Source organism: Paenibacillus montanisoli (assembly GCF_003268025.1).
GTDB classification, from domain to species: Bacteria; Bacillota; Bacilli; order Paenibacillales; family Paenibacillaceae; genus Paenibacillus_Z; species Paenibacillus_Z montanisoli.
Genome location: NZ_QLUW01000007.1, coordinates 57,672 through 115,342, shown reverse-complemented (window position 1 = coordinate 115,342; position 57,671 = coordinate 57,672). Strand labels below are relative to the sequence as shown.

Sequence of the window (57,671 nt, the reverse complement as noted above, 5' to 3'; positions counted from 1 at the left end):
CCTACGCGGGTCTAGATTAATCCCCTATAGTCATATCAACGGAAGACAATAAGGGGGCAGATCTTTTGATAGGAATTATGATGGTTCGCATATCGGTTATTTATTTCTTTATCGGGGTCCTATTGGGCATTCTCATCCACAAGGTACCTGAGCTGGCGGCTGTACATCCGCATTGGAATTTGCTGGGTTGGGTGTCATTCGCTCTCGGCGGGATCGTGTATTGCGTCTTTCCGAAGGCAGGAGCAAGCAGGCTGGGAAAAGCACACTTCTGGCTTCATCTGGCAGGCATTCCCCTTCTTCTCTATGGGTTGCTGCGGCTGGGGATCGGGCAGTCAGCCGAACCCTTCGCGCCGATAGGCGGCCTGCTCATTGCGGCTGGAGCGTTGGCATTCGTCATTAATGTATTTCGGAACGTCAAAATAGACCTTAAACAGGAGGAATCCGCACGATGACCATGTTTGGGAAGAAAAGCTTTTTGACCGCGTCTCTGATATGTCTTGCTCTGCAGGTCATCGGTGTCATCATCTCCATCGTGTTCGCCATGCCGGCTCAAGTAGCCTTCGGCGATCAGCTGCTCTCCCCGGCGGATGCCACATCCGCAACCGTTGCCAAAGCGTTTCTTACCAATGGAACCGCCCTTGCGCCGCCATTGATGTTGATGATTATTTTCGCTCTCTTGCTCGTAGCAGCGACACGCAGCGGCAAATGGGGGACGCTCGGTACCTTCCTGCTCTCCTTACTCGGCCTATTATTTACCTTAGCGACATTGGGCGAATACGCTAACCCGGAACGTTTTACGCTTGTATCCGGCAACGTCTATGTCGCGCTGCTTCTGGTCAATCAAGCGTCAATTGCGGCCGTCACGATTTTAGGCGCTTTGACGCTGATTACTCAGATCAGGAAAGGCGTAAGAAGCCGTTCTCTTTAAGAGGCGGGCCACTCGTGTTCCATCAAGAATGATGAGGAAATGAACGGGGTAAAAATCATGGGCGCACTAGAGGAGCCTTACCCCCTTCTCCCTCCCATTCAGCATCCGCACTATGAGCTCCCCTGCCAGCAGCAAAAAAGCAATAGCGCCATAAACGCCAATGGTGTAGCTAAGCGTGTATGAGGCGCCAAATCCTTGATGGACGAGCGCCGTGATGAGATGGATGCACATATTCGTAAAGCAGAACGCATAGCTCCGCACCATCCAGTTCCGGTGGGCAATGCGCTGCTTTTTGCGTATTTTCGCAATGGAGATCACCGACAGGCCGACCCAGAGGATGTTCAGCAAATTAAAAGGCACGCTGGTCACCTTGCCCCCGGTTGCATAGGGAGCCATGTATCCTGACGTCAGGCAGACGGCTACGACAGCGGCAACGTACACATAGCCAAGCACTCTATGGAGCCTTCGGTACTTGTTCCGCACCTTAGATGCAAAATTAACCGTACCAGCCACTGTCGCTATGCAGGCAAATCCGATATGCATGTACATGACATTCAGCCATACCGGTTTGTTAAACTGTCGCTTCAGGTCGATTTTTTGACTAAGAAACCGATCCGCCTGCGGGTCATACAAGAAATTGGCATAGATCGCGTGCAGCATAAAGCCCGCCGCCACAGCTAGCATCAGCCAGTAAAATAGTTTCGTCCTCGACACTCGTTGATGCACCTCGCTTAAAACTCGTGCCCGCGCACCTTTGCATAAATGACCGTATCCCGCAAACTGCCGCTCACATCCGGCTTTTCGCTCCGCAAAATGCCTTCCTTCGCGAAGCCCAGCCGCTCGGCGACGCGGGCGCTCCGAACATTCCGGGCATCGCAGCGGATCTCGATGCGGTTGGCCTGCAGCGAGTCAATTGCGAACCGGGTAATGCCCTCAACAGCCTCGGTGATATATCCTTGTCCGGCATACGGCGTATTGATCCAATAGCCGATTTCAAATTTTCGCGCAGCCCAATCAATCCGGTGTAAACCGCTGCTGCCGATGAAAGCGCCGGACCGCTTATGAATCAGGTAGAGCATCAGATCCGATCGCTTCATGAAATGAACGCGCCCCTGCCGGGTAATCACCTCGGATTCCTCCAGCGTGGGCAGCTGCTGCGCCCAAGGCATCCATGGACGCAGCTCATCGATGCTTTGCTTGACCGCTTCGTTCACCAGTTGTCCGTCATCCCATTGCGGGGCACGGATGATTAACCGGTTTGTCTCGAGACTCTCTGGAATTTGCAGCAGAATCGGTTCGACTTCATTCGGCCTCATCGGCATCCTCCCTATCCATCGATAATCGCTTCAACGGTTATAAACATAGGGTTGTCCGTTTTCCACTATTATCTCATCGAGGTAAGAGGCTGTCGATTGTAAGGTCTGACAAAAAATAGGGCAAACCCAGCCGGGCTGCCCTATTCAGTAATGGATCTAGTACATGGCGTTGTGCGCCATAATCCAGATGGAGCCGGCAACGATTGTCACCGCGATAACAATGCCGAGGATCAGTGTCATCAGGTTATAACGCGGCCCCTTCTCTTCGCGCAGATGCATGAAGAACAGAAGCTGCACCGCGAATTGCAAAACCGCCGCCCCGATCAGTACGACGACCGCCGAGGTTCCCTCGAGCCATCCCTTCATCGCGACAAGGATAGGAATGATCGTCAGAATGATGGAAATCGCGAAGCCGATCACATACTCCTTCAACGAGCCATGCCCGCCTTCGCTGCCGCCATGACCGCCGTGCGCATGATTGCCGTGCTGCGCCATTTCACATCACCCCCATCAAGTAGACGATCGTAAATACGAAGATCCAGACCGCGTCAAGAAAATGCCAGTACAAGCTCGTAATCTGTACCTTGCGCTTCGTGACCGGCGTGATGCCGTGCCGTACCAGCTGAATGATGACGGCGGAAATCCAGAAGATACCCAGCGAGACGTGCAGTCCGTGCGTGCCGACGAGCGTGAAGAAGCCCGACAAGAAAGCGCTGGAGCTGATCGTGTGCCCTTCCTCCGCCAGCTTCACGAATTCCGTCACTTCCAGCCCGATGAAGCACGCGCCGAGCAGAATCGTAACGATCAGCCAGCCGATCAGGCCTTTGCGGCTTCCGGCGTTCATGGCGAGCACCGCCAATCCGCTTGTGAAGCTGCTTGTCAGCAAGATAAAAGTCTCGACGATAACGCCCGGCATTTCAAAAATCTCTTTCGGCCCGGGCCCGCCTGCGGTACTGCCGTGAAGAACGATATATACAGCGAACAACGCTGAGAACAAAATACAGTCGGTAATCAGAAAGATCCAAAAGCCGAATTTGCGAAGCTCCTCCAGGTCATGATGGCCGTAATGGCCTTCCCCGTGAGCCGGATGTTGAGCGTGCGGATGCGAGTGCGCCATTAGACAGACCTCCTTGCAGCAGCTTCCGTGCGTTTGATTTCATCCACCGGGATGTAATAATCCGAGTTGTAATTAAAAGAATGGGCTAGCATGGTTGCGAATACGCCGATGAACCCTGGGATCGCAATCCACAGCCAGTGGAACACGAGTCCGAAGCCGACCGCGAACCAGCATACCGATTGCAGGAAAGGAATCGCCGAGTTTTTCGGCATATGGATTGGCTCGAGCTCCGGTTTGGCTTTTGGCTTATGACCCGCAGCGATGCGTTCCTTCTCCTCCCACCAGTCGTCCCGATCCGTGACCATCGGTGTAGTCGCGAAATTGTACAACGGAGCCGGCGAAGGAATCGACCACTCCAGCGTACGGCCATTCCATGGGTCGCCTGTCGTATCTTTCTCCATGAACTTAATGCTGTGCGCGATTTGCCACACCTGGAACAGGAAGCCGAGCCCCATCAAGAAGCCGCCGATCGTCGACGTAAAGTTCATCGCCCACCAGCCGGTATCCCAGCCGTACGTGCTGACACGGCGGGTCATGCCGTCCAAGCCAACGAAATATTGCGGCATAAAGCAGACATAGAACCCGATGTTCCAAATCCAAAACGCCCATTTGCCAAGCTTTTCGTTCAGCTTGAAGCCGAACATTTTCGGCCACCAGTAGTACAGACCCGCAAAGTAACCGAATGCGACGCCGCCGATCAACACCTGGTGGAAGTGAGCGATCAGGAAGTAGCTGTTATGGAACTGGAAGTCGGCTGGCGCAACCGAAAGCATGACGCCGGTCATTCCGCCGACCACGAAGCACGGAATGAACGCAAGCGTCCACAGCATCGGCGTGCTGAAGGTAATCCGTCCGCGGTACATCGTGAACAGCCAGTTGAATATTTTCACGCCTGTCGGAATCGCTATGACCATCGTCGTGATGGCGAAGAACGTATTGACGCTCGCCCCGGAGCCCATCGTGAAGAAGTGATGGAGCCAAGTGAAATACGACATGACGCTGATGCTCATCATCGCAAACACCATGGAGCCATAGCCGAACAGCCGCTTTTTCGAGAATGTGGACACAATCTCAGAGTAAATCCCGAAGGCGGGCAATACGACGATATAAACCTCGGGATGTCCCCACATCCAAATCAGGTTGATATACATCATGGCGTTGCCGCCGCCGTCCATCGTGAAGAAGTGCGCGCCCAAGTACCGGTCCAGGAATAGGAGCGCAAGCGTTACGGTCAATACAGGGAACGCAATGATGATCGTGATGCAGCTCGACAGAACCGACCAGGTGAACATCGGCACCTTGGACCAGGTCATGCCCGGCGCACGCATCTTGACGATCGTGACGATGAAGTTGATCCCCGTCATCAAAGAGCCGATCCCGGAAATCTGAATGCCCCAGATGTAGAAGTCCTGTCCGACGCCGGGACTGCCGGTCAATTCCGACAGCGGCGGGTAAGCCAGCCAGCCGGAATCGGCCGATCCGCCGATGACGAACGACATATTGAACAGCATCGCGCCCATAAAGAAGAGCCAGAAGCTAAGCGCGTTCAGGAATGGGAACGCAACGTCGCGCGCTCCCAACTGCAGCGGTACGGCGATGTTGAATAGGCCGAACATAAGCGGCATCGCCATAAACAGAATCATAATGACGCCGTGCGTAGTAAATACTTCATTGTAGTGCTCCGGCGACAGAAACTTCATATCCGGAAAAGCCAGCTGCGTCCGCATCAACAAGGCGTCAACGCCGCCGCGGAACAGCATAAGCAGGGATGCGATGATATACATAATCCCGACGCGTTTATGGTCGACGGTTGTTAACCATTCGCGCCAAAGCCAATTCCATTTCTTGAAATAGGTCAGTACGAAAACGATAGCCAGCGTCGTCAGCGCGATGGCGATGTCCGCCCCGTAAATGAGCGGGTCGCCGGTGACGAAGAACCACGACGCGAAATCTTTTATTTTATCCAGCATGGAACTGCCTCCTCCCGTTAGTGATTGGACATGTCATGGCCTTCCATGCCATCCATGTCCTCCATACCTTCCATATCGTCCATGGAATGGCCGGATTGTTCGTCATCTATTGTCGTATCCTCTTCGGCAGGCTTACCTTCGTATAACTCGCTGCGCGTCGTCGCCTTTTCGAAAATGCCCGCCGGCGCGCCGCGGCTCATGGAGTAATGATGAACGATTCGCCCGAACAAACCGTCCGGTATCGAAGCATACGTAACTTCGCCCGAAGTGCCCGGCTTAGCCAGCTGCTGGTAGCCTTCGTCCGTCAGCGCGGTTCCGCTTTCCTTGGATTTCTGAGCCCACTTCTCGAAATCGGCCGTTGAAACGGCTTCGACCGTAAAGCCCATCTTGCCGAAATCGCGGCCTGTAAAGTTGGCGCCTGTTCCCATATATTCGCCGGTCTCGTCTGCCTGCAGATGCAGAGTCGTCGACATGCCGGACATCGTATAGATCATCCCGCCGAGCTGCGGTACCCAGAAGGAGTTCATCGGCCCGTCGGACGTTAAATCGAACCGGATCGGCGTGTCTTCCGGAATAACCAAGTAATTTACCGTTGCAATGCCCTGCTCCGGATATTGGAACAGCCATTTCCAATCCAGCGAAGTAACCTGAACGGTGATCGGCTTCTTCTCGGATTCGAGCGGTTTAGCAGGGTCCAGCATATACGTGTAGCGTGCGGTTACAATGGCCAGCACAAGAATAATCGCAATCGGAATGCCCCACCATACGATTTCGAGCTTCGTGCTGTGCGACCACTCCGGCTGGTACTTCGCCTTGCTTCCCTTCTTGTCCCGATAGCGCCAAATAATCCACGCCGTGAGCGCCAGCACCGGCACGAGGACAATCAGGCAAAGCAGCATCGTGAAGTAGATCAGGTCGCGCTGATGGGCGCCGATCGGCCCCTTCGGATCGAATACGATCATCGACTGGCAGCCCGAGGTCATCAGCACCGTTCCGCCCAGCAAGGCGAGCGCTCCGAACCGCCGCATCATTTTCGTCGCTAGTTTCATCTATTCTCATCTCCCAACTACCACAATGGTAACCGTTAATCAAACTTATAGATGTGAAATTAATCACAATTTCGTCTTGAGCAAAATATATCACGTTCGAAGCCGCTTGTGGGGCCTGTTAACAAAGGCGTCAATTTACTGCCTTAATTCCGTAATAATCTGTTCAACGTTTCGCCGCAATTGCCTTTTGGACACACCAAAAAGGGCTGTCTCCTTAAGGAAACAGCCCCATGAATTGCTTTCGCCGCTCGCTACTCCGTCTCGTTGCGCTCATCGACGAGATTGATCGCCATGCCGATCGTATAAATAAACACGCTGCCTACCATGAAGCCGATGCCGGACATCAGGAACGCGTTGTTGTCGCTGAAATCTTCCATGCGGATCAGACATAGGCACAAGCCTACGCAAAGCGCCGCCCATGCCGCGATCTTCATCGCGAAGAACACGGATTTCCCGTTTCGTTCCGTATGCCGCTTGGCCGTTAAATTCATCATCATCTACACACATCCTCGAAGAGAATTCACTAATTCCTCATAATTTCCTCCATTATAGCATCTTTCGTTCAAAATTTGTTCACTTTTTTATCATGATTCCGTCACTTTTTTGTTAAACCATATTGAATTCCGAATACAAGGCGAACGCTAGCGAAAAAAAAGTGGCACAGAGTCAGGCCTCTGCGCCACTTTTTTAAATTTATAACTACTTCCCGATAACCTCTACCTGCTGCGTCCAGCCGAACGGATCGGCGACGGCGCCGGTTTGGATCCCCGTTAGCGTATCGTACACCGATTTCGAGAGCTGTCCGGTCTTGCCTTCGCCGATGATCAGCTTCTCTCCGTTCCAGTTCATCTCGCCGATCGGGGAGATAACGGCCGCCGTGCCTGTGCCGAATGCTTCCTCCAGCGTGCCGTTGCGGCCGGCTTCATACAGCTCGTCGATAGCGAGCATCCGCTCTTCGACGGGAATGCCCCAATGCTTCAGGAGCCGGATGACCGAATCGCGCGTAATCCCGTGAAGAATGCTGCCTGTCAGCGCCGGGGTGTAAACCGTGCCGCCGATTTTGAAGAAGACGTTCATGCTGCCTACTTCCTCGATGTATTTGTGCTGCTTGCCGTCCAGCCACAGCACCTGCGTGTAGCCTTGCTCCTTCGCAGCTTGCTGCGATTTCAGAGCCGATGCATAGTTGCCTGCCGTCTTCGCTTCGCCGGAACCGCCCGGCACTGCACGGACATAGTCCGATTCCACATGGATTTTGACCGGGTTAATGCCTTCCGGATAGTAGGCCCCGACGGGTGACATGATAATGATGAATTGGTAGTGTTCAGACGGTGCTACGCCAAGGGTCGGCTGTGTGGCAATAACGAACGGCCGGATATACAGCGAAGTGCCCTCAAGGCTAGGAATCCATTCGCGGTCGACAGCGATCAATTGCTCCAGCGCGGCCATCGCCATGTCGATATCGAGCTCCGGCACGCTCATCCGGTCGTTGGAGCGGTTCATGCGCTGGAAATTGTCGCGGGGACGGAACAGCTGGATGCGGTCGTCCGCTGTTTTGTATGCCTTCAAGCCTTCGAATATCGTCTGTCCGTAGTGGAACACTTTTGCCGCCGGATCCAGTACAAGCGGCTGGTACGGAATGATCCGCGGGTCATGCCATCCTTGCCCAACGCTGTAATCCATCACAAACATATGATCCGTATAATAAATGCCGAAACCGAGCTGATCCTGCGGCGGTTTCTTCTTCGTGTCCGTCGATCTTTGAATCGAGATTAAGCTGCTATTGGTCGTCATCGTTCCTTCATTCTCCTTCATTCGATAGATTGGTGATTGCATACTACCACCTGATCGGGTATATATAAAATATCTATTATGTTCACTATCTATACCTTCAAGGTATGTAAAAGAGGCGGCGTTTCATGGACGTTCGACAGCTCAAATACTTCCTGGCGATCGCCCAGGAGAAGCAGATCACGAGAGCAGCGAAGCTGCTGCATATGGAACAGCCGCCCCTCAGCCGTCAGCTTATGCTGATGGAAGAGGAGCTTGGCGCGCAGCTGTTTGAGCGAAGCCGCACGCAGCTGACGCTGACCGCGGCGGGACGGCTGCTGAAGGACCGGGCGGAATCGCTGCTGCTGCAATTGGATGAAACGATGAAGGAAGTGAAAGAGCTGGAGCTGGGCGTGCGCGGCACGCTTTCGATCGGAGCCGTAGTGTCCTGCGTGTCGATTCTTCCTGGACCGATCCAGCAGCTTCGCGAGAAGTACCCACAGGTGACGTTCAAGATTGCGGAAGGCGATCACTACCTGCTGGGAGAAATGCTCGAGCGGCGCTCCATTGAGCTGGTCGTCTCCAGGCTGCCTTTCGAAGCCCACCTGCCCCCGGGCAAGCTGGACATGCTGCCGCTGCCATCCGATCCTTACGTTGCGTTAATGCCTCATTCTTGGGCACCCCCGTCCGGTGAGGTAGATATCAGCATGGAAGAGTTGTCGCAGTATCCGCTTCTTACATTGAAGACCGACAAAACGATCAAAATGCACGAGCAGGTCGTGAACGAATTCCGGCGCCACGGCCTTGAGCCGAATATTATATGCGAATGCTCCAGCGTCGCCATCATCATGTCGCTGATTGCCGCGGGCATCGGCGCCACCGTCTTTCCAAAATCGGTCATTTCGTCGTTCCCGTCAGGCGACGTCTTGACGCTCGAAATCCGCGACGCCGATTTTCAATCCGAAGTCGGCATCGTCTGGCTGAAGGATCAGCTGCTGTCGAAGCGCGCCCAGCATTTCTTGGATTGTTTCAAATAAATACGGACCCATCCATGTAAAAAAGCAGCAATTCGGTCTAAGCCGAATTGCTGCTTTTTTTACGTTTTCTTATAAGCAAAAGGATCAGGATGGCCGCTCGCTAGGCGACCGCCCACCGCCCGTTGTCCCCGATAGGCGCGCGCCCGCCGGAAGCGCAACGGATCGTCTCGATCACCAGCGTGATCGGCTAAGAGTGTCGCATCTCAACCCTGCCGCCGGATATGTCCCGCCCCTTCTAAAACCATCGAAATCGCCTTGTGATGGGCGCGAATACCCGCAGCATGCGGAAGGCAGGCACATCAACCACCTGCCGTCCCAGCCCGAAGGCCTCTCGCTCGATTCGATGCCGAATCGACTCCCTCTCTCTATCGTTTTCCGCGTTCAGCAGCTGCTCCGTGTACAGCCACACCATCGTCCGGCAATGAGCCAGAATACACCCGGAGAGCTTCTCATCCTGCCTCCCGAGAATGCGGTCGATAGGCCGGATAAACCGCGCGTAATGGCGACCCAGCTCATCCTGCACCTGATCCACCAGCTCGCCCAGCACCTCATTGATTTGGTCGTGATCCTTACGCCGCTCGAACATCATGCGCGCATCGGGCCAAGCCTGGTCTTCCAGCAAGATGCCATGGAGCACCATAGCCAGATCATTGTTAATATGCGCGTTAATGCCGAGCAAGGCGTCCTGCAGAACGAAGCTGCTTTCGGACCGGGCCTGCCGGAAGGCGAGCTCCCATGCGGGCGCGCATGGCCGCCCGGCGTCGCGGTCATCCATCGCTGCGAAATAATACTTGGCGAAGCGAACCAATACACGCTCCATCCACTGCGCATCGTGAAAATAGCCTCCGTTCAAACGGCGTTTCATTTCCCGGGTCATTAACAAATAAACGCGGTGAAAAACGATCCGCCTATCCTTCCGGTGCTGGAGCCGCTCCAAACGGCGCCCCATTTCATCCATGACCTGATCCATATTCCCGCACGGCGCAACAATTATCGGGCTTACAGCTTCCACGGGCGCATCACCTCACATCGGCTCTACCTGCGTATAGTACATGCATACCCGCGATGTCTTCCAAATAGAACTTCACCGCCCTAATCAGGCTGTTCCCCCGCCTTAATCCTGCACCGGCAGCACGCCATGCGGCTCCAATTGGCCGAGAAGCGCCTTCAGGCCTGCCCCGATGTTAGGCTCCTGTTTGCCGTATACGGCTATTCCGGACTTTATATCTCGCAAAAACATGCCCTCATAAGGATTACCGAGTGATACCAAGGCATACCTCTTATTTTGCCCGTTCAACTCATCCAGGACGACTTGATAATCGGCCCAGCCGAATTGGCTCGCCACATTGCGGAACTGATAGGTGGCTAAGATGACATAGTCAGCCTCGCCGATTGCAGGCCGTACGCCAGACAGTTTCCCCGGACCGACCATGTCAATTTCGGTCTTGAGCGATGCGTCCGCTTCCGTCAGCTGCTTCTGCACCTGCCTCGCGATCTCCTCATCAGCGGCGGCAATGACCACCCGGTCACCTTGCCGGATGAGGTCGGGATGCGAGCCGTCGCGGCCGGCTAGAAGCGTGACCGCCCGCTCCGCGATCTCCTGCTCCACCGCGCGGTGAGAAGCCGTGCCAATTACGGCCTTCAGCGCGTCCAGCCGGTCGGACAGGCTGCTGCCGCGCTCTTCGAACAATCCATATTTCGCTTTCAACTCCAAGATCCGTTTCACCGCCGCATGAACTGCGTCTCTGGAAACCGTGCCGCTCTTGACCGCGTTAACCAGCGCTTTATGAGCCTTTGCCGGATCCTGCGGCATCAGTATAATGTCTACGCCGGCATTGACCGCACGGACCACGGCCTGCTCCTCGCCAAAATGCTCCACGATCCCGTTCATCGTAAACGCATCGGAAATAATGACGCCCTTATAGCCGAGCTCTCCCCGAAGAAGACCGGACAGCACGTTCTTCGACAAGGTCGCCGGCACCGGCACGCTGCTGCCGTCCTTGCGGGATACAACCCGTTCGTTATCGACGGCCGGAAAAGCGATATGAGCGCTCATAATCATCTCCGCGCCGCTAGCGATCGCGGCGCGGAACGGCTTGAGCTCCACCGCGTCGAGCCGCTCACGGTCATGATTCAACACCGGCAAGCCTAAGTGGGAATCAACCGTCGTATCTCCATGTCCCGGGAAATGTTTTACCGCCGGAATGACGCCCGCCTCCTGCAATCCCTTCATCTCCGCCAACCCAAGCCGTGTAACCAGATCCGGATCGGACGAGAACGCGCGCATCCCGATGATCGGATTGTCCGGATTGCTGTTGATGTCGAGCACCGGCGCAAAATCAAGCTGCACCCCCAGCGCTTTCAGCTCCTCGCCGGTCAACCGGCCTGCCGCTTTCGCCAGCGGCTCATCCCCCGCCGCGCCAAGCGCCATCTGTCCGGGCAAATTCGTGCCGCCCGGGATCCGCTTAATGACGCCGCCCTCTTGGTCGATCGCCATAAATAACGGAATATCCCCCGCTTCCGCTTGCAGCCCGTGGGTGAGCGCTGCGACCTGCTCGGCGCCCACGATATTTTTCTCGAACAGAATGAGCCCGCCCAAATCCTGATCATGGACGGCCCCTTTGATCCCTTCGTTCACGGTCGTCGTCCGCTTGCCCTTCCACTCCCGGATATCGGGCATCAGCATCTGACCCACTTGCTCGCTGACCGTCATGTAAGACATCAGCTTATCCCAATCCCGCGCCTGAATGGCAGCCTCCCGCTCGAATCGGATTACCCGTGCCAAGAACACGGCAAACTCGGCCCGCGAAACGGACTTGTCCGGCCGATAGGTACCGTCCGCATAGCCGCCTATAAGACCGTTGGAGCTCATGATCCCGATGGGCGCGGCTGCCCAATGGTTCGCGGTATCGGATAGTTTACCCGAGCCGCCGCCCGTCTGAAGCGCATACGCTCGCGTGAGAAATGCCGCGGTTTCAGCGCGGCTGACCGGCGCATCGGGATGGAAGGAGCCGTCCGGAAAGCCGCCCGCAAGTCCCATCTTCGCGGCGACTTCGATCTCCTTGTAGAACGGATGGTTCACCGGTACGTCCGTGTACGTCTGCCCGCCTTCACGCGCAAGCTCCTCCGGGTACAGCTCCCGCACCATGAACGTCACCGCCTGCGCACGGGTCACCGCTCCTTCGGGCCGGAAGCTTCCGTTGCCATATCCGGCTACCGTCCCCCGCTCCGCCATGTACAAAATACTGTCTTCCGCCCACCGGGCCTGCTGCAAATCGGTGAACTTCTCCGCCGCCGAAGCGCTGCCCGCCCACATGAGCATAGCAGCGCCTGCAGCTGCCAACCCTAACATTGTCTGTTTCCAATTCAACTGTGTTACACCTCTGATCGAACTAAGTTATGAAGGTTAGACGCATAAAAGGGGATTTTGTTGCTAGGAAATAAAAAAGAACCGTGAATGCCTTCACGGTTCTATCCCATCGTTCCCTATTTAACGTCGTAGATCTTAGCCAGCTCATCCAGCATTAAATTCGCGGAGATAACGCCGCCGGACGTGTTCCAGATCGCATCGCTGACGCGATAAGCTTGCTTATTCTTCACGACGGCCAGACTCTGCCACAGCGGGTCCTTCATCATTTCCTCTTCCATCGCCGTTCCTTTGCCGTCGCCTGTCTCATAAGTAAAGTAGAACAGTTTGTCCGCATCTACCTCTGGCAGACGCTCCTTCGTAATTTCTTCAACGAACGTGTCTTTGTAGTTCAGCTGGCTGTCAGGACGCGTAATGCCCAGCTTCGAGAATGCCAGACCCGTGAACGTATCTCCCAGGTAAATACGCGTTTTGCCTGCCATGAAACGAACGACGGACACTTTCGCATTCAGCTTGTCGCCAGCCTTCGATTTGAAGTCGACCGTGCGGTTATCGTAGTCTGCGATGATTTTCTCGCCCTCGGCTTTCTTGCCAAGCGCATCCGCGTAGAGCATAAAGTTATCCTGCCAAGCGCCGCGCAGCGTCTCGGAGAAGACAGTCGGAGCGATCGCTTTCAGCTGATCGTATACTTTCTCCTGGCGGAGCTTGTTACCGAGAATCAGATCCGGCTTCAGGCTGGCGATCAGCTCGATGTTCGGCTGGCTTTCTTCGCCGACAACCTCTACGCCTTCCATTTGCGACTTGATATGCTCGTACCAAGGGTCGCCCGTCCACGATTTAACGGCGCCTACCGGCTTCACGCCAAGCGCCAGAAGCGCTTCAGTGCCTTCATTGGTCAAAACGACGACGCGCAGCGGCGTGCCTTTAATCGGCGTTTCGCCCATGGAATGAGTAATGACGCGCTCTTCCGATTGTGCATTATCGGATGCCGTGTTACCAGCAGTATTCGCATCGTTGTTAGCAGCTTTTTGACCGCAAGCGGATAAGAGGAGCAATAAAGAGAGCAGTAGAGCGGCCACTGGCCAAGTTGACTTCGACTTCAAATTGGATAACATTGCAAACGTCCTTTCGATATTGAAAATGATTATCATTAGCTTTCTGTAGGCTACTATAGCAGGGATAAAAATGAAAGTCAATGACTTTGAGAATCAATCTCATTGACACCTGCCCAGTCATAGCCTAGAATGTCATAAGTACTGTTACAATTGCATTCGCACTCATTTCATTAGCATGACAAAGAAAGAGGCCGCTATGAACACCCTACTTTCAACGCGATTTTCAAGGCTTATCGGCTTAATCATCTGCCTGCTTCTTCTTGCCGCCGGATTAATCTGCAGCATTCTATTCGGGACGGCCGACATTAGCTGGCGAACGATCGTGGAATCCTATACATCCTACAACGGCTCGCAAGAGCATCTCATCATCCAGACGGCTCGAATGCCGCGCGCGCTGATCGCTGCGATGGCCGGCGCCAGTCTCGCCGTGGCCGGCGCCTTGATGCAGGGCATCACGCGCAATCCGCTCGCATCGCCCAGCCTGTTCGGCATCAATGCGGGCGCTGCGTTCTTCATCGTCGTCAGCTCGGCTTTCTTCGGCGCAAGCAGCCTAAGCACATTCGCGACACTGGCGTTCGCGGGCGCAGCTTGCACGGCCTTTATCGTTTACGTTCTCGGCTCGATCGGCAGCGACGGGCTCACGCCCATTAAAGTGACGCTCGCGGGCGCGGCCATGACGGCCTTCTTCTCCTCCCTGTCGATGGGCGTCCTGCTTACGGGCGGCCAAACCTTCGACCAGGTGCTGTATTGGTTCGTCGGCTCCGTCGCCGGGCGGGACATGGGCATCTTCACGGCTGCCGCCCCTTACATGGGAATCGCGCTTGTTGGCTCCTTGCTGCTGTCGAGGCATATGAATTTGCTCGTGCTCGGGGAGGACGTCGCTACGGGGCTGGGCCAATCCACGGTATACGTGAAGCTGGCCGCCGCGGTCATCGTCGTCCTGCTTGCGGGGGGATCGGTATCTATTGCAGGTCCTATCGCTTTCGTCGGCATTATTATTCCGCATATTACGCGTTATCTGGTCGGGACCGACTTTCGATGGACGCTCCCATATTGCGCGCTGCTGGGCGGCATCCTGCTGCTGGCCTCCGACATCGGCTCGCGTTTCATCGCCTTCCCGAAAGAAGTGCCGGTCGGCATTATGACGGCGATTCTCGGCGTACCGTTCTTCGTTTATATTGCCAGAAGGGGGGATCGGTAAGATGAACAAACAGTGGGCATTACGGGGGCCTGGCCATTCGTTTCATCTCGATCGCCGAACGGTTTCGGTCATTCTGCTCTTGATCGCCGCCAACTTAATCGGCGTTATTGTCTGCGTTGCCTTAGGCAGCACGACCATCAGCCCGGGCGCCGTCATTCGCACGCTGCTCGGCATGGGCGACCCTGCCGATTCGATGATTATTTTATCGCTTCGCATGCCCCGTGTCGTCATCGCGATGATGGTGGGCTCGATGCTGGCCGTTTCGGGCGCCCTGCTGCAGGGCATCGTGCGCAATCCGCTCACCTCGCCGGATGTCATCGGAATCTCGGGCGGCGCTTCGTTGGGCACGGTCTGCTTTATCATTTTCTTCTCGGATGTCAGCATCCGCTTCATGCCGGTCAGCTCCATTGCCGGCGCATTCGGCGCAGCCTTCCTGATCTATCTCTTCGCCTACCGCCGCGGCATCACGCCGCTTCGGCTAGTGCTGATCGGCATCGGGATGGCAACGGCGCTGACGGCGATTACGTACATGGTTATTCTAACCGCGCCGTTTACTCCTACAGCCGTAACGGTCAAAGCGTTTACGTTCATGACCGGCAGCATCTACGGGTCATCGTGGACGCGCGACGTGGTGACGCTCCTGCCATGGATGATCGTGCTCATGCCTGTCGCGTTCTTCTATGCGCGGCATCTGAACGTGCAGGAGCTCGGCGACGAAGTGGCAACCGGCGTAGGCAGCGCCGTTCATGCCAAACGGACGATCCTGCTGCTCATCAGCGTCGCGCTTGCAGGCGCGGCGGTCGCCATCGGCGGCGCTATCAATTTTATCGGCCTCATGGCTCCGCATATCGCGCGCAAGCTGGTCGGGCCCGCATACGGCGGCGTTATTCCCGTGTCGGCCCTCATCGGCTCGCTGGTTCTGCTGCTGTCGGACTTGATCGCCAGAACCGCGTTTATCCCTTTGGATATACCTGCCGGCGTCTTCACGGCCGCTGTCGGGGCACCGTTCTTTATTTACCTGCTCTATCGTCATCGAAACTCGTAAAGGAGTGAATTCCCATGTCCGTTATCGAAGCGCAAAATCTCACGTTGTCTTACGGGAAGAAGCCTATCTTCTCGAACCTGGGCATCACCGTCCCGGACGGCAAAATCACCGTGTTTATCGGAAGCAACGGCTGCGGCAAATCGACCCTGCTCCGCTCGCTGGCCCGCTTGTTAAAGCCGCAGGAAGGTTCCATCGCGCTTGATGGCTCCGACATCGCCAAGCTCTCCAGCAAAGAGGTCGCCAAGCGTCTGGCTATTCTGCCGCAGGGCCCGACCGCGCCGGAAGGGCTGACCGTGATGCAGCTCGTCAAACAAGGCCGCTACCCGTACCAGAGCTTCCTGCAGCAGTGGTCCGCCGAGGATGAGCGCATGGTTAAGAAAGCGCTCCAGGCTACGCATATGGAGGATTTGGCCGGCCGCTCGGTCGACTCGCTGTCTGGCGGCCAGCGGCAGCGGGCATGGATCGCGATGACGCTTGCGCAGAATACGGGAACGATTCTGCTCGACGAGCCGACGACCTACCTCGATATGACGCACCAGATCGAAATTCTCGATCTGCTCTACCGGCTGAACGAGCAGGAGAACCGGACGATCGTCATGGTGCTGCATGACATCAACCTCGCCTGCCGGTACGCGCATCATATCGTAGCGGTAAAAGAAGGCCAGATCTACGCGGAAGGCGCGCCGGAGCGGATCGTGAACGAACAGCTGATCCGCGACGTGTTCCAGATGGAGTGCCAGATTGCGCAGGATCCGATATTCGGCACGCCGATGTGCATCCCATACGGGAAAGGCAGAAGGGCGGCGGCAGCGGCTCGACTTGTGACGGTTTAAACAGCAATAAAATAGAACAGGCCAGGAACGCACCGGTTAAGGCGGCATTCCTGGCCTGTTTTCGCTTACGTATGAGGCAGGCTTCCGCCTTCCAGCAGCGCCTTCAGGTTCGCCAGCGACATCGTGTAGCCGGCTTCCGTCTGCCTGGTCTGCTCCTCGGTCTCGCAGCCCGTTTCGGTCATGGTCACGTACGTGAAGCCCGCTACCTCCTCGAGGAGAAACGTCGTCATCATCCCCTCCGGGCCATCATCGAATTCCCAGCGCATGGCGAACCGTCTCGGCGCGTCAACGGCTGAAATCGTGGCGCGCATCGTCACGGCCTCCGTTCCGGGGTGGTGCTCATTGGGCGAGTGGTGAAACCACGCGCAAGCTCCCTTCCGAAGCTCGGGAATGTCCCACGGCGAGCCCGGCGCATACCACTGCGAGAGCTGCTCCGCCTCCGTTACGGCTCTCCACACCCGCTCAAGCGGCGCCTCCATGCCTAGCGAACGAACAACGACCATTGCTTGACTCAAATTCGACAGCCTCCTTATTCGCGGCACCAGGATGATCATGCTTCTTCCAGCATGACACATCGCGGATCATTTTACACGCGCAAAAAAAGGCCGTTAACGTGTTACGGCCAGGGAGTCGAAAGACTTGAAACATCAGTCTACAGCGTCTAACGGACAAAAATGTCCATTAGTCGTGAAAACCATATTTTTTTGACCCAAATATAGCTTTAATGGACATCCATGTCCATTAGAATCTGAGAGTGACCAGTTTTTAGATGCTAACGGACATATATGTCCGTTAAAACTACAGGCCGTGAACCACGTTCACGGTTCATGCCAAGCAAAGCGAACGAGCGGATGACACCTAGCTTCATTCGATCAGCCTCCTTATGGCCATACTTAGCACCACTATGCATTACCCATCATAAAGGAGATCGACTGCCGCTTTCGCTACCATGTTACTGCCACTTTGACGATGTCATGCCAATCTAGCCTTCCGCTAGCCCACTGATCGACGAACCAATTTAGAAGAAACGAACACGAGCAGGATCAGCACAACGCTAAGCACGACTCCTATTCGTTCGTTTCGGTGCAGAAGCGCGCCGATGATTGTCATTGCGATTAACGCGATAGCTAAATAAGCCGTGTACGGGTAGCCGAATGCGCGGAACTTGCCATTCCCTGAGTCATAACCGTTATGCAATTTGAGGTAGGAAGCCAGAATGAGAATCCAATTCAGAATAAGCATGACGCCTGCCGCCGTGCTTACGTATTCGTACATCGAACTGGGGAGCGCATACGAGCAGGCGATCAGAACGGCTAATGCCGCCGCGGTCAACCAGAGCGACTTGGCCGCGACGCCTCGCCCGTTTGTCTGCTTAAGCGAGCGGGGAGCATCCCCGTCCTCGGACAACGATACCAAGATCCGGCTGATCCCGAACAAGGCACCGACCATCGTCGAGAAAGCGGCGCTGATGATGATCAGATTGAACAGCGTATCAAGATACGGGATCGTGAATCCGGAAAGCGCCGTTACGAACGGACTTGCGGCATCGCTAATCGCCGATTGATCCGTCATTTTGAGCACCATGTAAAGAGCCAGCACGTAAATGAGAACCAGCGTGACGAGGAGAACGGCCCCGGCTTTTGCGATATCCTCGCCGCGTTTCAATTCCGAGGAGGTTACCCCCACCACCTCAATGCCGCCAAATGAGAAAAAAACGAAAATCATGGCCGACCAAAGCCCGTGGACGCCATGGGGGAACAAGGCATTCATCCCAATGCGCTGAACCGGTACCCCGTAGGCGGCATGAAACACCCCGCAAACGAACAGGGCCCCGAAGAGAATGAATAAAACGAGTACCGTCAGCTTTACGACCGCAAACATGGACTCGACCGCACCGAAATTGCGTACGCCCATGAAGTTGATGCCGAAGCCGAGCGCGGCGTAAAGCAGCGAGAAAACGCCTAGCGGAACATGCGGAAACCAGTATTGCGTGAAGGTAGACAGCGCGACGATCTCGCTGGACATGATGAGCACGCCGGCCAGCCAATAAATCCATCCGGACATATAGCCTGCCGATCGTCCGAAGGCGATCCGGGCATAGGTGCGGAACGAACCGGACTGGGGATCATTCACCGTCATCTCGGCCAAAGAAGCAAAACAATGTAGGTAGCCAAACCCGCAACCAGATACCCGATTAGCACGGATGGACCGGCTAATCGGATCGACAGGCCGGTTCCCAAGAAGAAACCCGCTCCGATAATCGAGCCCATGCCTATGAGCGACAGCTGCCACCACGCGAGTCTTTTTATCATCCGCTTACCTCCCAGTGGGAACTGACTTATCACAGTCAGTATGCCCCCTCCGGCAAGGATACGATTCCCAGATTTCAGCCTTCTTTCGCCGACTTCAACGTCTTCACATTCATCGAAAACACCGCAATCGGAATGAAAAACCCGAAGACGATCGCAAGCGGAATGATGTGCATTGCGTACCCTACGGCAAGCGCGGCCCCGCTAACCATAAACAAGATGCCCTGCCAGAGCGACACTTTGCCGAACAGCATCGACAGGCCATAGAGAAAGAACCCCCCGCCGGCGATGGCCGTCGCGACGTAAGCGCCGTCGAGCAGCGGCTGCGGGAGGTTGTCGAACTCCATGATGCCGGGCTGGAAACCCTCCAATACGGGACCTGCGAATTGATGCGCGAAGCCATAGCCGACGAACCACATCAGTCCGATTGCGGTGACAATGAAACTGAACCGTCCGAAAGTGCCTAGACTGCCTGCTTGGGGCAGATAAATGGAGATCAAGCTAATGATCCAGAACGAGTTGAGGATCAGCATCATGACATCCAATTCGCGGGCGCTTTCATCGAGGAAGAAGTAAGCTGCCATGCCGACAAAGCTAAGAACCATGACGACCGCGCTCACAAGCGAGAACGACCGTAACGCCTGATTGTCAACCATACAACCGACACCTCCATGTAGTAGCAAAAATCTGCTCTTGCTAACTTATATGCAGGCCCAGGCCGTCGTAAATAAAAAAAATACAGAGCATCGGCAGCCCCCTGCGATGCTCTGTATCCTTGCGCACATTCTACCCCGGCCTACAACGCGCCCAATTCCCGGACGATTCGATCCGCCTGCTCGAAATCTTCTTCGTCTACGATCGCGACGAGCATAATATCATAACCGCTTACCCGGTTCTCCGGTCCGCCGGAGCTGTACCCGCTCGCGCTTACGCTGGATGCGGCCAAGATGCCGGCTTCCGGACCGTTAAAGTCGCCGCCGAGCGTCAAGTAGCCGAGTCCCGGAAAATCCCCGGTAACCGTTGCCCCGAGCCTGTCCAGACTTTGAATGCCGGTGCCCGCAAGGCCGTCGATGCGTTCGATTGCGTGGTCGATCAGCTTGAGGGACCGGAGCCGATCCACCGCTTCCTTAGCTTGATCGGGCGTTTGAAAGTAAGCAAATACCGTTCGTTCTGACATATGGATGTTCCCCTCCATTTTCGACAATCTGGCCAATGACACCCGTAGTGTGCCCATAATCGGAGCCGGACATTTACTGTGGAGGAAATTCATGCATGCGCATCATAAAAAGCCGGAAACGGCGCATTTGCAGCGGCATTTCCGGCCATAGATATTAGTCCCGTGACGCCTCAACCAGCTTCTGCGCCAGGAGCGCAGGCTGCGTCCGGAAATAGGTCATATGATCGCCATCCGATCGAATTAACCGGAACAACCCGAGCCGCCCGGACATATGCGGATGCCATCCGTAGCCTTCGCCCTGAGGCAGCAGGTTGTCATCCGTCAGATAGAGGTAGCTCCGCGGAATATTCAGCTTATAGAAGGCCTTGAGATCCAGCTTCTCAAATGAGGGCTTAGCGGGCTCGGGCCTGACCTCGCTGTACAGCTGCCTTGCCAGCTGAAGGTCGGCCAGGTTGACGAACGCATCGCGGAATACCGGAAATGGCAGCATTATCGTATCGTCAGGCGACAACTGTCGAAGCTGCTCGAACAATTGCTGGACCTGCGGAGGAAATTGGTCCACCACCGATTGTCCTTCGCCGATCACGAACCCGTTCATAAAGACGAGCCGCTTGATGCGATCGGGGACGAGCTCCGCCGTTTTCTGAACGACCGATCCGCCGAAACTGTGCCCGACCAGTATAATATCGCGCAGCTGGCGTGCAAGGATGAAATCGGCGACCGCCCTGGATATCATTCCATGCGTCACATTCGTATTCGGATCGCTTCCGTGGCCGGGGTATTCCGGTACGAAAACCTTGTGGCCCATTTTGCGCAGCATGCCGGCGACGCCGTTCCAGAAGCGAACATCGGCAAATGAGCCGTGGACGAGCACAAACGTCAACGGCTGTTCTTTCGCCCGTTCATAGCCCATGTAGCCATGCCAATCGGGAACCCGCCCGTAAAATCCGTTTCTTTCATAAGGATACATCGCTCTTAGTCCTTTCGCACATCGCATAGGTGTATAACCTATGCCTAGTCTATGTCCGAAACGGCATAGAGGTGTCAGCCTACTAGAAGAGCAGGACGCCGCACTCGGACGCCCTGCTCTTCTTGCACCTTACACTTATATAGCTTGAGCCTTGCTTTCGTTTCTTCGGTCCAGCCACCCGGCCAAGTCCGCCAGAAACCGCTCCCGGTCCCGGTCATCGAAAGGACGATGGCCGACGTTAGCGTATTCGAGCTTCTGCTTGTCCGATGACCCCAGCGCCTCATAAAACTTCCGCTGCCCTTCCGGCGGCGTCACGACATCCTCTACGCTAAGCTGCAGGAGGAATGGCAGCTTGATCGACGGCGCCAGCTTCATGACGCGCGCCGCCGCCTGCGACAAGCCTCTGCCCAGACCGGGCGTTACCGTGCTGTGCCGCAGCCCGTCGGCTTTCAGCTTGGCCAGCATGTCCGGGTCGCTAGTTAGGTTAGCGTAATCCCCGCTCTTTTGCACCGTAAAATCGGGCTTGATCAGGCCCATCATGTTAGTAAGCAGCTTGTCCATGAAGGTCAGCTTGGCGGAGATGGCGGGCGTTATGACCGCTAATCCTGAAATGCCGCTGCCGCGGGAAGCCGCATAGTCGATGCTGACCAGCCCGCCTAGACTATGTCCCACTATGAAGATCGGCAGCATGGGCTGCTCATCTTGAACCATCGTTCGGAACGTATGCAGATCGTTCGTATACTCATCCCATCTCTTGATAAAGCCTCGTATTCCTTCGCTTCTGCCGTGCCCCATTTGATCGTACGCATAGACCGCGCAGCCCCGCTCCGTGAAGCAATCCAGCAGATTGCGCAGACCTCCGCTATGATCGCCAAGCCCATGAACCGCAATGACGGCAGCTTTGGGCGGCTGCTCTGCGGGCATTTGGACCCGATAAAACAATTCCTTCCCGTTTGTTCCGCGAAACGTTCCTTCCCGCTGTCTCAGAATCGCCCTCTCCCTTCACCGTTATTGCCTTATAACCTTAGCCGTTCAAACGTCGGAAACGGCTGATGGGCTTCTTTGAGCGAAGCCAGGCTCGTCATCTCCGCAACGGCCATCATCCGTTCCCAGATCGGCCAGATGACGGGCGACTTATGGGCCTGGTCCTTCGCTTCAACCGATTTCCACTCGAAAATTTCGATAATCGTGCCGTCCTCCGCCCCCAGCTGAAGCATGGGATGGTCTGTGATCAGGCCTTCCGCGACGAGCGCAGGGCCGTGCTGCTTCACGATCTCGCGCAGCTCGCCCTCCTTGCCGGGGTGCGGACGGTACAAAGCGATTGCAATATTGGCTGTCGACACTAAGAACGTACCTCCTCCTATTGGATAGAAAACCATATGCTTGTGCTTTCATACTAAGCCAGCTCCGGTGCTCCGCGCAATGTCCCTCGTTTGATTTATGTACATTCAAATTAGCGAGGAATCGGGCTATAGTGAAAGCAAACAAATTATGCCAACAAGCGGAGGGGACTATACGTGAACATCAGCAGTTCCATGATCGTCGTTCAGGCTGAAGAAGGCCGTTTGCACGGCGTCGCATGCGTAACCGAGACGCCAGGATATACCGGTGCCGGTTATGTGAAAGGGACCAGCAAGGACGGGGATAAGCTAGAGGTAGACATGCACGTGCCGGAGGACGGCTTCTACGATCTCGGCATCCGGTTTGCGGTGGCCAACGGCAAGGGCAAGTGCACGAATGCGCTGCTGATTGACGGCAGCTGCTACGGTTACGTGATGTCACGTTCTACGTCCGGCTTTGTCATTGAGCACCAATGCGCGGTTTATTTCAAGGCCGGCACGCATACCATCACGCTGCTCAAGGCTTGGGACTATGGCGTCGATGTCGACTGCTTCATGCTAAGCCCTGCGCAAACGCCCGAGCTCAGCCGCTCGCCGCGCAAACTGATCAATCCGAATGCTTCAGAGGCCACGGTAGGGCTGTGGAATTACTTGAACAGCAATTTCGGCCGCCGTGTTATTACCGGCCAGCATACCGCTTCCGGCTTCTTGCCCGCGGAAGAATTCGACTACATTCAAAAGGTAACCGGCAAACAGCCCGCGATCCGCGGTTTCGACCTGCTGAGCTACACGCATGCGACCGAGACGGCGGAACCGACGGAGCACAAGCTGCTCGAAATCGCGGAAAACAAAGGCTCTATCGAATCCGCCATCGAGTGGACGAACGCTTATAACGGAATCGTAACACTGACCTGGCACTGGTTCGCCCCTACGGGGGGCAAGGACAAAACTTTCTATACGCAAAACACCGACTTCAACCTCCCGATCGCGCTAACGCCGGAGACGAAGGAGCATGAGCTGCTGCTTGCGGATATGGATGCCGTTGCCGAGCAGCTGAAGCGGCTGCGCGACGCGGACGTGCCTGTTCTGTGGCGGCCTCTTCATGAGGCGGACGGCGCCTGGTTCTGGTGGGGGGCGTTCGGCCCGGAGCCGTGCAAGCAGTTATGGCGGCTCATGTATGACCGCTTTACGAACTTGCACCAGTTGAACAACCTGATCTGGGTATGGAACTCCCACGTCAAGGACTGGTACCCGGGCGAAGGCGAGACCGACATCGACAGCTGCGATATCTATGCGCCTTCGGCCAACTATGGCCCGCTGCGCAAGCCGTTTGAGCAGGTAGACGCGCTCGCCGGCGGCAAGAAGCTGATCGCGCTCGGCGAGAACGGCTCGATTCCCGATCCGGATCAGATGATGGCGAGCCGCACGCCTTGGCTGTGGTACATGACATGGGGCGGAGGCTTCGTGGTCGACGGCAAATCGACAAAGGACGACCAGCTGCGGAAGGTGTACAGTCATCCGTACTGCATTACGCTTGATCTTCTGCCGGACTGGCGTCGATATGGAATGGAATAAGCCATTTGTAATAAAGGCTGGCACCTCTCACTGAGGTTGCCGGCCTTTTTGCGCTTTTCCGGAAGTATCCATCCGGACGGCGGAAAAGTGGTAGTTCAGTGGTAGTGAATGTGGAAGTATCTTTTTTTTATGATACAGAAGAACGTTGCTTGGAGCCGGCAACCGGTACGGGCGGCGGCATTTTATACTTATTGGGAGGCACGAGTGAATGAAAAAAATTCGAATCATCATTCTCGCTTTAATCCTTGCAGCAACGATGGGCATGACCGGCGCATACGCCGCCGATAACGCCGATGCCCCGCAATCATGGGATGTGTCGGTCGGACTCAAGATGAGCGATGACACGGAAATGTTTTCCATGCAGCCTGGCGTTACCTACATCCATGAAGGGGATACGGTGACGTTTACGAATAAGGATATGCTCGCTCCGCATACGGTCACTTTCTTGGCCGGCGGCCCGCCGCTGACCGATCCGAACCGCCCTGCCGACCCAAGCGGCTCGAAGTGGGACGGAACGAAGCCGCTCGATTCCGGCCAGCTGATGCCTGGCATGACGTATACGGTAACGTTCACGAAGAGCGGCGCCTATGCTTATTACTGCCAGATCCACCCGATGATGAGAGGGACCATCGTCGTCATTCCCAAAGGCCAGCTGATCCCGAGCAAGGTCGAGCAGATCGCCGCGCATAAGGAGCATCTCGATGAAACGATGCATCTGGCGCATTCCCTGCGGGAGCATGCCGGCGAAACGCAATATACCGTTGACGGCAAAGGCGCCATTACGTATAAAGTGAACGCCTCCATCGCGAACCATAAGGTCATGGTCAATGCGTTCCTGCCAGGCGAGCTCTACATTAACGCCGGAGACAGCGTCGAGTGGGTCAATTCGGCGATGGAGGTCCATCTGGCCGTTATCAACGCGCCGAAGGACATTCCGATTTTCACGGAAGAAGGCTTCAATCCGGCGCTCATCACGCCAACGAAAAATACGCAATTTGACGGCAACGGCATGGTCACCTCCGGCTTCCTCGGCAATATGGAACCGGCCGATCTGATTCATCCGTCCTACCGCGTGACCTTCACGAAGCCGGGTACTTACACCGTGACAGACGTGCTGTGGGGCTTCTCCGGCACTATCGTGGTCGCTCCGAAGGGCGCTGCCAAGCTGGTCGTGGACGGCAAAGCGGTCGTCACCGATACGGTGAAGAAGAACGGCCATGTATTCGCGCCGCTCAGAGCCGTAGCCAAGTCGCTGAATGTCAAGTTTGCCGTGGACAGCAAGAAGGTCGTCTCATTGGGCGGCAAAAAACTGGCCTCAACCGGCGAAGCCGCGCCGTTTATCAAGAACGGCACCACCTATGTGGCGCTTGACGCCGCCGCTCAGCTGTTAGGCAAGTCATACGGCTGGGATACGAAGGCGCTGACATTTACCATCACAACCAAATAACCTGGCTGCAGCCATAAAGAAGGCCAGACTCTTCGTTGGAAGAGCCTGGCCTTTTTAACGTTTAGGGCGCCCTGCATGCCCCGCTTGCTAACGAATCCAATAGCGCTTATTCGATTTGAAATGTTTTATTTCGCCATAACGTTCTGGATTCTGTCTTGAACGGCCTTCCGAACCGTCTCGAATTCGGCCAGATCCTTACCTTCCAGCTTCTCGGCTTTCAAGACTTTGACCTCCAAGGCGGTGTCGCGGTCCGGGTATTGCATCATTAACGTACGCATGCCGTGAACGACCGTAACTTCGACTTCATTGCCGAGTTCGACGGTGGACGGGGCGTTGCTGAACCAAGTAGCCGCGTACATGCCGTCTTCGCGCGCATGAGGATCGGCTACGAGTATTTGGCCATCCTTCTTCTCGATCACGTATCCGGCAAGGCCGATGCCGGTGGACAGCTGCTCAAACGCTAATAGCTCCGACCCAAACATCCGGATAAGCTCCGCCCGGTCGGTCTCGCTTAAATAAGCTTCGACCTTTACTTTTCCTTGGATGACGTCGACGCCGACACCCCAGCCGCCGATGACCTTCTTGTCTTGCATCGCTTTAGCGACGCGGTCGGAAAGGGCCTTCAGCTCGAGCTGGCTATGCTGCGGCTTCTTGAATTCGACATGCTCGCCCAGCCGGGCTTTCAGCGCTTGTACAAGCTCTTTGACGGCCGGCGCTTCTTCATCATCAAGCAAGTAGACGAATTTCTTGCGATCGTTATCGATATAATACGTGCCGTATCGCTCGAACGGATTGTCCGAAGGATTTGCCGGCTTAAACCGCTTGTTCATTTCCTCTTCCACAATCGGGATGTAGGTGCGCTGAAATTCCAACGTTTCATCGTATGTCGCCTGCTCTGCGCCTGCTTGCTTCTCACCTGCAGAGGCAGATTTCATCGCTTCTTTTTGGCCGCAACCGGACAACAGCCATATACCGGCCAGCAGTACGAACGCGATCTTTCGTTTCATGACACTCTAACCGCCCTTTCAAACTTCGCGACTTTAACGTCTAGACGTCCATAATTGGCGAATAGTTACAAGGACGGGTGTTCAGTATTTAACAAATCACTAGTACTTCTTCTTGTAATCCACCACATTACGTATACCCGCTGTATCATCGGACAAGTAAGCCGCCAGGTTCGAGACGAACAGCCGTACAAGCCGCTCCGCGTTGCGAACGGTCAAACCGCCGGCATTGTGAGGCGTAATAATGACGTTCGGCATCGCCCAAAGCGGATGACCTGCAGGCAGCGGCTCCTGCTCGAACACATCGAGGCCAGCGCCGGCGATAACGCCTTGTTCGAGCGCTTCGACAAGATCCTCCGTACGCACTGTCGCACCGCGGCCCACATTGATGAAATAGGCACTGCGCTTCATTACGGCGAACCGTTCGGCGTGGAACAGATGATGAGTCTCCTGCGTAAGCGGCAAAATGTTGACGACGTAATCCGCTTCCCTCAGCGCATCGTCGAGCCGGGATGGATCATACACCGCATCCGCTTCCGGCATCGCGCCTCCGGACCGGCGAACGGCGACGACGCGCATATCGAAGGCGCGCGCAATCCGGGCCACCTCCCGGCCGATCTCGCCCGCGCCGACAATGGCGACGGTACCGCCGTTCATCTCGGCCAGCGTGTTCGGGCTTTCCCACACGCCTGTCTGCTGGTTGCGTACGCCTGCCGCGATGCCGCGCGCGAGTCCGAGCATCATCGCTGCCGCCGTCTCGGACACCGAGCGGGCATGCACGCCGCTTGCATCGGTCAGCATCAGGCCGCGCGCCTCCAGCAGCTCTAGCGGCAGACTGTCGATACCCGATGACGCGCTTTGCACCCAGCGAAGCTTCGTGCCTTCCTGCAGCGCTACGTTCTTTACATTCGCATCCCAGCCGAAAATAATCTCCGCTTCCCGGTACTCCGGCTCCTCAAGCTCGGCCTTCCGGCCAAACACAACCGACAGGCCCGGCGCCGCATGGCGCACTGCCTCTCGCTGCTCCTCCGTACAATCGACAAGACATAGCAAAGTTCTCATAAAAGTTTGCCTCCTTTGTTTAGGGCCTATCTATCCTTCGCCCAGCACTGCTCCGAACTGATTCCTGAACATGTGGTCATACACGCCCCGCTTCTCCAGCAGCTCTTCGTGCGAGCCCTTCTCTACAATCGTCCCGCGGTCGATGACCATGATCGTATCGGCGTCCCGGATGGTGTTCAGGCGATGGGCGATCACGAAGCTGGTCCTGCCCTGCAGAACGCCGCGGAGCGCATCCTGGATATGCAGCTCCGTCCGGGTGTCGATGCTGCTCGTCGCCTCATCTAGAATCAGAATGGCTGGATCTGCCAGAATGACCCGCGCGATGGCGAGCAGCTGCCGCTGCCCTTGGCTTAAGTTGCTGCCGTTCTCGGCCAGTACGGTATCGTACCGCTGCGGAAGCCTCCGGATAAAAGGCGCAGCGTTCGCCAGCTTCGCCGCGCGCTCCATCTCCGCATCCGTCGCGTTCGGGTTGCCGTACTTGATATTGTCGCGGATCGTTCCGGCAAATAAATACGTATCCTGCAGCACGATGCCGAACGCTTGCCGCAGGCTGTCCATCGTATAGTCGCGGATATCGCGCCCATCGATCCGAATAGAACCGCCGGTTACGTCATAGAACCGGGTGAGCAGGTTTACGATCGTCGTTTTGCCGGCTCCGGTCGGACCGATCAGCGCCGTGCTCGTGCCTTCGGAAGAGTCAAAGCCGATACCCTTCAGAATCGGCACGTCGGCGCGGTAGCCGAAGGATACGTTATCGAAGACCACATGCCCCCGCGGGTTAACGAGCGGCTTCGCGCCCGGCCGATCAGCCGGCTCTTCTTCTTCGTCGAGCACCTCGAATACCCGCTCGGCCCCCGCCACGCCGGACTGCAGCACATTAAATAAATTCGCCAGCTCGATGAGCGGCCGGACGAATTGCCGCGAATAGCTGAGGAAGCTGGCAATGACGCCGACGGTAATATGCCCGTTCACGGCGAGCAGCCCGCCGACAATCGCGACGGCCGCGAAGCCGATATTGTTGATGACGTTCATAATCGGCATGAGGAAACCGGAACGGATTTGCGCCTTGATGCCGATCAGCCGAAGCTCATCATTGACGGCTTCGAATTCGGCGATGGTCTTGTCCTCGCGGTTAAACGCCTTGACGACCTGAATGCCCGATATCGTCTCTTCCATATGTCCGTTCAGCTTGCCGAGCTTGCTCTGCTGCTCCTTGAACAGCGGACCGGTAGCGCGGGCGATCGTCCGCGCAAGCAGAAAGACGGCCGGAACCGTAATCAAGCTTGCCAGCGTAAGCACCGGGCTCAGAATCAGCATCATGACGAGCGCGCCAAGAATGGCCACCGAACCGGTCATGACTTGAATGGCCGATTGCGCGATCGTATTGCTCACGTTGTCGATGTCATTGGACATCCGGCTCATGAGCTCCCCGTGCGTCCGCGTATCGAAGAAACGGATCGGCAGCTTGTGCAGCTTCTCGAACAGCGCCGTGCGAAGCCGGCCGACGATGCGCTGCGATACGCCGGCCATTAGCCAGCCTTGCAGAAACGCCATGCCGCCGTCGGCAATATAAGAGGAGATAAGTGCGATCAGCGCGATTTGAAGCATCCCGAAATCGACGGGACTGCCGTCCTTCTCCACGGACATCGCATCGACCGCGACGCCGATCAGATACGGCCCTGCTAGCGTTATCATTGAATTTACGAGCACAATGAGGAAAATAACCGCAAGCGGCTTGCGCTCCTTGCCGAAATACGACCACATCCGCCTTAAAGTCGCCGTTAGATTCTTCGGCTTAACGACCGCTCCGCGGCCCATCATGCCGCCTCTGCCCTGGACTTGGATAGCCGGCATCGGCGTTTGTGAACCCGCAGCTCCTTTACCCCCGTTCTCAGGACGATCCTTCCGCTCAGACATTCGCTCGCGCCTCCTTGCCGGTTTGCGACCGGTAAATTTCCTGGTAGGCTTGGCAGCCCCGCATCAGCTCGTCATGACGGCCGGTGCCGACGATCTCGCCGTTGTCGAGCACGATAATCCGGTCCGCATCCATAACGGAAGAAATGCGCTGCGCGATGAGGATGCAGGTAAGCCCCTGCGCGTACTGCCGGAGCGCTTCCTTAATGCGCGATTCCGTCGAGGTATCCACGGCGCTCGTGCAGTCGTCCAGGATCAAAATCGACGGCTTGCGGATAAGCGCCCTCGCAATGGAGAGCCGCTGCTTCTGGCCCCCGGAGAGGTTCACCCCGCCCTGCCCCAGTCTCGTGTCGTAGCCTTCGGGACAAGCCATAATAAAGTCATGCGCTTCCGCCATCCGCGCCGCGCGCTCCAGCTCTTCGTCCGTGGCGCCCTCTTTGCCGAACAGCAGATTTTCCCGAATGGTGCCGGAAAACAAGACCGTCTTCTGCGGTACGATGGCAATCTTCTCCCGCAGACGCTGCGGCTCGACATCCCGGATATCCACCCCGTCCACCTCAATCGTCCCCGCGGTCGCGTCATAGAAGCGCGGAATGAGGTTCACGAGCGTGCTCTTCCCAGATCCCGTGGAACCGACAATGCCAAGCGTCTCTCCCGGCCGGCAGCCTAGCGTAATATGGCGCAGAACGGGCTCCGTCTTGGCGTAGGAGAACGAAACGTTCTTGAACGCAACGCTTCCGGCCGATTCGGCTGGCTGCATCCGCTCTCCTTCCTTCCAAGCCATTGTATCCTTCTCGGCGAACACCTCGCCGATCCGCTCTGCCGATGCCTTTGCCCGGACAAACATGGTAAATACGTTCGAAATCATCAGGAGCGAGAATAGAATCTGCGTCATGTAGTTGATAAATGCGATGATATGACCGACCTGCATCTGCCCGCCATCGACCCGGACGCCGCCGATCCAGATGACGGCGGCAATGCCGAAGTTCACGGTCAGCATAATGCCGGGGCTGAAGATAGCCAGCATGCGCATGACGCGGATCGAAGCTTGGCGGTACTCATCGTTGACGCCGCCGAACTTATCCGTCTCATAATCGAACCGGTTAAACGCCTTCACGACGCGGACCCCGGAAAGATATTCCCGCGACACGCCGTTCACCCGGTCCAGCACCTGCTGCACCTTCGTAAAGAGCGGAAATCCTATCCGCATATTGAATACGATCAGGATCGCGACAAGCGGGACGACGACGGCCAGCACAAGCGACAGCGGCGGATTCAGGCGGACCGCCATAATCAGGCTGCCGATGCAAATAAGCGGAGCTTTGACAAAAATGCGCATCAAGCCGTTCGTAAAGTTTTGAATTTGAGTCACGTCGTTGGTTAAGCGGGTCACTAGAGAGGCCCGGTCGAATTTGTCGATGCTGTCAAAGGAAAGCGTCTGGATGTGGCGAAACAGGTCCGAGCGCAGGCGGGTGCCGAAATTGAGGGATACATGGCTGGAAATGATGTTGCGCAGCGTCGCTCCGAGCGCGCCGATGGCGGTAATGAGCAGCATATAGCCGCCGTAGCGAAAGACGACATCCATCTGCCGATTCGCCACTCCGTCATCGATAATGCGAGACATGAGCGTTGGCTGCATCAGATCGCACAGCGTTTCCAGCATCAGGAACAGAATGGCCACGCCGAACGGCTTGCCGAACCGGCGGACATAAGGCTTCAGAAAGCTCAAGGTCCAGGACTTCCTTTCCGTCTCTACTTTATCCTATTTTACCTACGAATGAGTTAAAAAAGGAAGCCTTTTAAAAGACTTGGTTTTTCTTAAAGGGAATTATTAGCAATAAATCGGATAAATGTATTCTATCAGCCTCAAAAAAATTATTAATTGGTATTCTCACGCCTCATTCAATTACAATGTGTAAAAATACAAAGAAATGTTCGAAAAATGCAAATTCCAGTGTAAGCCAAAATCGAAAAGGAGCGTTGTTGACTTTGATATCCGTAACCGTTAAAGAGAACCCGCAATTGGCAGCAGCAAGCGAGTACGTGGAGACCGTGTATGAAGCCATCGTTAAGCGGGATCACCATGAGCCCGAGTTCCACCAAGCCGTAAAAGAAATTCTCGATTCCCTTATTCCGGTTTTCGCGAAGCATCCGCATTATAAGCAAAACAGCATTCTCGAGAGAATGGTGGAACCGGAGCGCGTCGTCTCCTTCCGCGTCCCTTGGCTCGACGATCAGGGCAACATTCAAGTGAACCGCGGCTACCGCGTTCAATTCAACAGCACGCTCGGCCCGTATAAAGGCGGTCTGCGTTTTCATCCATCCGTTAACGCAAGCATCATTAAATTCTTGGGCTTTGAGCAAATTTTCAAGAACAGCCTGACCGGCCTTCCGATCGGCGGCGGCAAAGGCGGATCGGACTTCGATCCGAAAGGGAAATCCGACAATGAAATCATGCGCTTCACGCAAAGCTTCATGACGGAATTGTACAAATACATCGGCCAGGACGAAGACGTTCCCGCAGGCGACATCGGCGTAGGCGCACGGGAAATCGGCTATATGTTCGGCCAATATAAGCGGATTCGCGGCGCCCATGAGGCCGGCGTACTGACCGGCAAAGGCATCGGTTACGGCGGAAGCCTCGCCCGCAAGGAAGCAACCGGATACGGCTGCGTCTACTTCGTCGGCGAGATGCTCGAAAGCAAAGGGCTCAGCTTCGAGGGCAGCACGGTCGTCGTTTCCGGCTCGGGCAACGTGTCGATCTATGCCATTGAGAAAGCGCAGCAGCTAGGCGCGACCGTCGTTGCATGCAGCGACTCGAACGGCTACATCTACGATCCGGACGGCATCAATCTCGAAACCGTCAAGCAGCTGAAGGAAGTACAGCGCAAACGGATCAGCGATTACGTGAAGGCACATCCACACGCGGTATATACGCCGGGCTGCGAAGGCATTTGGTCGATTCCTTGCGACATCGCCCTGCCTTGCGCCACGCAGAATGAAATCAACGGAGATGCGGCAAGGCTGCTTGTGGCAAACGGCGTGAAAGCGATCGGCGAAGGCGCCAACATGCCTTCCGACCTGGAAGCGATCGACGTATTCCTGAACAACGGCGTGCTGTTCGGACCGGCGAAAGCCGCAAATGCCGGCGGGGTAGCCGTATCTGCGCTGGAAATGGCACAGAACAGCATGAGACTGTCCTGGACGTTCGAAGAGGTCGACGCGAAGCTGCACGGCATCATGAAGCATATCTACAACAACAGCGTCAATGCTGCTGCAGAGTACGGTTATGAAGGCAATTTGGTGGTAGGCGCCAACATTGCCGGCTTTATTCGCGTAGCCGACTCCATGATCGCGCAAGGCTTAGTATAAGGTTAAACAAACGAAGGCGGTCCTTCCCTCATCGGGGAAAGGACCGCCTTTTTTACAATTATTTTGGACATTGGACAAGAATCGCATAAATACAATGGGATGTGGTTAACGTGATGTGACGGGAGAGGATCGGATGGGCAGCAAGCAAGATTTTGTCATGGTCGTAGTACCGTTTTCCGAGATTAAGAAGTTTTTCCTGATCGATATTGTCGGAGGCACGCTGCTGTATTACACCATCAAGCTTCCGCTCCATTCGGTCGCCGCAGCGATGCTCGGCAGCATGGTAGGCCCGCTTCTAATCCGGCGCACCTTGCGGACCCCGCGTAAACGGTAACCGCGGAACCGATTAACTAATCCACGTCATACCCGCTTCTTTTACCTTCCACTTGCCGTCTTTGAGTTCGACAATGACCTTCATTCCGATGGCCCCGTCGCCCGATCTGAACTTGGAGCCCTCCACGATGGCCTGCTTCTCCGTTATTCGCGCTTGATCGACTTTGAGCAGCACACCGTCGAGAACCAAAGACGTTTTGTTCTCCAGGCCTTGAGCCTTCAGCTCCTCATAGGTCGCTTCCATGACACCGACGTTGTATTTCTTAAAATAATCGAGGATTTGCTGCTTGTCGGCATCGTCGATGTCCTTCAGGTTGCTCATATCAATCGCGATATACGCCATGCCGCTGTTCAGGCCCTCGTCTACCGGCATGTACGCATCCAGTGCCAAACTGTATACCTCGCCCAAATCGATTTCCGGCTGAACGCCCGTTGCTTCAGCTTCCTCCGTTGTCTGCTGCGCTTCCGTCCCTGCCGCTGCGCCGCCTGCCGGCGTTACCTGAGCGGGCTTCTCTCCGCAGCCGGTCAGCACGAGTGCGCTTAGCAAGGCGACCCCTATTATTTTTTTGAACACCTTATCACCCCCCTTTGCATACTTGCGTTGTGATATCCATGACGGCTTAAGGCCTCAATATGTTGCCAAGAAAAAGCGGTAGTTTTATGGCAAAGAGCAATGGGCGGGACGGGCTGTACCGGGGCCGGCTGCTGGATCAGCATGCCGTTTCATAAGAGGATCGTCAGGCTCTCCGTGACAGCGGAGGGCTTTTTTAGCTGGTCAATATAAAACCGCCTCTACGCGGACGGTTCATTCGTACTCCCTTACTTCAACAAATACCGGTATACAGCTAGAGAAATCCAAAGTATGGCCCCGATCCACACCAAAATAATAAATCCGCCCGCAATCCAATTTTTCGGTTTCCCGCTCTTCGCTCGTTCCTCGGCCAGTAACGTACACGCCTGAATTACTGTTGCCGGTATCATTTTCAATGCTAATGCAACGCCAAGCGGAACGAGTATCAAATCGTCCAGGTAGCCTAGGATTGGGATAAAATCCGGAATCAAATCAATTGGGCTCAGGGCATAAGCAACCACGCCTATGGCGAATAGTTTCGCATACCAAGGCGTGCGATTATCTTTATAGGCAAAGTAAAGGACAAGGACCTTTCTTTTTAGCTGTTTTGCCCACGTCCTTATGTTTTCCATCATCTTCATACCAGCTCTCTTCCTTATGTAGTACCGTAACACCAAACTGGGCTTCTGCATAGGATAATCCATGTTTATAACGGAGGTATTCGACCATGAGCTCACAGAAACCGGCAACGCATGAGAATAAGCCGATTTACCAGTGCGATTCCAAGGTTCATCATACGATGAAATCCGTCAAGGACCACCTGCATCACTTGTGCGCAACTCACGCCAACCGGCTCGTGAAGGTGGAAACGTGCGACGGCGACGTCTTCGAAGGCCATATCGTTTATTGCGATCGGGGCATGCTTTACATTTGCCTGTCCAATGAGGGCTGCAACCGCGCTTTCTTCCCAAACTACCCGTCCTATTACAATAATTTCGTGCTGCCTTTAGTGCTGTTTAATCTGCTCGCCATCTCGTTGCTCTAAGCGCAGGTGAACCAACTCAACATAAAGGAGTGATCAGCTTGGCATTCATGCCTCCATTCGGGCCGCAAGGGACGCAGCAGCAGCCCCCTTCCGCGCCGCCGCCGTCGGCCATTCCGCCGAAGCCTATGACTTCGACGCTTGCCATCGATCCGGGAGCGATCTCCCGCTGCTTGTTCCGCTATACGTACATTTGGCCGCGGTCCGGCCCCGGCTTCTGGTTCTATCCCGTCTTCGTCGGCCGGACGTCGATTTCAGGCTTCCGCTGGAACGGCTTCTTCTGGATGTTCTCCGGCTTTGATCTGTCGCGCATCGACGCCTTTACTTGCGTATAACCATAGGGGAGAAAAAAATCGGCAGGTCCCGCTTCTCACGGCGGGCCTGCCGTTTTCTATTCCGTGTACAGTTTGGCCATATAGGCATAAGTCAGCTGCCGTTCTCGACGTCAAGCAAATAGCGGGCGGCCGGGGAAATGCGATCATAGGTGGATGGGCGGATAAAGTCGCGCATGTTCATTTGCTGCGGAAATTCCCTTGCGGTGAAGTAGGGGTGAATAGCTCGGCGCGTTTTGCCGGTCCGGTTCGTTGTGCCGCCGTGCCAGAGATGGCTGTTGATCACGATTACCGACCCTGCCGGTCCCGTAACGATCAGCTCGTCGGGATGCGGCGCTCCCGGATCATCCATATAATCGCTTGGAAAGCCTTGCATCAGATGCGTGCCCGGCACGACGCGAGTCGCGCCGTTGTCCGCCGTGAAGGCATCCAGCATCCAAATGGAATTTGCGACGTGAAACGGGTCGCCCTGCGAGCGCGGAGCGGAATAGTCCCAATCCGCATGCAGCGCTTGATGGCCCGAACCCGGCTCCGCATCGCGCCCGTTCATCGATGATACTTTGAACGGCCGCTTCAGAATTTGCTTGACCGCGGCCAGCACTTTGGGGTGCGTATACGTGCCGTCGAAGACCTCGCCCTTATTCGCCAGATCGGACAGCCGGCGCGTGCCCGCCTCTTGGTGGACCTCCAAGCCCGCTTTGTCCCCCTCCTGCTCCATGAGCTGCTCGTACCGTTCGCGCATCCGCTCGGCCCAAGCTTCATCGATGAGCCCTTCGAACAAAACGAAGCCCTTCTCATCCAGCGAGCGCCACTCCTCCTCCGTTAACAGATCATCGGTGACTCCGAGCTCCTTGAGCGCCTGTTCGAATGCTTCATTCTCTTGAGCCTTCATTCGCCATCCTCCTCCATCGGTATCGGAATTGGTCCATCCACTTTCGTTAAGAGACTTAGCAGATAGCTGTCCAGTCGTTCGATGATCAGCTCTGTTGTCAACCCGGCCATGCCTAATGCCGTCCATCCCGGATAAACTTCGGGCGTCCAATAGGCGCAATCGATTAAGGAGACCAGGTCCCAGTAAGGATCGTACTCAAATGACGCTCCCGCATAGCTTCTATACCGGGACAAAAACTCGTCGGCAGTCTCCACGCCATATAGCTGCGCCAGGTTCACCCGGCAGTGGCCGACATCGACGCCGGCCGGTCCGATACAGCCGTTCGGCCAATCGACGATGCCGCTCACTTCGCCGCCCGACCACAACATATTCGTCGGGTGATAGTCCCGGTGGATGAACCGCTTCGTGAAAGGCGGGCGCCCCTTCAATACGATGCGGGCCGCCTCCCGCCATTGCTCCGGGACCGCCGACCAGGATGACGTATCCAAGGTCGATACGTCGCAGTAGGTGTAATAGGTCCATGGAAAATCATCCGCATCTACGGCATGAATCCGCGCCAGCGCACGCGCCATGCCGTCCAACCATCGCGCTTGGTCGGACGGCTCCAGCACAACCTCGCCCTCCAGCCGCGTCATGAGGATCGCCATCATGCCGCACTGGCTTCCCGTTTCGTCATACGCGATAACGCGAGGCGTCGGTACGCCTGCGGCCATTTGCGCCCTGCGCAAGCTTGCCGCTTCATGCAAGGGCAAATCAGGCTCGTTCTGTACCCACTCGGCGTTGTCGAACTGCCGCAGCACGAGGCTTGTTTCTTCTCCGCCGGCAAGCAGCGTAATTTCGTGGACAAGCGAAGACACTCCTCCATATAGCCTGCGGGCACGGAGCACGACCGCTTCGGGATGTACGTGATCGATCACCCATTTGAGCATGCGATCCGATAACCCGTTGGTTGTTGATGTCACGGCGCTTTCGTCCTTCCTTTCGCAATGAAATTCAGGGCCAATCCGTCTTCACCCTTTATGCTCAGATTATCACAAAAAAGGAGCCGATTGGGGGATCGGCTCCTTGATTTCTGTCGATTACATATAAATTTCAATCACGTTCTGATCGGCACGCAATCCCGATTGAAGGGCTTCACGGCTAACCCGCACGCCTCCTTGACGATATCGGTTCGCCGTCTCCCGCACGCCGGCTTCCGCTCCGTTAATGGTTACGCGGCGCTGCGCCCCGCCGTCCAGATGATAGACAAACCGGACCGGCTGATCCATGAACTTGAACTCAAACTGCAGCCCGTTCAGATGCTTCGGCAGTACGGGGTCGATCACCAGATCGCCGCCCTCCTGGCGAATGCCGAGGCAGTTCGAGATCAGCTGGTTCATGTAGATTCCCGGGCCGCTGGAGTAGACTCTCCATCCGCCTTTCACTTGAACCTTGCCTTGACGCAGCTCATCGAACCGCTCCTGCGCTTCGTAACGATCGTTGAATTTGCCGTCGGAGCTGCTGAAGTAAGCGTTGCTTTGACGGATTTCCGCATTCGGCACCACGTCTTGCAGGCCGACCGGATTGATCATCTGCAGTCCTTTCCATGCCTCATCCTGGAATCCGAGCTTCGCCATCGCTTCGATGAACCGGATATGCGCATGCACGTACTGCAAGCCGATCTCCCGCCCGAAGTTGGACGCCTGCTCCGCCCGCTTGAAACGCGTGCTTACGCCGCCGCTGTAGGCTGCCGGTCTGTTCATGAGGCGAACGCCGTCCGGGCAGTACAGCTTGTCCTTGATGATGCCGTAGTGGGCTTCCGCCTGCTCCTTCGTGAGCAGCTCGCCGATCATGCTTCGCGTCATCGGCAGCAAACGGTACTGGATGCCGGTTTCCTGCTCGTCCGGATGAATCATCAGCTTCACCTGCTCCGGATTCTCCATGTACAAGAAACCCGGAATGACGCCTGTCGGCAGCATGTAGCGGTTGAAGTCGGCCTGGATGCCCGCCGCCAGCTCGCCAAGCTCGTCGGCCAATTCCTTCTTGTAGCCGGCAAGCGCCGCTGCCAGCTGCTTCATCACTTGATAAGTCAAGGCTACGGTCCAGCTGCTGACGAGGTATTTCTTCAGCTGCGCGTTCGCCGGCTGCAGCGTATCGTCCCAATCGCCGTCGCCGTACGACGACAAGTGCGTGCCGTGCAAGAAATGATCCTTGATATACGCGATTTCTTTCAGCACGTGGCCGAGCAGCGTATCCGTTTGCTCCGTAAACTCGAACTTTTGGCTGTCCATATACGGAAGCTGTACTTCCAAAATGCTGTAGTCCTTCGTGACGTTCAAGTAGTCGCCGATGACTTTCAGCGGCCAAACGATAATATCGCCGTGGCTCTCTCCCGCTTGTACCTTGATGTACTTGTCGTACATGAACCATTGCGGCCAATTGCCCGTATCCTCATACTGATGCGAGAACACCGTTTGAAGGATGTCACGGACAACGTCGTATTTTTGCGTAGCCATGAAGTATTCAATCGGCCCTTGGCAGACGTCGCGCGATCCCCATGCTGCGCCGCCGTACTGCTCGAGACCGTGCGGTGTGGAGAAGTGAACGAGCATGTTCTGCGTGTACCACCAAGCCAGCGTATTGAATTTGCCCAGCTCGGCCGACTCGGCTCCATCCGGCAGCGACAGGCGGAATCCGTTCATCACGTTGTAGTAGAAATCACGGTACTTGGCCGCTTCCTCTTCCGCATTGCGCTCCACGAACGGCAGCTCCTGTCCGTAGAGAAGGCCTTGAATCGTAAGGCTCCACTGCGCGGAAGCCTCAACCTCCAGCACGACAAGCGATGCATCGCCAGACTGGACGTTCTCGGCCAACAAACGCTCGTCGCCGATACTCATAGCGGCGCCCGTGAGTTTCATGCGGTAGCACAGATCCGGATAGATGGAACGGCTGTACGAACGGTCATCCGCACGGAACGTAACGATATCGCCATCTTGCTCCATGCGGAACGGCACTTCGTACTCGTTGTTATCCATCGTCACTTGGTTCGTCACCAAGTAACGGTAGGCTTTGCCGCTCTCGGAAACGACCTGCAGCCGCACCTCAGGCGTATCGACCGTCGTAAAGCTCGTCACGACAATGCGATCCTCCGGCAGCTGATAAATCCACTTCGCATAGTTAAAGCCAAGCTCATAGGCGGACGGCAGCGCCAGAAGGCGGTATCTGCCCTCGAGCTCCACATAGACGCGCTGGCCGGATGTCTTGAACATGTTGAGCGCGCTGCGGGCATTGGACATCATTTTGTTAAAAGAGGTATTGCCCACAACGATATGGGAGTTGAACATGCCGTACATGAAGGTCGTCGATGCCAGCACATGCTCGTTGATCTTGTCGTTGTTGCCGCTCATCAGCATATGACCGTGCGGACGCTCGACGCGAAGCTCTTTCTCCTTCAGCACGACATGCTCGTGAGTCGGCGTGAAGAACGCAAGCAACGTGTCTCCGTCCCGCTCCTCCAGCTGACGCGCCGGATAGCGCTTCTCGATGTCCGCTTGCGTCAAGGAAGCAGCCTGAAGCGGCTGGCCGATATTCGAGCGCAGCGCAACCTTCGCCGCCTCTTGAACGCCTTCCAGCGGCTGCTCCGCGATTTGCGACCATGCTTCGGCAACATCGGCTCCGTATTCAAGCGAGGTGATTGCATCGGCGTGATTGTCGCTGAACAAACCGTAGAATACGATGCGTGCCGAGCCATTCAGCTGAATCCGCCCGGACTGCAGCGCCGCGTAAGCGAATTCGTATTGGTACACTTCATTAGGGAGTGACGGGTGCTTCAGACCTGCCGGCTCGTAGCTGTCTTTGTACGGCAAACCGAACAGCTGGAATCCGTCCGTCGCGTAGCCGACAGCGCCTGTCAGCGCGCCCTGCTGCAAATAAGGGAATTTTCCTTGCTGCGGCTGGTTCTGTCTGGAGCAGATGACATAGCCTTTCTCTTTATCTTCAAATACGGAATGACCGATGTATTGCGAGACGTAGGCTTCATTGGAACGGACGGCGCCGCGATTGGCGTTGCCGATGTCTTGTCCGTATACCAGATCGGCTTGCACGCCGTTACCGGACAGGGTTACATCCCAGAACCAGATGCCGCGGTCCGACAGCCGGAACACCACTTTGTAGGCAACGCCTTGTGCCGTGCCTTCCCATACTGCGGCTTGCGCCGAGTAAGCGAAGCGGCTTTGGGACCGAACGCCCAGCAGCGGAATGACATCCGCGATTGTGCCGTCAGCCGCATACAGTCTTAGGAACACATTGTTTAACGATCCGTCGATCGGATTGGAAAGCACTTGATTGATGAACACGTCCCCATGGGAGGCTTGATACAAATCACCGCTGTTCAAAAAAGTAAACTGCAAGTTTCCGTTGCTTAGCAGTATTTTAGAAGGAGCCTGGCTCGTTTCAGCAGAGTTGTTCACGTTTGTCCACTCACTCTCGTTATGTATTTATTTGCTTGGTGAAACGTTACACCACTATATAATACCACACTTTTAAGGGTTCACGCGCAGGTGAAACGGAAACTGCAAAACTTCGCTTACTCTTCCCTTCTAGCGAACGAATTAATCCAGTAACTGCCATCAGGCAGAAAAAATGAAAAGCCGTAAGCCCCCGCGAAAATCGAGGAGCTTCCGGCTTCATGACAGCTTTATGTCCTTTAGCGCTATCAGCGCTTTCCTCTCTATGTGAACCTCCCATTGTAAAAATTATCCTGAACTGTATTGTTGCACGGACCATAAAATTGAGCAATTGTTGTTTTCAGTGAAACAAAATAAAAAAATACCGCCCCGGGCCGAAGCCCGGAAACGGTGTATGCGTCAGCCGCTGCTCGCAGCAGTGATTATGCTTTCTTCACCACTGGAATCCACACTTCGGAGTACCCGCGATTATCTCCCGTGTGGAAATACAACTCCAGCTCGGGGCCGTCGGCATGCTCATAGCCCGAATTCGGGAACCATTCCGGAAAGATGCGCTTCCAGACCGCCTGGATTTTCTCCCCTGTCTCCGCCTGAGTGCCTTCCTCCGATTTAAAGATCGCCCAAGTGTGGGGCTTCACTTCGAGCCGCTGCAGCCCTTGCGGGTCCGCCTCCGATTGGAAATCGAACGCGCAGATCATATAAGGGAACGTATCTTCTCCTGTATGCCGATAGCACATGATCGCGCCGACCTCGCCCAGTCCGGGGATGCTGCACGGCGGAGCCGCATTCATGACGCGGTTAAAACTGCCGTCTTCCATGGAAGCTCTCCAAAACTCGGGAATCTGTACGAAATTGTTGCCGTTCCTGCAATCGATGACTTGCTCCACGCCGAATACGGCAAACCCGCCGCGTTCTTCGATCCGATAATTCATCTCTGCATCTCCCTTAATCGTGATATGGAAGGACATACGGGGATAGGCCTTCAGCTGCATCCCTTTATCGCGCGCGGCGGAGGGCGTAACGCCGTGAAGCTGATGAAACGCGCGAGTAAAGGCTTCCGGCGACTCGTAGCCGTACTTCAAAGCGAGCTCGATGACTTTGATCGGGCTGTTCTGAAGCTCAAAGGCCGCCAGCGTCATCCGTCTGCGCCGCACGTATTCGGACAGCGAGATATTCGTTATAAAAGTGAACATCCGCTGAAAATGGGTGCTCGAGCAGTAAGCCTTCCCAGCCGCTTCCGCCAGGTCGACGGTTCCGGTGAGATGCTCTTCGATATAGTCCAGCGCGTTGTTCATTCGCGACAACCAATCCACGTATGCAGCCTCCTTTCACTATCAGTGTATCAGAGGCGAGGCCGGTTTTCCTTGCATTTTACGCACATTGGTGCAAGGCGGGGCTGCCTGCAGTCATTGCAATTGCAGTTTTTCGACGGATTTACGTGCAATAGCGTCCGTGAGTTCGTTAGATCGTTAGATCCCAAAGTACGGCTATTCTCCTGTATTAACGTCTGTAGGGTTCGTTAGCGAGGCCAACCCAACAAAAAGACCGTGCCCTCGGGCCGAAACGCCCTCGAACTCGGTCTTTTGTCGCTTTGCGCGGACAACGCGGCGGCGGTTAGCCTATTTCACGCACAAGCTGGCTCAAAGCTTCGCCTACCGGAACGGCAGGCCGTCCGAGCAGCTTCTCGAAATCGCTGATCACAACCTCCAGTGCCCCGTCACGAATGCCGGATTGAATGCTTACGAGGAATGGAATGAATCCTTCAGGTACGCCGGCGTCTTTCATAATTTCGGCATATTTCACGTCATCGACTTGCAGCACGGGAACGTCCTTACCCAGCACCGCGCCGACCGCAGCCGCGAACTCTTCTTGCGTCAGCAGCTTGCCGGACAGCTCATAAATCGTATTCTCGTGCCCGGAACCCGTCAGCACCGCGGCTGCCGCTTCGGCATAATCGTGCCGCGTTGCCCAGCCCGCCTTGCCCCATCCAGCCGATGTTACCCACGGTGCACCAGCCTGTACGCCCTGAATGCTAGGAACCTCGTTCTCCAGATACCAGTTGTTGCGCAGGATCGAGTAAGGAATGCCGGATTTCAGAATGGCCTCTTCGGTCACGCGATGCGGCGGCGCAAGAAACATCGTGCTTTCACCGGCACCAGCTAAGCTAGTGTAAGCTATGAAACCGACTTTTGCGCGCTGCGCTGCGGCTACTGCATTCGTGTGCTGCCGAGCTCTTGTTTCGTTGTCCCCATCGGCAGATATAATCAAGAGGCGGTCAATTCCCGCGAAGGCGGCATCCAAAGTCTCCGGACGGTCAAAATCGCCATGCCGAACGTCTACTCCCAAGGCGCGAAGCGCCTCGGCTTTCTCCGGATTGCGCACGCTGACGGCGAGCTGGCTCGCCGGCACCGTTCTTAATAATGTCTCGACAACCTTCGAGCCCAATCTCCCTGTAGCGCCTGTAACTAACAATTTCATTCCGCTTACCTCCCATGGTATGTTGTAATTTGTCTTGTTATAACCGTTATGGTTATAACAAAGGTATAAAATAAAAGCTCGTGAAGAGCTTTCATTTTTTAAGTGAACCGTTCGATCAGCTGGCCCAAATGCGTTTGCGACAGCCTCTGTTCCATCGCCGTTTGCGCTTCCTTCAATTCGGACTGGAGCACCGATTCGATATTGCGCCCGACAGGGCAAACCGGGTTCGGCGCTTCGTGCAAACGGAACAGCTGATTCCCCTCAATGACGTCCACGGCCCGATATACGTTAAGAAGCGTGATCTCATCGGGACGCTTGCGCAAGGAAGCGCCGCCGACCCCGGGACGTACGTCCACTAAGCCGGCCTTCTTCAGCATCCCCATAATTCTTCTGACTACAACCGGATTCGTGTTTACGCTGCCTGCGATATAGTCCCCGGTACAATCGCCCGGACTGACCGCAATCAGCGAAAGGATATGAACCGCGATGGAGAATCGCGTGCTTATTTGTTTCATGTTCCCACCACCGTTGTAACCAGTATAGTTACTTCGTAAAGCCCATGTCAAGCGGCGAGACCCGCGCCGCGAAAAAACTTCTTGCGGAGCGTCAAATAAAACACCGTGTTCATGAGCGCGAACAAGCCATACAGCATGAGCACCCGCGCCATTAAATAGCCGGCATAGACCGTAAAGCCAAATGAAGCATGCAGCAAAAACAGGACCGGGATACCGCCGATGACCAGCGGCGTGAAGAATAGAATCGCCAGATGCGCCTGCAGATACGACCTGCACTCGGCCCCGGTAAGCCCGATCTTCTTCAACAGCGAGATTTTCTCCTTCTCTTCGTCCACATCGGTCACGATCTTATAATAAAGCACGACAATAGAGGACATGAGGAAGAGCAAGCCCATGAAAGCAAAGGAAAAGAACATGAAGCCATTGATTCGGAGCATTACATCGATCCGTTCTGCTTTATAGATCGGCCGCAAATATTCCGCCTGATCTTTCACGCCTAATTGCGCTTGCGCCGTTGACCACAGGCTCTGGTCGTTGTTTTTGTCCCGCAGCGCATCCAGAAGGGCCGCGAAGATTGCACTCCCATCCCCGCTCTTCAGATTGAACAGATACGCCGTGCTGTGCTCCTCCTGACGCAGGCTGTCATAAACCGAATCGTCAACCACGTTGGCCATGACGCTCTCGAACTCCACATTGCCGTAGGAATCAATGAAAGAGGCATACATGGTGCGCGTTTTTGGCTGCTCATACTTCAATCTGGCGATATCGCCCAGCGACTTCACGAACCGGTCGGCATTGGTCGGATTTTGGCGAAACGCTTCTGCACGGGCGTTGCCGGCACGCCACGGCTCAACGGTAAGCAGCGAGTCATAATCGACCTTCTCTTGTTCCTCGCCCTTCTGATTATGCACGAGAAGCAGCTCATCCGGCGCTACATCGACCGACATGTTCATGTGCTTATTAAAGTTCGTTTCGCTGACGATGAAGCTGGCTTTGTTGAAATACACGAACTGGCCGGAGAATGCCCGATAGTTCTCGTTGCGAATGTATTCAAAGGCGCTGAACGTCCCTACTGCGCCCCCGTTCGCTTCAACGATGGCTTTAATCTCATTCTTGCCGATGACGTTAATGCCGTGAGTGGACTCAATCATGAAATCGAAAGGCACATATTCGTCGATCGTTTTCTTCGTATAGCTGTAGATGGATAATCCGAACCCGGTAAAGAAAAGGGACAGCGCGATCAAGAGCGATACGATATAAAGCGAGACTTTATAGGTGAAGAATCGGTGCGACAGACTGGACAGGATCAAGATGTTGCGGTTATATAAGGCGGGAAACCGCGCGAATATCGCCCTTACGGCGTCGATGCCGGAGGCAATCGCAAAATAAAGCGACACGAACATCGCCATCATATCCGCCAGCAGCCATGTCGACTGATCGTCTCCCATTAGGTCGTTCAACCATTCATTGCCCGTCAGAGTGGCATGAAACGACCACAAAGAAGCGATAAAGACGACCGCTGCCACGCCGCCGATTACGGGGCGCGACTTGGCTAACCCCTTCGTGCTCGACGCCTTGGCAATTTGAATAATGGACAGCTTGCGAATGAATGTGCTCGTAAAGAGAAGATTGCATAGAAAGACAAACAGAAATACGCCTAAGCTAAGCAAGTACGTTTTATAGCTGATAAAATAAATGTCGGCCGTAAGTCCCAGAATCTTGGCCAATATTAAGTAAAACAATTTCGACACCAACAGTCCGGCGGCGATCCCGCAAATCGCGGAGCCGATGACGACGACAAAACTCTCGAAGATGACCATGCGCATCAGGTCGCGGGTGGTCATGCCGAGCGTCAAGTAGACGCCGAACTCCTTGCCTCTGGATTTCACGAAATAGATGCCGGTATAGGACACGAACGCGATACTGAACAGGATAATGGCGTAAGCCGCGATTTCGATGTAATCCGAGACCAGCTTCATGGCGATGTCTTTTGCCAAGATCTCGTTAAACAGCAGGCTGCCATACATGAACAGAACGGCAACCACGAAGCTGTTGACGAACAAGTAGGACAGGAAACGTTTGAAGTTGTACCGCAGGTTTTTGCTTACGATATGCGTAAATGTCACTGGGCATCGCCTCTCATTACGCTTAGAATCTCCAGAATCTTGTCGAAGAACGCCTTCCGGTCCCCCGCCCGCTGGATTTGCAGGTTAATTTGGCCGTCTTTAATAAAGATAATCCGTTTGCAGTAGGAAGCGGCAAAGGCGTCATGGGTCACCATCAGGATGGTACTGGCACGCTGCTCGTTCATCTGCGTCAGCATATCCATAATATCGGACGCCGACTTGGAGTCCAGATTGCCGGTCGGCTCGTCCGCGAAGACGACGGCCGGTTCGGGAATCAACGCCCTGGCTGCCGCGACGCGCTGCTTCTGTCCGCCCGACACATGGTACTGATACTTGCCGGCAAGGTCCGCAATGCCGAAGAACGACATCATGTCGTCCACGCGGCTTTCGATCTGCTGCGCCGGCACATGGTCGAGAATGAGCGGCAGCGCGATATTCTCCTTGAGCGTCAAGCTGTCCAGCAGATTGAAATCTTGAAAAATATAGCCGATCTGCCGGCGCCTGAACAACGCCAGATCGTCCTTCGTCAGCTTCGCGATCGACTTCCCGTCGATCGTCACCTCGCCGGACGTGGCTGTGTCCACGCCGGAGAGCACGTTGAGCAGCGACGTTTTGCCGCTGCCGCTCGGCCCCATGATGCCGATGAAATCGCCTTTCGCGGCGGTGAAGCTGATATTATCCAGCGCTTTGACTTCCTTCGCGCCTTTAAACGACCGGTAAATCTTCGATAGGCGATCCACTTGTATGATGTCGCTCATTGGTTTCGCTCTCCTCCATTTCTGCTCTAATCATAGAAAAAAAACCGAATCGCTCAAATGGATTCGGCTTTCAGTAAGCTTTCAATTTTGAAAGGAAAGAAACGGTTACGCAGGTGCCTTCGCCGAAGGCGGACGTCAAGCTGACCTCATGCCCCAGCCGCTTCGCGATATGCTTGACCATCGCTAATCCGATGCCCGTTGCGTTCTTGTTGGCGCGGCCGTTCCTGCCTGTGAAGAACAGCTCGAACACCCGCGGCATATCTTCCGGGTCGATGCCTTCGCCTTCATCTCGGATCCGCACGGAGACACGGTTATCCCCGGGCCCGCTCTCAATCTCGAAGTATACGCTTTTTCCCGCCCCGCTATACTTGATGGCATTCGTTACGATCTGATCAAGCATGTACGCGCACCATTTGCGGTCCGTATAGACATCGGCGGGCTTGCCGTTTAGCTTCGGGTACACGCCGGCATAGATAAACGCGCGGCGATTGTCGTTGATGACCGCTTGGACGAGCTCCATCAGATCGACCCGCTCCGGCACGTAATCGTTCGAGAATTCATCCAGCCGCAGCAGGTTCAGCACCTGTTCCATATTGGCTTTCAGCTTCTCGTTCTCCAGGGCGATATCGCTCATCGCGTCGAGGGATGTTTTCGCGCTCGCAAGCTCGATCACGGCCAGCGAAGACTTCATATTGTGCACGAACTGCGAGAACAGCGAATTGCGCCCTTCCAGCTTGTCGTGCAGGGCCGCAAGCTTATCATGGTAAGCCGCATGGATGTCTTCGATGGCGGCAAACACCTGCCGTTCCTTGGCGCTCTCGGCGGCATAAGTGTAGTCGCCCGGCGCTTTGGCCTCATCAAGCGATTCAAGGAAGCCATGCAGCGCGTAAGCTTTCCGGGCGAAGTAGACGATGAAGACCGCCAAGCTCACGCAGACGGGATACACGATGCTAACGGTATCCAGCATTAAGTTGAAGATCAGAATCAAGAGCGCCGCATTTAACAGATAGACGGCCAGCGCCTTCCGTTCGCTATCAAGCGTCCGGAGAATGAGCCGTATCAAGAACATAGCCGACGCCTCTCTTCGTTTGGATCGCGTTGCCGAGTCCGAGCTCGGCGAGCTTCTTTTTGACGCGGGTCATGTTGACGGTCAGCGTGTTGTCGTCTACGAAGCTCGTGTCGTCCCACAACTCCTCCAGCAGCTGCTCGCGGCTGACAATTTGCGAGGCGTTTCGCAAGAGCAGGCGCAGCACGCGGAATTCATTCTTCGACAGCTCCGCGGACAGGCCTTCCTTGACCCGTACCTTCATCGTATCGCTGCAGAGCACGAGCGGACCGGAGACGATCTCGTTCGCGGCCTGGTCCGATCTTCGCAAGACCGCGTTGATCTTCGCCACCAGAACGCCGATCGCAAACGGTTTGGTCACATAGTCATCCGCGCCCATGTCGATGCCCCGGATTTGCTCGCTTTCCTCGCTGCGCGCCGATATGACGATAATCGGGGTCGTGAACCGCTTCCGGATCAGCTTGAGAAAGTAAAAGCCGTCGAATTTCGGCAGCGTAATGTCCAACAGGATCAGCTTTGGCGCAATCGCATCGATCGTCTCCAGCACGGCATCGTAATCCGTCAGCACATGCGGTTCAAAGCCGTAGGCGCTCAGGTATTCGCAGATGTATTTTTGCAGCTGTTCGTTATCTTCGATCAGAACGATCTTGGTCATGGGCCGGTCCTTTCGAGTCCAAGTATTACCAACATCATATCATGGGCGATTAGCCGCGCAAAACGGTCCCGCGTAGGCATACGTCCAATCAAATGGTCATTCACCTACGTACCATAAGGTACGCCTGCTGTTTCACCATGAATATCTTCCGCTAGGAGTGATGTCATGTATCCATCCAGATTTGAAGGACCAAAGAGACCGCCGCCGCCATCTCCTCCTCCGGCATACATCCCGCCGAAACCCGCAGTATCCTATATCGTCGACTGCATATACGAGTACACCTATATTTGGCTTAGGTCGGGCGAAAACTTCTGGTTCTACCCGACTTATGTCGACGCGGATGGCGTTGCCGGGTTCAGATGGAGCGGATCCTACTGGTACTTCTATGGCATCGACCAGAGATTTATCGACGCCGTAGCGTGCCCCCCTATTCCTACCCTTTTCTGAAGAAGATATAAAAACAAAGCGCGGTGGTTCTGCACACTCACCGCGCTTTGTTTGTTGGCTTTTAGGACAACCTCGCATATAAAATAAAGTCCAGCGCCTTCGGCTCGCCCGACGCTTCGCGTAAAACGCGATTGATCTGCCCGCGGTGGTATTGGCCGTGCAGGGCAACGTGCGTCAGAATGTCCCGAATGGACGTATGGAACACCGTGCCGCTCTGGTTCGCATAGGTGACGATATCGTCCAACCGCTCCTCGGTCAACCCATCCATAAACGCGGCGTAACGACTCTCGTTGCTGGCGATGAGCTCCGTGAGCGAAGCAAGCTCGGCGTCATCGGTCCAAAGCTGAAGCTTGCCGCTGCTTTCGCCGCTCAGCCGCGTGATCCATACCTGCTCCGCAACCGCGATATGCCGCAGCAGCTTTAGCGCTTCCCGATTGTCTTTCCCGCTTTCACGCACCCCGGATAGCAGCTCCCGGTTCGCCCACAATTGATGCTCCATCATACGCTTGATCGTTTTCATTCTGACATCCCTCCGTTATAGCTCCGATTGGTCTTGCTTCAAGCTCAAGTATACCGCGTATAATCCACTCTCGACATGACAAAAATGTCACTTTAGACGTTGTTACTTCGATGGTTGGCGTTGCGCATGAAGCCGTATAGTAGGGGTATAAGGGGGAAGAAATCGATGACTGCTATCATTCAAACCAAGAATTTATCGAAATCATACGGAAAAACGCCCGTTTTAAAAAATATCGATCTTACCGTCGAACAAGGCGAATTTACCGCGATTATGGGCCCTTCCGGCTCCGGGAAAACGACCCTATTGAACACCCTCTCCACAATCGACACCTTTGGCGGCGGGGAGGTATGGATCGAGGGGCAATCGCTGCTCGACTTGAAGAAGAAAGCACTGCGGGAATTCCGTCAGAAACGGATGGGATTTCTGTTTCAAGATTACAACCTGCTGGATACGTTAACGGTGAAAGAAAATATTCTGCTGCCGCTGTCGCTGCAAAAAACGCCGGTCGCCGAAATGGAGCAGCGATTGGCGAGGCTGGTCGAAGCGCTGAATATCGGGTCGATCCTGCACCAGTATCCATCGGAAATTTCCGGCGGACAGAAGCAGCGCACGGCTGCTGCGCGGGCGCTCATTACGAACCCGGCCATCGTGTTTGCCGATGAGCCGACGGGTGCGCTCGATTCCCGCTCCGCCACCCAGCTGCTTGAACAGATGCAACTGCTCAATCAAACCTTTCAGACCACGGTGCTGATGATTACCCACGACCCGTATGCCGCGAGCTACTGCCGGCGCGTGGTGTTTCTCCGGGACGGAAAGCTCGTGAACGAGCTGTTCAGGGGCGAGCAAACGGAGAAGCAATTCTTTGATCGCATCCTGACGATCCAAAGCGCCATAGGGGGCGACCGGCTATGAGCTTGCTCGATCTATCCTGGCGCAACATGAAACGGAACTTCCGGCTGTATACGATCTACTTCGTTTCCATGCTCATCGGGGTCATCATTCATTTCACGTTCTCGTCCTTGATGTTCAACGACGACGTTCTGGCCGCCATCAAAAATAAACAGAACTATCAGCTCGGCGTATCGGTCGCGTCCGTCGTCGTATTCCTGTTCATCATTTTCTTCATTCTCTATGCCAACTCGTTCTTTATGAAGCAGCGCAAGAAGGAATTCGGGATGTATTTGCTCTTCGGGTTAAACGAACGGCAGGTCGCTTGGATGGTCTTCCTCGAAACGCTGTTCCTCAGCGCGGTTTCGCTTGTTGGAGGGATGCTGGTCGGCGGGCTGCTGTCGAAATTTTTCGGTATGCTGCTCATGAATCTGATGCAATACGATAAGGCGATTTCGTTATCGTTCCCGATCGAAGCCGCGGGGCAAACCATCGGTTTATTCGCCTTGCTCACCGTCATCATTAGTGTGCAAAGCTACCTGAGCGTGCGCCGGGTTCAGTTGGTCGAGCTGTTTCATGCCAAGGCGAAAACGGACAAGCCGCTCCGGTTCTCCGCATGGCTCGCGACGTTAGCCGTTCTGCTGCTTGGCGAGGCCTTCTTCCTCATCTATAAGACGGGAGATCAGGTCATCTGGAAGGACAACTTCATGGCCAGCTTTATTGCGGCCACGGTCGGCGTGATCGGCGGAACGTATTTGTTTTTCCGGCAATTTCTAGGCTGGACGCTGCAGCGGATGAGCCGGGGAAATGGCTATTACGCTGGCGATCGGTCGCTTTGGATTTCCGCGCTGCGGTTTTCCATTCGCGGCAATGCGCTCAATCTGACGTTCATTTCCTTGTTCAGCGCCATACTCATGTTTCTTGTCGGCTTCGTGTCGATCAACTATGCGGTGCAATTCGATGCGGTGAAGCGAGAATTTCCGAACCATCTCGCGTTCTCCTCTCCGGATGCGCAAACCTTGAAACACGTTGAGCAGCTGATCCAGACCAAGCATCCGATTACCGCCCATGAAACGATCACAGGGCTGCGGGCCGCGGCTGTTTCGGACCGGGGGATCGCTTTCGGAGAGCCGAAATATTTTACGGATGAGCTGTTTCTGTTTCCGGAGTCGGACTTTAATCGGATCGTAAAGCTTCGCGGTGACGATCAGCAAGTCGACTTGCAGGGGCAAGAGGCGGTTGTCCTCTCGAAAGGAATCCCCGACCCGGTCAAGTATGAGGGCGGCGAACAGCCGGAATTTACGGTTAAGGTGAAGGATGATGCGAAGAATGCGACATTCCGGCTCGCCGAGAAGAAGGACTATACGCTGCTGAGCATGGCTACGGACGGCCAAGGCGAAGCCAGCCAAAAAATAGCCATCCTTGTTGTTTCCGATGAAGCCTTCGACGGCTTGAAGCAACCAGCAGCGCTGGTCTCGTTCGACGTTTATCAAATCGAGGACGCCAAGAACGCTAACGCCTTGGCGCGGGGCGTGCAGGCCCTTGTCGCGACAACGCCTGGCGTTTACTTCGCCGCGTTCGCCGATCTGTATTCGATTCAAATCGAAGGCTCGTCGCTGCTGCTCTTCTCGGCCTCTTTTCTCGCCGTCATCGCGTTGTTCGCCTTAGGAAGCATCATTTACTTCAAGCAGCTGCGCGAAGCAACGGAGCAGCAAGGTCAGTACGCGATTTTGCGCAAAATCGGCGTCGGCGACGGGGTTATGAAACGAGTCATTCGCAAACAATTGCTGTTCGTGTTCTTCCCGCCGCTGGTTCTGGGCATGCTGCACAGCTGGTTTATTACGTACTATCCGACCTTGCGGGAGGTCAAGGATTTCTCTCAGCTTAGGTCGATTATTTCGGCGGTACTGATCTTGTATTTCTTAATTTACTTCCTGTTTTACTTGTCCTCGGTCAGCATTTACTACAAAATCGTCAACCCGAAGAACGCAATGACCTAGTCATTGCGTTCTTTGCTGAATCCGCAAATACGGATCGTCGTCTTTCGGAAAATGAACGATGAACGCCGTATAGACGCCGACCTCGGACGTGCATGTCAAGTAATGTCCGAGCTTGTTCGACAGCTGCTGGGCCAAATATAAGCCCATGCCGGTCGACTTCGTATGCGTGCGACCCGTTTCGCCGGTAAAGCCGCGGTTGAAAATGCGCGGCAGGTCTTTGGAGCTGATTCCGATCCCGCTATCCCGAATGATCAGTTGTTTCTCTTGCGGCGTTTCCATGGCGGAGATGGTAATCCGACCGCCAGGCTCCGTATATTTCAGGCTGTTCGTCAGCACCTGATTGACGATAAACTGCAGCCATTTCGGATCGCTTTGCACCTCAAGCGACTCTGCTTTCAGCTCTACGCGGATTCGTTTGGAGAAGAAAGTTTTCGCATGCGCCTTTACGATTTCACGTGCAATCCGGATCACATCGCAGGATTGAATGTCGTAGTCCTGGCTGAAGCTGTCGAGCTTGGCGTAATAGAGCGCTTGATCGACGTAATGCTCGATCTTCGCAAGCTCTTCCCGTAAACTGTCCGCATCGATCTCGGTTTGCTGGAGCAAGCGGAGCACCGCAATCGGCGTTTTGATCTCATGGAACCAAGAAACGATAAAATCATCATGCTCCTGCTGCCTGCCCTGAATCCGATTCATTTCGCGGATATGCTGCTTTTTCAGCTCTTCGATGTGCTGCCGGGCAAACTCTCCTTCCAGCGACGCAGGGTCGGATTCCTCGCTGTCCATTTGCCGGACCGTATGTACGGTTTGCCGATAACGAAACCATAAGTAACCAAGCAGCGCAATCGAAGAGAGCGTGAACGCGTAAATATAAGTCCCCCATGCCAAGCCGCTATCGCTGTCCGCAAAGAAGACTGCCGCGGTGATCAGGAAACCGGCTAGATACAGATAGATATAAGGCTTCTCATAGTCCAGAAAACGGAGGAACGTCATTCGACTAGATACCCCATTCCCTTCCGGGTAGCAATGAACCCTTCCAAGCCGAGATCGGCGACCTTCCGGCGCAACCGGTTCACGTTCACGGTCAGCGTATTGTCGTCGATGAACTGATCTTCATTCCAAAGGGCCTGCATCAAATCCTCGCGCGAGACGATTTTCCCGATATGCCGCATCATTAACTGCAGCAGGATGAATTCGTTCCGGCTTAGCTCCGCGTTTTGCCCTTTGTATTCCATCGTGGAATTGGTCACGTTCAATTTCAAGCCCCGATGGACGAATCGGAGGCTGTCATCCTCCTGATACGTATACTTGCGGCGGATGAGCGCGCCGATCTTCGCGACCAGAATATCCAGATCAAACGGTTTCTGGATAAAATCATCCCCGCCCATATTGATCGCCATCAGAATGTCCATATTCTGATTTCTCGATGACAGGAAGATGATGGGCACCTTCGAAACCGCGCGTATCTGCTGGCACCAGTAGTAGCCGTCATAAACCGGCAGATTGATATCCAGCAGAACGAGATGGGGGCCTGTCTGCTCAAACTCCGTCAGCACCTTGTCAAATTCGGTCACTTCCGCCACGTTGTACTGCCACTTCTTCAACGTATCCGCGACAATTCGCCTTATTTTCTCGTCGTCCTCAACCATCATGATCCTGTACATGATATCCCTCATCACTGTGAATTATGATTTGCTCGATTAACCGAGGTCTTCGCCGTCGTCGGGTGGTAATTGATGATTTTCACCAGCTGCTCCCGCATATAGGCCGGCGAATGCTTATATCCGCTCTCTATCCAATGGAAGACTAGACCGAGGAGAGCATGGATGGAATAAATCTGCAGCAGCTCTTCGTCGATATCCGTCTTGGTATAGACAAGCTCCTCCTTGAGGATGTTTTTGATCGCGGCGAACATTTTCCCCCAGAGAACCATCAACATGTCGCTTTTCATGAACACGGTGTACACGGAGGAATGCTCGTAAATATGTTCGAACAGCTTCACCGAATGCGCCTGCAGCTGATCGACATGGAAGAACTCCACCTTCTCGTACGGCACCCGGAAGGAGAGCAATAATTTCTCGATCAGATCGGACATAATATCGTCGAGCAGCGCTTCCTTGCTCTCGTAATTGGAGTAAAAGGTCCCCCTGTTATAATCGGCCAGCTCCACGATTTCCGTTATGGAGATCGCCGTGAACGGCTTGTCCGCCATCAGCGTCAGCAGCGCTTGCCGTAATGCCGTCCTGCTGCGGACGATCCGGCGGTCCGTTCGTTTGCCATTGTCGCTCATGCCTCCCATTCCTTTCTTGGACGCTTTATTGAACAGTTTGAGCCGATCTGTTCGTTACCTAACAAACACGCCAATTTTACTGATTGTGGCTTGTTTCCTGCCTTCATTATAATCAAAGTAACAGATGTTCTCTATTGAACATGTGTTTATTATTTCATCGGAACAGCAGGCTCATTAAACAATCATGGGAGGCTACGATCATGAGATTATCCGGAAAAGTTGCTGTTGTCACAGGTGCCGCCTCAGGCATGGGGAAAGCCATTGCAGAATTATACGCTTCGGAAGGCGCCAAAGTCGCCGTATCGGATCTTCGCGTGGAAGCCGCGCAAGCCGTTGTGGACGAGATAACCGCCAAAGGCGGCACGGCCTTCGCGATTGCGGCTAACGTTGCTAAAGAAGAAGACGTACAAGCGCTTATAAATACAACAGTCGAAACCTACGGAACGGTAGATATCCTCGTCAATAACGCTGGCATTATGGACAACTTCGTGCCTGCCGGAGACGTGACGGACGAGCTGTGGGAGCGCATCTTCGCCATCAATACTACGGGGCCGATGCGGACAATCCGCAAAGTCATCCCGCTCTTTCTCGAGAAGCAAAGCGGCGTCATCGTTAACATCGCTTCCGCAGGCGGCTTGATGGGCTCCCGTGCAGGCGCTGCCTATACCGCTGCGAAGCATGCCGTCGTCGGCCTGACGAAGAACGTCGGGTTCCAGTATGCGACGAAAGGCATCCGTTGCAATGCCATCGCGCCAGGCGGCGTTAATACCAATATTGGCACGACGATTACCGAACCGAACCCATTCGGTATGGAACGGGCAATGGCAGGCATCGCTCTCAACCCGCGCGCCGGCGAACCGGGAGAGATCGCGAAAGTGGCGTTGTTCCTGGCCTCTGACGAGGCGAGCTTCGTCAACGGCACGGTCGTCACGGCCGATGCAGGCTGGACCGCTTATTAATAAGCTTTCGAATTGAAAAAGACTATCCCAAAAGGGCTCTTCAATAAGGCATTGAAGCTTTAATAGCACCTCGAAATAAATAATAATGGCGTCACAGACCTCATGTCTATGACGCCATTTCTCGTTTGCGATCAACTGTCGCTTTCTTCAGCAAATTATGGCCCCTTTCTGTAAATAAAGCAGAAGAGCAAAAAAAGACACCCTCACGAGCGTCTTCTTCTTTCTATTCCTACAGGTAGGACACCACACCATATCCATCTTCTTGATGGGCTATTCAACTGTAACCCCTACTCTGACACCAGTTTCGGCACCTCTGTTATAAATATCAAGCTTTTGATAAGGATTACTCACCAATATAGTTGTTAAATCATATACACCAGGCTCTTTAACATCAACAACAAATTCAGAATTGACTTTGGCAAATTCCTTATTGTTAACTTTTAAAAATATAACTTTCCTGTCATTGACAACATCTTCTTGAATCCAATCAAACAAATTAATAACGGCATACTCTTTTGTTTCTTTATTACTATTATTGCCTGCACGGATGTAAAAATTTATGTTTTCATTTTTCTTAACCTTCTGTGTCAACCATCTTTTAAAATTATCTTTCTCTGAGACAAATAAACCATCCAACATATCGTTTTTTTCTATAATGCCAAACTCATTATAATTAACTGTTTCTTTTACTGTATCGCTCTCAATTGAGACACTGAATCTAATAAATAGTAAGTGATTCAAGTCTGTTCTTTTCCTATATTCCTCATCCAAACTTTTATTGTCAGGGCTCTTAACAATAACGAATAGTATATCATGAATACCAGTCTCTAATTTCGGTAATTCGAAAGGTATTTCTGTTGTTTCTCCTGCTTTTAATTTAAAAGTGAAGTCAATAGCCGCTGGCCTATCGTCAACCTTAAATACTTCTTGTTTATAATCTACAAACAGAATTAATTTGTATACTCTATCCGCATCAATTAAGTTTCCTATAGAAATGTATTTTTTAATACTATCACTTTTGTCATAGTTAAAGTGGAGCTCTTTTTCAATCGCCCCATTTTCGTTGTACAATCCTGTAGAAATACCGCCTGATTTAGTGTTTGGGAGCTTATCTCTGTTAGCAGTGCTTTCAATTGTATTCATAAAATCTATGTTCTGAAGCTCTATTCCTTTCTGAACTACTTTGTTCGAGGTATTTGAACAGCCAACAGATATGATTAGCAGGGAAATTATTAATAATTTAAGAATAATATGTTTTATCATCAATTTTACCTCATTATATTGTTTTTTGATCCACTTGCCCATACGGAAGTTGGAACTGACACTACTGCAGCAATGCATAGAACAGAAATCATTTTTTTCATTGTTAACACCCTCCAATAGAATAAATAGATTTCGTATCTTCTAGGTATCATAAGTTTCTGGTTCCCAAGTTTGAAAACCTGCTTCTTGGAACTTATGCAGCCCATATGCCTCAGTATCTGAACCTAAAGCTTGTCCGGATCCGTATTGGGCGCCAGCATGGGAGAAATTAGTTTGAGTATCCTCGCTACTCCCATAAAATCCACCATACTCATATACCTTTACTTTTGCATATATGAGATCAATGTTATACTTTGTTGATCTACTACTATCAGTGTATGAATCAGATACAGACGTAGCCCCCGAGGTATATGTCACCGTTGTCTTTGCAACATAGTACGGAGTAACAGCAGCAAATGTAGTAAGTTTCGATGTCCGCGCTGGTTTAAATCCTTTTTCTGATATTTTTTCAAAATCATGGATAACTTCTTGGTCAGTTCGAAGCTCGCTATTCAGCTTTACGATTTCCGTGTTAGTAGTTGGCACCTCCCCAGAAGCACCAGCACCTACAACTGCTGGAACCGTCAAACTCGCAGCCAATGCTAAAGATAAAACGGTGAATATTGGTTTCTTCTTCATGGTTTAACTCCTTCTCTCTATTAAAAATAAAACATTCCCTAAGGACTACAGCAGACTGTTAACTCATGGTTGGAGCCCTTTTTCAAAGCTAATTCTACTAAACTTTATACCTTGTCCTAAGACGATTCATCACACGACTGAAGCGAAGGGCTTTCTCGCCTAACTCCCCCCCTTTCTATCAATAAAGCAGAATATTCTCATAATTTACCACTAACTTATTAAGAAAGCGTTTATAATTCATAAACAAAACTTAAAGACTCCCCTGCCATTGCTTGCATGGGGAGTCTTCACAAAATAACGCACATAGAGAGAGGCAGTCAATTCCCGGCTGCCTCTTAAATCTTTACTATCGCCAATTTTGCGTTCCACCCAAGCTCTGCTCCGCGATCTGAACCAGCTTCCGCGTAAATGATCCACCGACTTGCCGGCATGGAATGTTGTCAGAAACGCCTGCAAAGATTCTGGAGAAGCGCCAGCGGTCGGCTTTGTGAGTGGATT

At 54.4% G+C, this 57,671-nt stretch carries 56 protein-coding genes; 15 read left to right on the top strand and 41 right to left on the bottom strand.

All coding sequences use genetic code 11. The annotated features are described in order from the left end of the window. Window positions 1-65 precede the first annotated feature (65 nt). Both DL346_RS27425 and DL346_RS27420 read left to right on the top strand, forming a co-directional pair. Window positions 66-452, top strand: a complete 387-nt coding sequence (locus DL346_RS27425) for a cytochrome-c oxidase (protein ID WP_240633471.1) — start codon at window positions 66-68, stop codon at window positions 450-452. Further along, on the top strand, window positions 449-928 hold the full coding sequence (locus DL346_RS27420) for a hypothetical protein (protein ID WP_112885577.1): 480 nt from the start codon (window positions 449-451) through the stop codon (window positions 926-928). The genes DL346_RS27425 and DL346_RS27420 overlap by 4 nt, the downstream gene beginning before the upstream one ends. A 66-nt stretch (window positions 929-994) precedes the next feature. Here the strand turns inward: DL346_RS27420 and DL346_RS27415 are convergent, their stop codons facing one another. The 8 genes from DL346_RS27415 to DL346_RS27380 form a co-directional block, all read right to left on the bottom strand. Further along, the gene (locus tag DL346_RS27415; protein ID WP_240633470.1) at window positions 995-1,642 is read right to left on the bottom strand and encodes a DUF2306 domain-containing protein; all 648 of its coding nucleotides are present in this window, start codon (window positions 1,640-1,642) and stop codon (window positions 995-997) included. Window positions 1,643-1,659: 17 nt separating this feature from the next. After that, entirely contained in the window at window positions 1,660-2,244 is a 585-nt protein-coding gene (locus DL346_RS27410) for a GNAT family N-acetyltransferase (protein ID WP_112885576.1), read from the bottom strand. A 156-nt stretch (window positions 2,245-2,400) separates the two neighbouring features. After that, window positions 2,401-2,739: a cytochrome o ubiquinol oxidase subunit IV gene (gene cyoD, locus DL346_RS27405; protein WP_112885575.1), complete on the bottom strand. Its 339-nt coding sequence runs from the start codon at window positions 2,737-2,739 to the stop codon at window positions 2,401-2,403. A gap of 1 nt (window position 2,740) precedes the next feature. Further along, window positions 2,741-3,361, bottom strand: coding sequence for a cytochrome o ubiquinol oxidase subunit III (gene cyoC, locus DL346_RS27400; protein ID WP_112885574.1), 621 nt, complete (start codon window positions 3,359-3,361; stop codon window positions 2,741-2,743). Next, window positions 3,361-5,331 carry a cbb3-type cytochrome c oxidase subunit I gene (locus DL346_RS27395; RefSeq protein ID WP_112885573.1) on the bottom strand — a complete coding sequence of 657 codons (1,971 nt, stop codon included), beginning with the start codon at window positions 5,329-5,331 and terminating at the stop codon, window positions 3,361-3,363. The genes cyoC and DL346_RS27395 overlap by 1 nt, the downstream gene beginning before the upstream one ends. A gap of 17 nt (window positions 5,332-5,348) precedes the next feature. Beyond that, on the bottom strand, window positions 5,349-6,380 hold the full coding sequence (cyoA, locus tag DL346_RS27390; protein WP_112885572.1) for a ubiquinol oxidase subunit II: 1,032 nt from the start codon (window positions 6,378-6,380) through the stop codon (window positions 5,349-5,351). Between the two features lie 251 nt (window positions 6,381-6,631). After that, complete coding sequence (locus tag DL346_RS27385; RefSeq protein WP_112885571.1) at window positions 6,632-6,877, bottom strand: hypothetical protein; 246 nt, start codon at window positions 6,875-6,877, stop codon at window positions 6,632-6,634. Between the two features lie 202 nt (window positions 6,878-7,079). Continuing rightward, window positions 7,080-8,171: a branched-chain amino acid aminotransferase gene (locus DL346_RS27380; RefSeq protein ID WP_112885570.1), complete on the bottom strand. Its 1,092-nt coding sequence runs from the start codon at window positions 8,169-8,171 to the stop codon at window positions 7,080-7,082. A 125-nt stretch (window positions 8,172-8,296) separates the two neighbouring features. Between DL346_RS27380 and DL346_RS27375 the strand changes: the two genes are divergently transcribed. Beyond that, window positions 8,297-9,184, top strand: a complete 888-nt coding sequence (locus tag DL346_RS27375; RefSeq protein ID WP_112885569.1) for a LysR family transcriptional regulator — start codon at window positions 8,297-8,299, stop codon at window positions 9,182-9,184. A gap of 235 nt (window positions 9,185-9,419) precedes the next feature. Here DL346_RS27375 and DL346_RS27370 read toward each other — a convergent pair whose 3' ends face one another. The 3 genes from DL346_RS27370 to DL346_RS27360 form a co-directional block, all read right to left on the bottom strand. After that, window positions 9,420-10,196 carry a DUF5995 family protein gene (locus DL346_RS27370; RefSeq protein ID WP_112885568.1) on the bottom strand — a complete coding sequence of 259 codons (777 nt, stop codon included), beginning with the start codon at window positions 10,194-10,196 and terminating at the stop codon, window positions 9,420-9,422. A gap of 102 nt (window positions 10,197-10,298) precedes the next feature. After that, entirely contained in the window at window positions 10,299-12,554 is a 2,256-nt protein-coding gene (locus DL346_RS27365) for a glycoside hydrolase family 3 N-terminal domain-containing protein (RefSeq protein WP_112885567.1), read from the bottom strand. 116 nt (window positions 12,555-12,670) lie between these two features. Beyond that, window positions 12,671-13,666, bottom strand: a complete 996-nt coding sequence (locus DL346_RS27360; RefSeq protein ID WP_112885566.1) for an ABC transporter substrate-binding protein — start codon at window positions 13,664-13,666, stop codon at window positions 12,671-12,673. A 196-nt stretch (window positions 13,667-13,862) separates the two neighbouring features. Between DL346_RS27360 and DL346_RS27355 the strand changes: the two genes are divergently transcribed. The 3 genes from DL346_RS27355 to DL346_RS27345 are packed head-to-tail and all read left to right on the top strand — an operon-like array spanning window position 13,863 to window position 16,745. Continuing rightward, entirely contained in the window at window positions 13,863-14,867 is a 1,005-nt protein-coding gene (locus tag DL346_RS27355) for a FecCD family ABC transporter permease (RefSeq protein ID WP_112885565.1), read from the top strand. A 1-nt stretch (window position 14,868) separates the two neighbouring features. Next, window positions 14,869-15,912: a FecCD family ABC transporter permease gene (locus DL346_RS27350; protein ID WP_112885564.1), complete on the top strand. Its 1,044-nt coding sequence runs from the start codon at window positions 14,869-14,871 to the stop codon at window positions 15,910-15,912. A gap of 14 nt (window positions 15,913-15,926) precedes the next feature. Next, window positions 15,927-16,745 (top strand): ABC transporter ATP-binding protein, encoded by an 819-nt coding sequence (locus tag DL346_RS27345; protein WP_112885563.1) that lies wholly within the window; start codon window positions 15,927-15,929, stop codon window positions 16,743-16,745. A 65-nt stretch (window positions 16,746-16,810) separates the two neighbouring features. Here DL346_RS27345 and DL346_RS27340 read toward each other — a convergent pair whose 3' ends face one another. The 8 genes from DL346_RS27340 to DL346_RS27310 form a co-directional block, all read right to left on the bottom strand. Then, a complete protein-coding gene (locus DL346_RS27340; protein ID WP_165822706.1) occupies window positions 16,811-17,260 on the bottom strand; it encodes an SRPBCC domain-containing protein in 450 nt (149 codons plus the stop codon). A 478-nt stretch (window positions 17,261-17,738) separates the two neighbouring features. Beyond that, entirely contained in the window at window positions 17,739-18,878 is a 1,140-nt protein-coding gene (locus DL346_RS27335) for an amino acid permease (protein ID WP_240633469.1), read from the bottom strand. A 2-nt stretch (window positions 18,879-18,880) separates the two neighbouring features. Beyond that, window positions 18,881-19,057 (bottom strand): hypothetical protein, encoded by a 177-nt coding sequence (locus DL346_RS29235; RefSeq protein WP_165822705.1) that lies wholly within the window; start codon window positions 19,055-19,057, stop codon window positions 18,881-18,883. A 74-nt stretch (window positions 19,058-19,131) separates the two neighbouring features. Next, window positions 19,132-19,710, bottom strand: a complete 579-nt coding sequence (locus DL346_RS27330) for a hypothetical protein (protein ID WP_112885560.1) — start codon at window positions 19,708-19,710, stop codon at window positions 19,132-19,134. A gap of 140 nt (window positions 19,711-19,850) precedes the next feature. Beyond that, a complete protein-coding gene (locus DL346_RS27325) occupies window positions 19,851-20,231 on the bottom strand; it encodes a hypothetical protein (RefSeq protein WP_112885559.1) in 381 nt (126 codons plus the stop codon). Between the two features lie 154 nt (window positions 20,232-20,385). Further along, window positions 20,386-21,201, bottom strand: a complete 816-nt coding sequence (locus DL346_RS27320) for an alpha/beta hydrolase (protein ID WP_240633468.1) — start codon at window positions 21,199-21,201, stop codon at window positions 20,386-20,388. 135 nt (window positions 21,202-21,336) lie between these two features. After that, complete coding sequence (locus DL346_RS27315) at window positions 21,337-22,143, bottom strand: alpha/beta hydrolase (protein WP_133257579.1); 807 nt, start codon at window positions 22,141-22,143, stop codon at window positions 21,337-21,339. Between the two features lie 74 nt (window positions 22,144-22,217). Beyond that, on the bottom strand, window positions 22,218-22,544 hold the full coding sequence (locus tag DL346_RS27310) for a hypothetical protein (protein WP_112885557.1): 327 nt from the start codon (window positions 22,542-22,544) through the stop codon (window positions 22,218-22,220). Window positions 22,545-22,718: 174 nt separating this feature from the next. On the opposite strand from DL346_RS27310, the gene DL346_RS27305 reads away from it, so the two are divergent. Together DL346_RS27305 and DL346_RS27300 are read left to right on the top strand one after the other, a co-directional pair. After that, window positions 22,719-24,116 (top strand): glycosyl hydrolase, encoded by a 1,398-nt coding sequence (locus DL346_RS27305; protein ID WP_112885556.1) that lies wholly within the window; start codon window positions 22,719-22,721, stop codon window positions 24,114-24,116. A 208-nt stretch (window positions 24,117-24,324) separates the two neighbouring features. Further along, window positions 24,325-25,563, top strand: coding sequence for a plastocyanin/azurin family copper-binding protein (locus tag DL346_RS27300; RefSeq protein ID WP_112885555.1), 1,239 nt, complete (start codon window positions 24,325-24,327; stop codon window positions 25,561-25,563). A gap of 125 nt (window positions 25,564-25,688) precedes the next feature. On the opposite strand, the gene DL346_RS27295 is transcribed toward DL346_RS27300, so the two are convergent. The 4 genes from DL346_RS27295 to DL346_RS27280 all read right to left on the bottom strand — a co-directional run bounded on the left by DL346_RS27295 (window position 25,689) and on the right by DL346_RS27280 (window position 31,272). Beyond that, window positions 25,689-26,570: a hypothetical protein gene (locus DL346_RS27295; RefSeq protein WP_112885554.1), complete on the bottom strand. Its 882-nt coding sequence runs from the start codon at window positions 26,568-26,570 to the stop codon at window positions 25,689-25,691. A 99-nt stretch (window positions 26,571-26,669) separates the two neighbouring features. Next, on the bottom strand, window positions 26,670-27,629 hold the full coding sequence (locus DL346_RS27290) for a D-2-hydroxyacid dehydrogenase (RefSeq protein WP_112885553.1): 960 nt from the start codon (window positions 27,627-27,629) through the stop codon (window positions 26,670-26,672). A 30-nt stretch (window positions 27,630-27,659) separates the two neighbouring features. After that, complete coding sequence (locus DL346_RS27285) at window positions 27,660-29,546, bottom strand: ABC transporter ATP-binding protein (RefSeq protein ID WP_112885552.1); 1,887 nt, start codon at window positions 29,544-29,546, stop codon at window positions 27,660-27,662. Next, a complete protein-coding gene (locus tag DL346_RS27280; protein WP_112885551.1) occupies window positions 29,539-31,272 on the bottom strand; it encodes an ABC transporter ATP-binding protein in 1,734 nt (577 codons plus the stop codon). Before DL346_RS27280 ends, DL346_RS27285 begins: the two co-directional genes overlap by 8 nt. A 260-nt stretch (window positions 31,273-31,532) precedes the next feature. Between DL346_RS27280 and gdhA the strand changes: the two genes are divergently transcribed. Together gdhA and DL346_RS27270 are read left to right on the top strand one after the other, a co-directional pair. After that, entirely contained in the window at window positions 31,533-32,915 is a 1,383-nt protein-coding gene (gdhA, locus tag DL346_RS27275; protein ID WP_240633467.1) for an NADP-specific glutamate dehydrogenase, read from the top strand. Window positions 32,916-33,048: 133 nt separating this feature from the next. Next, window positions 33,049-33,249, top strand: a complete 201-nt coding sequence (locus tag DL346_RS27270) for a hypothetical protein (protein ID WP_112885549.1) — start codon at window positions 33,049-33,051, stop codon at window positions 33,247-33,249. A gap of 12 nt (window positions 33,250-33,261) precedes the next feature. On the opposite strand, the gene DL346_RS27265 is transcribed toward DL346_RS27270, so the two are convergent. Together DL346_RS27265 and DL346_RS27260 are read right to left on the bottom strand one after the other, a co-directional pair. After that, complete coding sequence (locus tag DL346_RS27265) at window positions 33,262-33,822, bottom strand: peptide ABC transporter substrate-binding protein (RefSeq protein WP_206098596.1); 561 nt, start codon at window positions 33,820-33,822, stop codon at window positions 33,262-33,264. A gap of 245 nt (window positions 33,823-34,067) precedes the next feature. Next, entirely contained in the window at window positions 34,068-34,454 is a 387-nt protein-coding gene (locus DL346_RS27260; protein ID WP_112885648.1) for a YkvA family protein, read from the bottom strand. Window positions 34,455-34,546: 92 nt separating this feature from the next. Here DL346_RS27260 and DL346_RS27255 point away from each other — a divergent pair, with 92 nt between their 5' ends. After that, on the top strand, window positions 34,547-34,864 hold the full coding sequence (locus DL346_RS27255) for a hypothetical protein (RefSeq protein ID WP_112885548.1): 318 nt from the start codon (window positions 34,547-34,549) through the stop codon (window positions 34,862-34,864). 47 nt (window positions 34,865-34,911) lie between these two features. Then, window positions 34,912-35,196, top strand: a complete 285-nt coding sequence (locus tag DL346_RS27250; protein ID WP_240633486.1) for a transporter — start codon at window positions 34,912-34,914, stop codon at window positions 35,194-35,196. A gap of 91 nt (window positions 35,197-35,287) precedes the next feature. On the opposite strand, the gene DL346_RS27245 is transcribed toward DL346_RS27250, so the two are convergent. The 11 genes from DL346_RS27245 to DL346_RS27190 form a co-directional block, all read right to left on the bottom strand. Further along, window positions 35,288-36,085 (bottom strand): phytanoyl-CoA dioxygenase family protein, encoded by a 798-nt coding sequence (locus DL346_RS27245; RefSeq protein ID WP_112885546.1) that lies wholly within the window; start codon window positions 36,083-36,085, stop codon window positions 35,288-35,290. Beyond that, window positions 36,082-37,047: a phosphotransferase family protein gene (locus DL346_RS27240; RefSeq protein ID WP_240633466.1), complete on the bottom strand. Its 966-nt coding sequence runs from the start codon at window positions 37,045-37,047 to the stop codon at window positions 36,082-36,084. The genes DL346_RS27245 and DL346_RS27240 overlap by 4 nt, the downstream gene beginning before the upstream one ends. 117 nt (window positions 37,048-37,164) lie before the next feature. After that, window positions 37,165-40,458: a GH36-type glycosyl hydrolase domain-containing protein gene (locus tag DL346_RS27235; RefSeq protein WP_240633465.1), complete on the bottom strand. Its 3,294-nt coding sequence runs from the start codon at window positions 40,456-40,458 to the stop codon at window positions 37,165-37,167. Window positions 40,459-40,952: 494 nt separating this feature from the next. Further along, entirely contained in the window at window positions 40,953-41,843 is an 891-nt protein-coding gene (locus DL346_RS27230; protein WP_112885544.1) for an AraC family transcriptional regulator, read from the bottom strand. Window positions 41,844-42,144: 301 nt separating this feature from the next. Continuing rightward, window positions 42,145-43,008: an SDR family oxidoreductase gene (locus DL346_RS27225; RefSeq protein ID WP_112885543.1), complete on the bottom strand. Its 864-nt coding sequence runs from the start codon at window positions 43,006-43,008 to the stop codon at window positions 42,145-42,147. 98 nt (window positions 43,009-43,106) lie between these two features. After that, window positions 43,107-43,523, bottom strand: a complete 417-nt coding sequence (locus DL346_RS27220) for an Rrf2 family transcriptional regulator (protein ID WP_112885542.1) — start codon at window positions 43,521-43,523, stop codon at window positions 43,107-43,109. 47 nt (window positions 43,524-43,570) lie between these two features. Further along, the gene (locus tag DL346_RS27215; protein ID WP_112885541.1) at window positions 43,571-45,649 is read right to left on the bottom strand and encodes an FtsX-like permease family protein; all 2,079 of its coding nucleotides are present in this window, start codon (window positions 45,647-45,649) and stop codon (window positions 43,571-43,573) included. After that, entirely contained in the window at window positions 45,646-46,407 is a 762-nt protein-coding gene (locus DL346_RS27210) for an ABC transporter ATP-binding protein (protein WP_112885540.1), read from the bottom strand. The genes DL346_RS27215 and DL346_RS27210 overlap by 4 nt, the downstream gene beginning before the upstream one ends. Before the next feature lie 70 nt (window positions 46,408-46,477). After that, on the bottom strand, window positions 46,478-47,476 hold the full coding sequence (locus tag DL346_RS27205) for a sensor histidine kinase (protein WP_112885539.1): 999 nt from the start codon (window positions 47,474-47,476) through the stop codon (window positions 46,478-46,480). Beyond that, the gene (locus tag DL346_RS27200) at window positions 47,442-48,128 is read right to left on the bottom strand and encodes a response regulator transcription factor (protein ID WP_112885646.1); all 687 of its coding nucleotides are present in this window, start codon (window positions 48,126-48,128) and stop codon (window positions 47,442-47,444) included. Before DL346_RS27200 ends, DL346_RS27205 begins: the two co-directional genes overlap by 35 nt. Before the next feature lie 508 nt (window positions 48,129-48,636). Beyond that, window positions 48,637-49,095, bottom strand: a complete 459-nt coding sequence (locus DL346_RS27190; protein ID WP_112885537.1) for a DinB family protein — start codon at window positions 49,093-49,095, stop codon at window positions 48,637-48,639. A gap of 165 nt (window positions 49,096-49,260) precedes the next feature. Here DL346_RS27190 and DL346_RS27185 point away from each other — a divergent pair, with 165 nt between their 5' ends. Beyond that, the gene (locus DL346_RS27185; RefSeq protein ID WP_112885536.1) at window positions 49,261-50,007 is read left to right on the top strand and encodes an ABC transporter ATP-binding protein; all 747 of its coding nucleotides are present in this window, start codon (window positions 49,261-49,263) and stop codon (window positions 50,005-50,007) included. Next, the gene (locus DL346_RS27180) at window positions 50,004-51,983 is read left to right on the top strand and encodes an ABC transporter permease (RefSeq protein ID WP_112885535.1); all 1,980 of its coding nucleotides are present in this window, start codon (window positions 50,004-50,006) and stop codon (window positions 51,981-51,983) included. Before DL346_RS27185 ends, DL346_RS27180 begins: the two co-directional genes overlap by 4 nt. Here DL346_RS27180 and DL346_RS27175 read toward each other — a convergent pair whose 3' ends face one another. From DL346_RS27175 to DL346_RS27165, 3 genes are read right to left on the bottom strand one after another with little or no spacing between them, the layout of a single operon-like run. Continuing rightward, complete coding sequence (locus tag DL346_RS27175; protein ID WP_112885534.1) at window positions 51,984-52,976, bottom strand: sensor histidine kinase; 993 nt, start codon at window positions 52,974-52,976, stop codon at window positions 51,984-51,986. Next, on the bottom strand, window positions 52,973-53,647 hold the full coding sequence (locus tag DL346_RS27170) for a response regulator transcription factor (RefSeq protein WP_112885533.1): 675 nt from the start codon (window positions 53,645-53,647) through the stop codon (window positions 52,973-52,975). The genes DL346_RS27175 and DL346_RS27170 overlap by 4 nt, the downstream gene beginning before the upstream one ends. Window positions 53,648-53,658: 11 nt before the next feature. Continuing rightward, a complete protein-coding gene (locus DL346_RS27165) occupies window positions 53,659-54,273 on the bottom strand; it encodes a TetR/AcrR family transcriptional regulator (RefSeq protein WP_112885532.1) in 615 nt (204 codons plus the stop codon). A 200-nt stretch (window positions 54,274-54,473) separates the two neighbouring features. Here DL346_RS27165 and DL346_RS27160 point away from each other — a divergent pair, with 200 nt between their 5' ends. Then, complete coding sequence (locus DL346_RS27160; protein ID WP_112885531.1) at window positions 54,474-55,232, top strand: SDR family oxidoreductase; 759 nt, start codon at window positions 54,474-54,476, stop codon at window positions 55,230-55,232. A 270-nt stretch (window positions 55,233-55,502) separates the two neighbouring features. Here the strand turns inward: DL346_RS27160 and DL346_RS27155 are convergent, their stop codons facing one another. Both DL346_RS27155 and DL346_RS27150 read right to left on the bottom strand, forming a co-directional pair. Beyond that, window positions 55,503-56,495: a hypothetical protein gene (locus DL346_RS27155; RefSeq protein ID WP_112885645.1), complete on the bottom strand. Its 993-nt coding sequence runs from the start codon at window positions 56,493-56,495 to the stop codon at window positions 55,503-55,505. A gap of 141 nt (window positions 56,496-56,636) precedes the next feature. Further along, window positions 56,637-57,173 (bottom strand): hypothetical protein, encoded by a 537-nt coding sequence (locus tag DL346_RS27150; protein ID WP_112885530.1) that lies wholly within the window; start codon window positions 57,171-57,173, stop codon window positions 56,637-56,639. Window positions 57,174-57,671: the final 498 nt, after the last annotated feature.

What these genes read in the sequence shown, in the direction of transcription:
- DL346_RS27420 (WP_112885577.1), top strand. Translation starts at nt 449, where the DNA reads ATGACCATGTTTGGGAAGAAAAGCTTTTTGACCGCGTCTCTGATATGT.
- DL346_RS27410 (WP_112885576.1), bottom strand. Translation starts at nt 2,244, where the DNA reads ATGAGGCCGAATGAAGTCGAACCGATTCTGCTGCAAATTCCAGAGAGT.
- cyoD (WP_112885575.1), bottom strand. Translation starts at nt 2,739, where the DNA reads ATGGCGCAGCACGGCAATCATGCGCACGGCGGTCATGGCGGCAGCGAA.
- cyoC (WP_112885574.1), bottom strand. Translation starts at nt 3,361, where the DNA reads ATGGCGCACTCGCATCCGCACGCTCAACATCCGGCTCACGGGGAAGGC.
- DL346_RS27395 (WP_112885573.1), bottom strand. Translation starts at nt 5,331, where the DNA reads ATGCTGGATAAAATAAAAGATTTCGCGTCGTGGTTCTTCGTCACCGGC.
- cyoA (WP_112885572.1), bottom strand. Translation starts at nt 6,380, where the DNA reads ATGAAACTAGCGACGAAAATGATGCGGCGGTTCGGAGCGCTCGCCTTG.
- DL346_RS27385 (WP_112885571.1), bottom strand. Translation starts at nt 6,877, where the DNA reads ATGATGATGAATTTAACGGCCAAGCGGCATACGGAACGAAACGGGAAA.
- DL346_RS27380 (WP_112885570.1), bottom strand. Translation starts at nt 8,171, where the DNA reads ATGACGACCAATAGCAGCTTAATCTCGATTCAAAGATCGACGGACACG.
- DL346_RS27375 (WP_112885569.1), top strand. Translation starts at nt 8,297, where the DNA reads ATGGACGTTCGACAGCTCAAATACTTCCTGGCGATCGCCCAGGAGAAG.
- DL346_RS27360 (WP_112885566.1), bottom strand. Translation starts at nt 13,666, where the DNA reads ATGTTATCCAATTTGAAGTCGAAGTCAACTTGGCCAGTGGCCGCTCTA.
- DL346_RS27355 (WP_112885565.1), top strand. Translation starts at nt 13,863, where the DNA reads ATGAACACCCTACTTTCAACGCGATTTTCAAGGCTTATCGGCTTAATC.
- DL346_RS27350 (WP_112885564.1), top strand. Translation starts at nt 14,869, where the DNA reads ATGAACAAACAGTGGGCATTACGGGGGCCTGGCCATTCGTTTCATCTC.
- DL346_RS27345 (WP_112885563.1), top strand. Translation starts at nt 15,927, where the DNA reads ATGTCCGTTATCGAAGCGCAAAATCTCACGTTGTCTTACGGGAAGAAG.
- DL346_RS29235 (WP_165822705.1), bottom strand. Translation starts at nt 19,057, where the DNA reads ATGATAAAAAGACTCGCGTGGTGGCAGCTGTCGCTCATAGGCATGGGC.
- DL346_RS27330 (WP_112885560.1), bottom strand. Translation starts at nt 19,710, where the DNA reads ATGGTTGACAATCAGGCGTTACGGTCGTTCTCGCTTGTGAGCGCGGTC.
- DL346_RS27325 (WP_112885559.1), bottom strand. Translation starts at nt 20,231, where the DNA reads ATGTCAGAACGAACGGTATTTGCTTACTTTCAAACGCCCGATCAAGCT.
- DL346_RS27320 (WP_240633468.1), bottom strand. Translation starts at nt 21,201, where the DNA reads ATGTATCCTTATGAAAGAAACGGATTTTACGGGCGGGTTCCCGATTGG.
- DL346_RS27300 (WP_112885555.1), top strand. Translation starts at nt 24,325, where the DNA reads ATGAAAAAAATTCGAATCATCATTCTCGCTTTAATCCTTGCAGCAACG.
- DL346_RS27295 (WP_112885554.1), bottom strand. Translation starts at nt 26,570, where the DNA reads ATGAAACGAAAGATCGCGTTCGTACTGCTGGCCGGTATATGGCTGTTG.
- DL346_RS27290 (WP_112885553.1), bottom strand. Translation starts at nt 27,629, where the DNA reads ATGAGAACTTTGCTATGTCTTGTCGATTGTACGGAGGAGCAGCGAGAG.
- DL346_RS27285 (WP_112885552.1), bottom strand. Translation starts at nt 29,546, where the DNA reads ATGTCTGAGCGGAAGGATCGTCCTGAGAACGGGGGTAAAGGAGCTGCG.
- DL346_RS27270 (WP_112885549.1), top strand. Translation starts at nt 33,049, where the DNA reads ATGGGCAGCAAGCAAGATTTTGTCATGGTCGTAGTACCGTTTTCCGAG.
- DL346_RS27260 (WP_112885648.1), bottom strand. Translation starts at nt 34,454, where the DNA reads ATGATGGAAAACATAAGGACGTGGGCAAAACAGCTAAAAAGAAAGGTC.
- DL346_RS27255 (WP_112885548.1), top strand. Translation starts at nt 34,547, where the DNA reads ATGAGCTCACAGAAACCGGCAACGCATGAGAATAAGCCGATTTACCAG.
- DL346_RS27250 (WP_240633486.1), top strand. Translation starts at nt 34,912, where the DNA reads ATGCCTCCATTCGGGCCGCAAGGGACGCAGCAGCAGCCCCCTTCCGCG.
- DL346_RS27245 (WP_112885546.1), bottom strand. Translation starts at nt 36,085, where the DNA reads ATGAAGGCTCAAGAGAATGAAGCATTCGAACAGGCGCTCAAGGAGCTC.
- DL346_RS27225 (WP_112885543.1), bottom strand. Translation starts at nt 43,008, where the DNA reads ATGAAATTGTTAGTTACAGGCGCTACAGGGAGATTGGGCTCGAAGGTT.
- DL346_RS27220 (WP_112885542.1), bottom strand. Translation starts at nt 43,523, where the DNA reads ATGAAACAAATAAGCACGCGATTCTCCATCGCGGTTCATATCCTTTCG.
- DL346_RS27210 (WP_112885540.1), bottom strand. Translation starts at nt 46,407, where the DNA reads ATGAGCGACATCATACAAGTGGATCGCCTATCGAAGATTTACCGGTCG.
- DL346_RS27205 (WP_112885539.1), bottom strand. Translation starts at nt 47,476, where the DNA reads ATGTTCTTGATACGGCTCATTCTCCGGACGCTTGATAGCGAACGGAAG.
- DL346_RS27200 (WP_112885646.1), bottom strand. Translation starts at nt 48,128, where the DNA reads ATGACCAAGATCGTTCTGATCGAAGATAACGAACAGCTGCAAAAATAC.
- DL346_RS27190 (WP_112885537.1), bottom strand. Translation starts at nt 49,095, where the DNA reads ATGAAAACGATCAAGCGTATGATGGAGCATCAATTGTGGGCGAACCGG.
- DL346_RS27185 (WP_112885536.1), top strand. Translation starts at nt 49,261, where the DNA reads ATGACTGCTATCATTCAAACCAAGAATTTATCGAAATCATACGGAAAA.
- DL346_RS27180 (WP_112885535.1), top strand. Translation starts at nt 50,004, where the DNA reads ATGAGCTTGCTCGATCTATCCTGGCGCAACATGAAACGGAACTTCCGG.
- DL346_RS27175 (WP_112885534.1), bottom strand. Translation starts at nt 52,976, where the DNA reads ATGACGTTCCTCCGTTTTCTGGACTATGAGAAGCCTTATATCTATCTG.
- DL346_RS27170 (WP_112885533.1), bottom strand. Translation starts at nt 53,647, where the DNA reads ATGTACAGGATCATGATGGTTGAGGACGACGAGAAAATAAGGCGAATT.
- DL346_RS27165 (WP_112885532.1), bottom strand. Translation starts at nt 54,273, where the DNA reads ATGAGCGACAATGGCAAACGAACGGACCGCCGGATCGTCCGCAGCAGG.
- DL346_RS27160 (WP_112885531.1), top strand. Translation starts at nt 54,474, where the DNA reads ATGAGATTATCCGGAAAAGTTGCTGTTGTCACAGGTGCCGCCTCAGGC.
- DL346_RS27155 (WP_112885645.1), bottom strand. Translation starts at nt 56,495, where the DNA reads ATGATAAAACATATTATTCTTAAATTATTAATAATTTCCCTGCTAATC.
- DL346_RS27150 (WP_112885530.1), bottom strand. Translation starts at nt 57,173, where the DNA reads ATGAAGAAGAAACCAATATTCACCGTTTTATCTTTAGCATTGGCTGCG.